The following is a 56,086-nucleotide window of genomic DNA, read 5'->3' as shown; positions in this document are numbered from 1 at the left end:
GCGCGGCCAGCAGGCCCTTGGCGTCCCCGTACCCGTGGGCCGTGGAGACGTTGCGGAGGATGTCCTCCAGGATCTCCGGCGGGCACTCGAAGCCGAAGGCGGCCGGGTTGCCGGTGTTCAGCTTGAGGATGCGGTGACCCGCCGCCTCAAGCCGCATGGCCTCTTCGAGAACCGGGCCCCGGATCTCGTAACAGACGTTGGCGAGCTTGGTCGACTGGATCACCTGCATGTCAAGGAGCTTACGGCCGCATAACGCGCCATGGGTGGTGTTTTCCGCCACGTGAGACGCGGCGATTTGACCGCTTATCGCCGTCGGCTGTCCCAGGAGCCTCTTGCGTCCCTAGAATTCGCGCTCATGTCGAGCCAGGGTCAGTACGGGAGCGGGGCGCACGACGCGCCGCAGGGGCCGCCGAACGTGTATCACCCGAGCGCCGCACCCGCTCCCTCCTATGAGCAGTACGCGGACCCGGCCGCCGCCCACGGCTGGCAGAACGCCTACGACGAGACGGCTCAGCTGCCGCCGATCCGGGAGGAGGGCCCCGGGCCCGACGGCGTGCCCGGCGGGTGGACGGCTCCGGCCGGTGACGGACCGGAGTCCGGCACCCGGTCCGGCGGCGCCGGCACCCGCGCCGCCGCCCGGCGTGCGCAGCGCAGGCGGGGCGGCCGGCGCCGGGTGGCCGTGGCGGGCGGGGCCGTGGCCGCCGTGTCCGTCGCGGCGCTGCTCGCGGCGTTCTCCTTCTCCGGCTCCCCCTCCGAGGGCACGGAGGGCCACCAGGACCCGAGCCCCGCGCCGTCCGCGGCGGACAGCTCCCCGGACGACGAGGACGAGGCGACGTCGCCGGCACCGCCGGAAACGACGGACACGGTCCCCCAGCCCCCGTCGTCGCCCACCACCAGCACCCCTGCGACCGCCGAGCCGACCGCGACGACGTCACAGACGAAGCCGACCGACCCCGGCACGACAACCCCGGCCCGGACCCCGACGCCCCCGGAGTCGACGACCCCGACCCCCACCACCGAGCCCTCCGCCACCCCCACCAGCAGACCGGGCCACGGCCCCGGCGGCCCCAAACACCCGAAGTAGCCCCTGTCCGGCCGAGGTTCACTGCACCCACCCAGGGGCGCGGGGAACTGCGCGACCGGCCCCCACACACCCGCACCCGGCGCGACACTCGCACCCACCCCCCTCCGTGGCCGCCCCCTTCAAACCCCCGCCGAAGCCACGGAGGGAAACCCCTATGGCTCAAACCCCCACCTTGTTCCCCTCATGCCCCGCCAATCACAATGCGCATGACAAAACAGCGGGCGGCCGGAAGAACTCCGGTCGCCCCGTCGCAAGAGGGGACCCCCACATGAGAAAGCCTCTCGTCGCCGCCCTGTTCGCCCTGGCCATCGCCGGGGCCGGCGCGGCACCGGCGGTCGCGATGCCCGAGCGGAGCACGAGCGCCCCGCCCACGCTCAAGGCCGTCGACTTCGCCGGAACGGTCGCGCTCAGCAACTGTTCCGGCTCCGTCGTCCGCTTCCCGGCCTCCCAGGACGACGACCCCGCACTCGTGCTCACCAACGGCCACTGCCTGGAGACCGGCTTCCCGGCGCCCGGCGAGGTCATCGTCGACCAGCCCTCGTCCCGCTCCTTCACCCTGCTGAACTCCTCCGGCCGGGGCGTCGGCACCCTGCGGGCCAGCAAGGTCGCCTACTCCACGATGACCGACACGGACGTCACGATCTACCAGCTCACCCGCACCTACGCGCAGATCAGGAGCACGTACGGGATCAACGCGCTCAGCCTGCAGGACACCCACCCCGTCGCCGGCACCGCCATCAAGGTCGTCTCCGGTTACTGGAAGCGGATCTACTCCTGCAACATCGACGGCTTCGTGTACCGGCTGAAGGAGGGCGACTGGACCTGGAAGGACTCTGTCCGCTACACCTCCACTTGCAACACCATCGGCGGCACCTCCGGCTCGCCCGTGATCGACACCGCCACCGGCAAGGTGGTGGCCGTCAACAACACCGGCAACGAGGACGGCCAGCGCTGCACGGAGAACAACCCGTGCGAGGTCGACCAGAACGGCAACGTCACCGTCCGCCAGGGCATCAACTACGCCGAGGAGACCTACCAGATCCCCGCCTGCTTCGGCCTGGACAACAAGCTGGACCTCGGCCGCAGCGGCTGCGTGCTGCCCAAGCCGTAGCCCTCACGGGGCGGGCGGCCTGCGTACCGCCCGCCCCGCGAGCACGTCCGTGCGCCGCCCGTCCTCGATCACGAACCGGCCGTCGACCAGCACGTACGGGATGCCCGTCGGCAGCCGGCGCGGCTCGGCGTACGTCGAACCGGCCGCCACCGTCGCCGGGTCGAAGAGGACCAGGTCGGCCCGGTGGCCCTCCCGGACCAGACCCCGGTCCGGCAGGCGCAGCCGGGCCGCCGGGCGCCCCGTGAGATGCGCGACGCACTCCTCCAGCGACAGCACGCCCAGCTCACGGACGTAGTGGCCGAGGTAGTGCGGGAAGGTGCCGTAGGCCCGCGGATGCGGCTTGCTGCCCCGCAGGATGCCGTCCGAGCCGCCGGTGTGCGCGCGGTGCCGCATGATCGCCCGCACGTTCTCCTCGTGCCCGACGTGCTGGAGGATCGTCGTGCCGAGCCGGTCGGCACTCAGCAGCCGGCGGGCCACGGTCCACGGCTCCTCACCGCGCCGCCCGGCCGCCGCGCGGACCGTGTGGCCGACGTACTCCGCGAGCGACGGATCGCCGACGCCGGAGATCTCGATCGTCTCCCACTCCACCGGCACCCCGTGGCAGCCGTCGGATCCCTCCACCTCAAGATGGCGGCGGATGCGCTCGGCCGTGTCGTCGTCCGCGAGCCGCTTGAGGACCGCCTCCGGGCCGCCCTCGCTCGCCCAGCTCGGCAGCAGCGCCACGAGCGTGGTGCAGCCGGGGGTGTACGGGTAGGTGTCCAGCGTGATGTCCGCGCCCGAGGCCAGCGCGTCGTCCAGCAGCGCCAGCAGCTCGGGCGCCCGCCCCTTGTTCACGCCGAAGTTCATGGTGGCGTGGGCGAGATGCAGCGCGCAGCCCGCCTGCCGGGTCAGCTCCACCATCTCCGCGTACGCCTGGAGCGCCCCCGCGCCGTAGGAGCGGTGGTGCGGGCAGTAGTAGCCGCCGTAGCGCGCCACCACCCGGCACAGTTCGGTCAGTTCGGCGTCCTCGGCGTACATCCCGGGTGTGTACGTCAGCCCCGACGACAGCCCCACGGCCCCCTGTTCCATCCCCTCGGCGACCAACTGCCGCATCCGGTCCAGCTCCTGGGGCGTGGCCGGCCGGTCCTCCCAGCCGACGGCCAGCGCCCGCACGGTGCCCTGGGGAATCAGATAGGCGGCGTTGACGGCGATGCCGCGGTCCAGCCGGTCCAGGTACTCGCCGACCGAGCGCCAGTCGAAGTCGATGTCGTCGCCGTACCCGTTCCAGCCGGCGATGGCCCGGCGGACCTCCTCCAGGGTGCGGTCGTCGACCGGCGCGTAGGACAGCCCGTCCTGGCCCAGCACCTCCAGCGTCACGCCCTGCGCGGCCTTGGCGCTGTGGTCCGGGTCGCGCAGCAGCTGCAGATCACTGTGGGCGTGCATGTCGATGAAGCCGGGGGCCAGCACCAGCCCCTCCGCGCCCAGCTCGCGCATGGCGCTCGGGCGCTGGCAGCCGGCGGCGGCCGCCTCCTTCACGATGGACACGATCCGGCCGTCGTCGATCACGACGTCGGCGCGGTAGGAGCCGGCGCCGGAGCCGTCGACGACGTCCGCGTCCCGGATGACGAGGTCTTCCACGCCGGCCTCCCTAGAAGAACGTACGGATGTAGTCGACGACCGTGCCGTCCGCCTCGGCCACCGGGATCAGCGGCCACTTGTCGAACGACGTGCACGGGTGCGACAGCCCCAGGCCCACCCAGTCCCCGACCTCCAGCTCCGCCTCGGGGGCGGTGCGCAGCCAGGCGTGCTGGTCGGACAGGCCGGTCACCTCGATCCCGGCCGCCGCGCACTCGGCACCGTCCCGGCGTACCACCTGGGCCACGGGCAGGTCCAGGTCGTAGGCCGCGTCCCGCTTGCCCGCGTTGAGGAACGCCTGCCCGGGGGAGGGGCGGGAGACGACCTGCGCCCACAGCCGGAACGCCGGCTCCAGCGCGCCCTCCTCGGGCACCCGGTTGAACGGGGTGAGGCGGCGGTAGTGGCCGTCGTCGTGGCTGACGTACGCCCCGGAGCGCAGCAGCTTCAGCACCGGTGCGGACAGGCCGGAGACCTCGGCGAACACCTCGGCGACCGCGTCGAACCAGGCGCTGCCGCCCGCGCTGACGACGATCTCGTCCAGTCCCGCGAACCGGCCCGCCTTGTCGAAGTCCACGGCCAGCGCCACCAGCCGCCGCAGCCACGCCGTCACCCGCTCGTGCGTGGCCTGCGGCACCTCGCCCTCGTACCCGGCGACCCCGACGAGCCGCAGCGTCCGCGTGGCCGCCACCGCGTCCGCGACGGCGGCGCACTCGGCCTCCGTCCGCACGCCGGTGCGCGCCCCGTCCCCGGCGGCCAGTTCGACGACGACGTCCAGCGGGCGCGTCGATCCCGCGAGGGCCGCGTCCATCAGCTCGACGCCGCGCACGGAGTCGACGTAGCAGACGACGCGGAAGTCCGGGTCGGTGTCCTGCTGAGCCGCGATCCAGCGCAGGGCGGCCGGGTCGACCAGCTCGTTGGCGAGGAACACCCGCCGGATGCCGAAGGCCCGCGCGACGCGCACCTGGTGCGGGACGGCCAGCGTGATGCCCCACGCGCCGTGCTCGATCTGCCGCTGGAACAGCTGCGGGGCCATGGAGGTCTTGCCGTGCGGCGCGAAGGCGAGACCGTGCCGGGCCGCGTAGGTCTCCATCAGCCGCAGATTGTGCTCCAGGCGCTCGGCGGACAGCGCGAGCACGGGCGTGGCGAAGCCGCCGGTGAACAGGTTGCGGCGCTGGGCGGCCAGCTCGCCGACGGTCAGCCCGTCCGCGTCCGGCGGGAGGCCCTTGAAGCGGTGGTCGACCCGTTCGTCGGCCAGTCGGGCGAGAGCGTCACTGCTCATGAGAGCCTCCCTGATCAGGTGCGTTGCAGTTACTGCAACGCTCATTGCGTATGTCGCTTACCGCTGTCTAACATCTCGGCCAACGCGGGGTCAACGAAAGCCGGCCCCCTCACCGAGGAGCTACGACGATCGTGACCGCCAGCGGACCCTGTAAGCCTTCCGGCGTCGTCGACGTCGTCGCGCTCGGCGAGTCCATGGTCACGTTCCTGCCCACCCGGCCCGGCCGCCTCGCCGACGTCCCCTCCTTCGAGCGGGCCATCGGCGGCGCGGAGTCCAACGTCGCCTGCATGCTGGCCGCCGCGGGGCACTCCGTGCGGTGGATCAGCCGGGTGGGCGCGGACGGCTTCGGCGACCACCTGGTCGAGGCGATCGGTTCCTACGGCGTCGACGTGAGCGGCGTCCACCGGGACGCGGACCGCCCGACCGGCGTCTACTTCCGCACGGCCGGCGACCGCGGCACGGACGCGCACGAGGTGGCCTACTACCGGGCGGGCTCGGCGGCCTCCGCGATGTCCGTCTCCACGGTGGACCTGGCGGCGGCCCGCTCGGCCCGCGTCCTGCACCTGTCGGGGATCACGGCGGCCCTGTCGGACGACTGCCGGGACCTGATGCGTGCACTGACGGCACCCGGTGCGGACCGGCCCCTGATCTCCTTCGACGTCAACCACCGGCCGGGGCTGTGCCGGACCCCCGAGGACGCACGGGTCCTTCTGGAGCTGGCGCGCAGGGCGGACATCGTGTTCGTCGGTGCCGACGAGGCAAGCGACGCCTGGGGGCTGCGCAGCACCGCCGCCATCGTGGACGCGCTGCCGGAACCGGCCCTCGTGATCGTCAAGCTGGGCAAGGGAGGCGCGATCGCCTTCGACAAGAACACCGACGGCATGGAGGACGCCGACGGCACCGCCACCCTCGTCCGCCCACCGCGAGTCGACGTCGTGGCAACAACCGGCGCCGGCGACGCCTTCGCCGCCGGTTTCCTCTCCGCCACCCTGCGCGGCGTCCCCCTGCGCAGCCGCCTCCGCCACGGCCACCTCTGGGCCGCCGCCGCCCTCACCACCCCCGGCGACCTCACCGCGCCCCCCAGCCGCGCACACGCCGACCGGCTCGCCGACGTCGACGACGGGACATGGGGGACACTTCGACTCGGCCCCGGCTGGACGCAAGCCGAGCAGGCCGAGGAGGAGGTACCCGCCCCATGAGCCAGACCGTCGACCGCGCCCTGAGCATCCTGCCGCTGCTCGCCGAGGGCCCCGCCGATCTCGGTCAGGTCGCCGACCGCCTCGGCGTCCACAAGTCGACCGCCCTGCGCCTGCTGCGCACCCTGCACGAGCACGGCCTGGTCTACCGCCAGTCCGACCAGCGCTACCGGCTCGGCGCCCGCCTCTTCGCCCTCGCCCAGGAGGCGATGGAGAACCTCGACATCCGCGAGATCGCCCACCCCCACCTCGCGAGCCTCAACGAGACCTGCGGACACACCGTCCACCTCGCCGTCTACGAGGAGGGCGAGGTCCTCTACATCGACAAGGTGGACAGCCGCTACCCGGTGCGCATGTACTCGCGGATCGGCAAGCCCGTCGCCATCACCGTCGCCGCCGTCGCCAAGCTGCTCCTCGCCGACCTGCCGGAGGCGGAGCGCCGGGCGGTCGCGGAGAAGCTCGACTACCCCCTGTACACGGCCCGTTCGACGCCGAACCCCGAAGCCTTCCTCAAGGAACTGGCCCGGGTGCGCGAACAGGGCTGGGCCACCGACCTCGGTGGCCACGAGGAGTCCATCAACTGCGTCGCCGCCCCCATCCGCGGCGCCGACGGCCGGGTGGTCGCCGCGATGTCGGTGTCCGCGCCGAACGTCGTCGTCACCGCCGACGAACTCCTCACCCTCCTCCCGCTGGTGCGCCGTACCGCGGACGCCATCAGCGGCGAGTACTCCGGAAGAACGCCCGTGACGGACCCCCCGAAGGACCCCGCATGACCGAAAAGATCGCCCTCACCCCCAAGACCCACACCACCCCGCCGGCGAAGTTCTCGCACGGCGTGAAGAAGGGCAACATCCTCCAGGTGGCAGGCCAGGTCGGCTTCCTCCCGGCCGAGGAGGGCAAGGCCCCGACGCCGGCCGGCCCCACCCTGCGCGAGCAGACCCTGCAGACCCTCGCCAACGTCAAGGCGATCCTCGAAGAGGGCGGCGCGAGCTGGGACGACGTGATGATGATCCGCGTCTACCTCACCGACGTGGACCACTTCGCCGAGATGAACGAGATCTACAACGCGTATTTCAATGGGCAAGGGCTCGTCCAGGCTCCGCCCGCGCGCACCACGGTGTACGTCGGCCTCCCGCAGGGGCTGCTCATCGAGATCGATGCTCTTGCCGTGCTCGGCTGATTGAGCGGATCTCGAACCCGTGACCTTTTGCCATCAGCGCCGTTGATCGGATCAACGGCACTGATGGAGGGCGCATGGGTGAGTTGGTGACACGCCACCGTGGCTTCCGTGCGCGCCTGCACCTGACGGCCGCGCAGGAGGCTCAGCTCGACCAGCAGGCGCATGCCGCGAGGGCCTTGTGGAACCTCCTGCACGAGCTGTTCACGATCGCCGGAGCGAGGCGGCCGCCGTTCTCCCGAATGGACAGTGAGATCCGCTGGGCGCGTGCCAACGTCGACTGGCTCGCTGTGCTCCCCGCGCAGGCCGCGCAGGCGGTACTGAAGACGTACCGGCGTTCCTGGCTGAACTGCTGGGAGGGCAGGTCCAGCGCGCCCACGTACAAGTCCCGCGCGCGAGCAGTCCCGGCAGTGGACGTGCCGCAGGGTCGTGACTTGCACGTGGCAAGGGTGCACCGGCGTTGGGGCATGGTGAACATTCCGAAAATCGGGAGAGTGCGGTTCCGGTGGACGAGGGACCTGCCTGGAGTGACCAGAAGCGGCCCTGCGGGCCGGATCACCGGAGCCCGTCTGATCAAGGACGCACTTGGCTGGCACATCGTCTTTCGTGCGGAGTGCAAGACGCCAGCGCCCAACAAGCCCACGAGGGATGCCCCCCACGTCGGGATCGACCGGGGCGTGGCTGTGCCACTTGCCCTGTCCGACAGCACTTTTTATGTTCACGGTCCGTGGCTCGATGAGGGGGAAGAGGCTTGCCTGCTGCGGGTCCAGCAGCAGGCAGCGCACAGGGAGCAGTACAGAAAGCAGGGGGAGCGGGCCTCCAAGAGGCTGAGCGCTGTGTATGGACAGATTCGGGACTTGCGCGCGAGAGCCAAGCGGCGGGTCCTGGACTGGCAGCACAAGGTCACTTCCGCCATCGCGGAGAACTACGCTCTGGTGTCGGTCGAAGAACTCGACGTCGTCCGGATGGTCAAATCGGCGAGTGGAACTGTCGAGGTGCCCGGCGTCCACGTGGCGCAGAAGTCCGGGCTGAACCGCGCCATCGCAAGTGAGGCATGGGGTCGCACCGTCGAACTGCTGGCGTACAAGGTCGCCGAGCGTGGCGGTTGCCTGGTCGAGGTTCCAGCGCCGGGAACGTCGCTGCGCTGTTCCGAGTGCGGTGTCGTGAGCCCTGGCAGCCGCGAGTCTCAGTCGCGGTTCCGATGCCGCAATCCGGAGTGCGGCTGGACGGGCAATGCCGACTTCAATGCGAGCCGCAACATCGACCAGGCAGGTCTCGTACTTGCCTCGGCTGCCGGGAGGGCAGTCGTCAGGCAGACGTGAGTGCTGTCGAACTCCCCGGAGCGATCCAGGGGAGAATCTCTCGCGACAAAGGCGGGAGAGAACTCCGAAACGCCTACTTCGAGGTTCCGGCTTCGCCTCGCACGTCAACGACGGTGCCCGCGCGCGGAGCGCGCTGATGGATGCAGCTGGATGGTCGCCAAGTACTTCGGCATCACCGAACGGGACACGCTGAAGTCCTGGACGGTCCTGGAGTCGGTGCTGTCGCTGGCGGGGTTCGCGGTGGCCCTGGTGTTGAGCATCTTCGTGTAACGATGCAGGGGCTGGCTGTGTGCGACACAGGAACGTCGACCATACTGCCCGCTGTGGAGCAGCGCATGAGTTCGAGCAGCCAGCCCCTGAAGGCCGAGCCCGTGACGGGTGCCGGGTTCGACCCGGCCTACGTCCCCGGGATCACCGCACCTGTGTCCGGCAAGGCGCAGGACGCCGAGGCGGAGGCGGAGGCCCCCACGTCCGAGGCGGAGGACCCGCACACCGAGGAGACCTCCCCGGCCTCCCCGGACTCCGAGGCGTCGGAACCGGACGAGGCGGCGCCCGCCGGCGCGGACGAACCCCCCGCCGACGGCCCCGTCTTCGAGGCCGAAGACCGCCGCGCGCGGATCGTCGCCGACCACGCGGGCGTCCGGCTCTCCCTCGACGACCAGGCGTGCGAGTTCCGCTGGGACGAGATCGGCGCGGTGGAGACGGAGACGGCCCGCTTCGGCAAGCGGTTCACGATCACCGTGCACACCCCGGACCGCCGCTGGTACCCGATCGAGATCGAGGCCAAGTCCCGCTCGGACTTCGACCGGTGGGAGTCGGAACTGGACGCGGTCCTCGACGCGTACTTCGAAGAGGGCGCCGAAGCGGAGTGATCCCGGGCCGGGGTTGAGCACATCGGGTGGAGATCGCCGCAGGCACTCTTGTCCCGGCGTGCCCTTTGCGCTTTCTTGACCCCATGGCGGACACCACGGGACACACCACAGACGCACAGGCCACCGATCCCCCGCTGCGCAAGGCGAGTTGGCGCCACATCGGCCCCGGCATCGTGGTCGCCGCCACCGGTGTCGGTGCCGGGGACCTGGTGGCCACGCTCATCGCCGGCAGCAACTTCGGCTACACCCTGCTGTGGGCGGCGATCGTCGGCTGCCTGGTGAAGATCTCCCTCGCCGAGGCCGCCGGCCGCTGGCACCTGTCCACCGGCCGCACCCTCTTCGACGGCTGGGCGAGCCTCGGCGCCTGGACGAGCTGGTTCTTCGGCGTCTACGCCGTCGTCTGGGGCTTCGTGTACGGGGCGGCGGCGATGTCGTCCAGCGCGCTGCCGCTGCAGGCGCTGTTCCCTGACGTGATGGACCTGAAGTGGTGGGGCGTGGCCTGCGGCCTGGTCGGCCTGGTCTTCGTCTGGTTCAACAAGTACGCCGTCTTCGAGAAGGTCATGACGGTCCTGGTCGGCGTCATGTTCCTGGTCACGGTGTACCTGGCGATCCGGGTCACGCCCCATCTCGGGGACGCGGTGGCCGGCCTGGCGCCCGTGCTGCCCGACGAGAAGGACTCCGTCCTCAACACCCTCGGCCTGATCGGCGGCGTGGGCGGCACCATCACGCTCGCGGCCTACGGCTACTGGGTCAACGCCAAGGGCTGGACCGACACCGGCTGGATGAAGGTGATGCGGCTGGACAACCGGGTCGCCTACGCCACCACCGGCATCTTCGTCGTGGCGATGCTGTTCGTCGGCGCCGAGCTGCTGCACTCGGCGAACGTGGCCATCGCGAGCGGCGACAAGGGCCTGGTCCAGCTCGGCGACATCCTGGAGGAGGAGTACGGCTCGGCCACCGCCACGTTCTTCCTGATCGGCTTCTTCGCCACCTCCTTCACCTCCCTCATCGGCGTCTGGCACGGCGTGAGCCTGATGTTCGCCGACTTCGTGGCCCGGCTGCGGGCCGGCCGGACCCGGACGACGGGCGAGGAGGTCGCCTCGGGCGAGCGCGAGCGCTCCTGGCCCTTCCGCGCGTATCTGCTCTGGCTGACCTTCCCGCCCATCGTGCTGCTGTTCCAGGGGCAGCCCTTCCGCCTGGTCATCATCTACGGCGTGCTGGGCGCGGCGTTCATGCCGTTCCTCGCGCTGACCCTGATCTGGCTGCTGAACTCCGCCCGCACGCCCCGCCACTGGCGCAACGGGCCGCTGAGCAACGCGATGCTGGCCGTGGCGGGACTGCTGTTCCTGGTGCTGTGCGTGAAGCAGATCTGGGACCAGCCCTGGTCGGAGTTCTTCTAGGCCCTGTCGTTTGGATCAGGCCGGCTGTGAGAAACGGCTAGCCACGCCAGCGGGTGCTGAGGGCGATCTGGCGGAGCTGCTCGATGGTCAGCGCCGGGGTGGCGCGGGTGGCGGCGTCGTGCTGGGAACCGGAGTTGAAGGCGCTGACGAGAACCCGGAAACCGTCCGTGCGCATGGTGTCGACGGTCCACATGACGACGCCCTCGCCGCCCTTCTCCCCGGGCCCCTGGTGCACGGCGACCTGGGTGCCGTCGGGCAGCGTCTCGTCCTCGGAGTCGAAGAGGTCACCGCGCACGTCCCCGAAGCCGGGCTGCACATTGACCTGGACCAGGCTCCTGCCCTTGCCGTCGTCGACGACGACGTAGGCGAAGTCGCCGTCGTCACTGCTCTTGCCGACGACCTTCAGGTTCTTCGGCAGCAGCGACAGCAGCGTGGAGCGGGCGTGCAGGTTCGCGCCCGGCGGCTCGGGCTCGGTGGTGGGCTGCTTCGGGTCCCGGGGGATGTCATCCACCAGGGCCCGCCACTCCTGCGCCGAAGCGAGCCGCGTCAGTCCGGCCGGGTCCAGCGGCGGTTCGTCCCGGCTGATCGGATGGTCCTTCTCCCCGGCGGAGTTCCACTCGCTCACCGAGACGTGGTGCCCGGTCGGGCTGACCAGCTCGGCGGTCCAGCGCTTGGTGTCCACCCGGCGGTCCGGATACTCGTAGCCCTGGAAGACGGTGAGGACGGACCCGTCCGTGAGCCGCTTGGTCGTGCAGGCGTCGTAGGGGATGTACACCTTGTCCGGGCACTGCGCCGCCTGACGCGCGTCCACGCCGCCCGGCTCCACCCGGTTGACGCTGACGGACACGGCCGCGGCGCCCTCGCCGTCGTCGTAGACGACCGAGGCGTACGGGAAGACCTGCGGCCCCTCCTCGGTGCCGCGCCCGCTCTCCTGGCTGAACCTCCCCTTCGGCAGTAGCCGTTCCAGCGTCCGGATCATCTGCTCCTTGGTGACGCCGGGAGCCGTGCTGCTCTGACTCGGCCGCGGCGCGGCGGCCACGGACGAGGGCCGTGCCGCCGCGGGGGAGTCCTGCGTCCACGGCACGAGCAGCGCCCCGCCCACCCCGGCGAGGGCGACACCGGCCACGCCGCCGAAGACGGCCGCCCAGCGCCGCAGCCGCAGCCGCCGGCCACGCAGCGCACCGGCGGCGGCGAGGGCGCCCCGGTCGGTCTCGAAGGTGCCGCCGGCCTGGTGCAGGGCGGAGGACAGCCGCTCCTCGAAGGGATCGCCGTGCGGATCGCTGTGCTGGTCGTCGAAAGGCATGACGAAACCACCGTTTCGGTCGAAGAGGTCGGGTTGGCTCGTGAAGGGAAGAGATTCAGGGCCGGGCGTAGGCGCCGATGTCCTCACCGAGCAGCTCCCGCAGCCGGGCCAGCGCCCGAGTGCAGCGGGTCCGCACGGCGGCCGAACTGGCGCCCAGCGCATCGGCGGTCTCCTGGACGGACCGGTCCTCCCAGTACCGCAGGACGACGACGGCCCGGTCCTTGGCGGGCAGCCGCGCGAGCGCGTCGAGCAGCGTCAGCCGCAACGGCGTGTCGCCCGAGGCGTACGCCGTCTCCGGCAGCACGTCGGTCGCCCGCTCCCCGCTGCTGCGCCGCCGCCGGTGGGCGAGGAACGTCCGGGTGAGCACGGTCTGCGCGTAGGCGGCGGGGTTGTCGGCGCGATAGACGCGTCCCCAGCGGACGTAGATCCGCCCCAGCGTCTCCTGCACCAGATCCTCGGCGAGGTGGGTGTCCCCGGCGGTGAGCAGACACGCGGCCCGGTACAGATGCCCGGCTCGCACCGCGGCGAACTCCGCGTACTCCTCAGCGCGGACCTGTCTCATCTGCTCCCCTTGCGTCGTGCCGTGCGGCGCCTACACCTCCTTGATGCGGTGGAGAGGGGAAATGTTTCACACGTTCCTTGGGCCCCTCAGAGCAGGTGATCGGCCTTGCCCGGCCTTGATGGCGAGGATCATCCGCCGCAGGGGCGTCCCGGGTGTCGGTGAGGCAGTGATCCTCCTGGCCGGCGATGTCCCGGATGAAGGCGCGCGACTCCTTGGCCGAGGAGGAAGTCGGTCTTGTCCGACGGGGGACTTGAGCCCGACTTGCTCACGGCACACGTCACCTTTTGCTCCGAACGTCCCGGCCTGCCGCGGTACGTGGAGGACGTGAAGATGAACAAGGCGGCAGCGGGCGGCTGATGTCGGACATCGACTTCTATGTTCTCGCAGCCCTGCGGCGAGAAGTGCTCGGCGTCTCGCTCGGGGCCACGCCGGAGGCGTGGCAGGCGAGGCTTGGCGACGACTTTCTCGATGACGTGCGCAAGGGGCGCATGCGACGGGACTACGGGCTCGTCGAAATCGCGTTTTCGAGAGACAGCGGAATCTGGGCGGCGGTGACTGTATCGCTCCAGGTCCATCGCCTGGCGCGCGGCCTGGAGCGCGTGGTGCCGCCCGCGCTGGAGCGTGCCCACGGCGGCTCGGCAGCCGGGTCCCTCTGGTCGATCGTCCTGTGAGGCAGCCAGCCGTACGGCAAACGCCCCCGGCCAGGGGCGCTCCCCGTCACTGCGTCACCCGTCACGGCAGCGCGTGCACGCAGATTGCCCCGCCCGCGTGAAGCCGCGGGCGGGGCGCCCCTGAACACCGGGGCACACGTCACGGCAGCGCGTGCACATGCGCCCCCACAGCCGAGGACCACGCGTTGCCCGCCGTCGCGTCCCAGTTCGTCGACCAGGTCATCGCGCCCCGCAGGTCGGGGTACGTCTTCGACGGCTTGAAACTGCCGCAGTTCGTCAGCTTCGTCAGGCAGTCCAGGGCTGCGTTCACGACGCTCGGGGCCACGTAGCCGCCGCCCGCCGCGCGGGTGGACGCCGGGAGGCCGAGGCCCACCTGGGACGGGGCGAGGCCGCCCTGGAGCTGGATGCAGGCCAGGGCCGTGAGGAAGTCGACCGTGCCCTGGCTGTAGACCTTGCCGTCACAGCCCAGCATGGAACCGCTGTTGTAGTACTGCATGTTGACGACCGTGAGGATGTCCTTCACGTTCAGCGCCGTCTGGAAGTAGCCGGCCGACGTGGACTGCATGTCGATCGTCTGCGGGGCCATCGTGAGGATCAGGGACGGGCCCGCCTTCGCCGCGAGCGCCCGCAGCGCCTGCGTCATGTACGTCGCGTTCAGGCCGTTCTCCAGGTCGATGTCGACGCCGTCGAAGCCGTACGTCTGCATCAGCGCGTACACCGAGTTCGCGAAGTTCGTCGCCGACGTCGCGTCGTTGATCGACACCGTGCCGTTCTGGCCGCCCACCGAGACGATGACCTTCTTGCCGGCCGCCTGCTTGGCCCGGATGTCCGCCTTGAACTGGTCCACCGTGTAGCCGCCGAGGCCCGCCGAGTCCAGCGTGAAGCTCACCGCGCCCGGCGTCGTCGTCGCGTCCGCGAAGGCGACCGCGATGATGTCGTAGGCCGACGGCACGTCCGACAGCTTCTGCACGGTCGCGCCGTTGTTGAAGTTCTGCCAGTAGCCCGTCACCGCGTGCTTGGGCAGACCGCCTCCGCCGCCTCCGCCGCCCGTCGCGGCCGTCGTCGCCGTCACCGCCGTCGACCTGGCCGATTCGCCTGCCGCGTTGGACGCCGTGACCTGGAAGGAGTACGACGTCGACGCCGTCAGGCCGGTCACCGTCGCCGACGTGCCGGTGACCGTCGTCGCCTTGGTGCCGTCACGGTAGACCGTGTAGCCGGTCGCGCCCGACACCGCGTTCCAGGACAGGGAGACGGAGGAGGACGTCGTGCCGGAGACCGTCAGGCCCGCGGGGGCGGCCGGGACCGTCGGGGCCGGGTCCGTGCCTCCGCCGCCGTCGGGGCCGTACACCTGCACGTCGTCGGCGTAGTACGCGGCCTGGCCGTACCAGCCGTGCAGGTAGAGGGTCACCGAGGTCGTGGAGGCGCCCGTGGTGAAGCTCGTCGTCAGCTGCTTCCACGTCGGCGAGTCCGGCGTCCACGTCGAGACGTCCGTCGTGCCCGTGCCCGTCACGCCCAGGTAGGCGTAGCCGCCCTGGACCCAGGCGCCCAGGCTGTAGGTCGAGTTGGGCTTCACGGCGACCGTCTGCGTGCAGCGCGCGTTGTCCTGCCCGGCCGGGGTCGCCTTCAGGGCGGAAGTGCCGCCGTGCGCCGGTGAGGTGACCGTCGTACCGCTGTTCGCGGAGCAGGTCCAGTTGCTCAGGCCGGACTCGAAGCCGGCGTTCCTGACGTTGTTGACGTCCGCTGCGGACGCCTGGCCCGTGCCCGCGAAGGTGAGGGCGAGGGCGGCGGTGACGGCGCCCGACCAGAGCCGTGCCGATCTCTTATGTGGGGACATGACAACAAGTTGGTCCAGACCAATTGAGCTGTCAAGAGGTCCAGACCAAATCCGTCGCACGGCCGTCGAGCGGCGGGTTGATCGCGCAACCTGCCCCGATTTGGCGTGACTTGTGCGACAGCAGTTCTCCACCAGCTACTCAAACGCTGTTCTCCGGTCACAGACGCGTGGATACAGTGCTCACGTAGTCACGCAGTGAAGTCACGCCGGTGCGCTCACGTGACCGGTGGGACCGGCCGGTGTGAAGCGGGGACGTGAGGGGGGAGCTGCACGTGCCAACTGCCGTCGCCGTCACCAGCGCCGGCCTGGCGCTGCCGGCGCAGGACGAGCGGACCCTGCCCGCCGCCGTCCTGCCGGACCTCGAACGGCAGCCGCTGGAGCAGGCGGTGCTGACCCTGCACGCGCTCGTCGAGCAGCACGGGCACGTCATCGTCGTATACCCGCAGGGCACCCCCGCCGGCGTCGAGCAGCGGCTGCACACCGTGCGGTCCCTGCTGGAGAGCGACCGGATCGCGCTCTTCCGGCCCGAACTGCCGCCGCTGGCCGTCGCCGTCCTCGCCCGCCAGCTGCGCCAGCTCGCCTCCTGCGACCTCGGCCCCGGCGTCCTCGCCTCGGCCGGCCGGCTGCTCACGCACTACCTGCACGCCGGCGCCCTGCTCGGCTCCGTCGCCCGCCTCGACCGCGTCCCCGTGGACCTCAAGGCCCACGCCCGCTCCTGGCTCCCGGGCAGCCAGTTCGCCGTGCTCGCCCACCCCGAACCGCAGCTGGTTCGCCTCGGACCCGGCGCCGCCCTCAAGGGGCCCGAGTTCGCCACCCGGCTGGTGCACGCCAAGGGGCAGAGCACCTCCGACTGGGTCACCGGCACCCTCGCCCCCTCCTGGCACGTCCAGGGCCTGCACGAGGCCCCGCTGCCCGCCGAGTCGGCCGCCTGGTGGGGCACCGGCAAGCTCGTCGAGTTCTGCTCCTACCTCTCCGACCTGTCCGTGCTGTACCAGCTCGTCGCCTCCGTCCGGCAGACCCTGTGCCACTGGTGCGGCATCCACGTGATCGGCGACCGCTGCGTCTTCTGCTCCGCCACCCCGCCCCCCGCCCACGACCTCCCGGTTCCCGCGGGCTGAGCCCGTACGACCGACCCGCCACCCCCCTCGCCCACCATCCGATGAGGTTGCACGGTCCATGAACTCCCGTCAGCGCCGCGGCGTCATCCTCCTGCTCCTGTCGGTCCTGTGCGCGCTCGGCGCGTTCGCCGGCGTGCTGTCCGTCGTCGACGACGCGAAGTCCAAGGTCGGGCCCGAGGTCACCGCGTACGAGGTCAGGAGCGACGTGGCGCCCTACACCGCGCTCAGCCCCGGCCAGTTCAAACAGGTGAGGATGCCCAAGCGCTGGCTGTCGGACACCGCCGTCACCGACCTCGCCGCCGTCCGGGGCAAGATCGCCGTCACCACACTGCGGGCGGGCTCGCTGCTGCAGCGCGACATGATCGTCGACCAGCCGGCCCTGCAGCCCGGGCAGCAGGAGGTCGCCATCATGATCGACGCGGCCACCGGGGTCGCCGGCCAGATCACCCCCGGCGCCTCCGTCAACGTCTATGCCACCTTCGAGGGACAGAAGGACGGTGACCCCGACACCTCCCGGGTCATCGTCACCGGCGCCAAGGTCCTCAACGTCGGCAAGCTCACCGCCCTCGAACCCGACGCCGACCGGCGCACCCGCACCACCGAGGCCGTCCCCATCACCTTCGCGCTCTCCGCGCTCGACGCCCAGCGCATCACCTACGCCGAGTCGTTCGCCAAGCGGGTCCGCCTCGCCCTCGTGGCCCCCGGCGGCGACGCCACCGTGCCCCCGCAGGCCCGGACGTACGAACTCGCCAAGGACAAGTGAGGAGCCCGCATGCCCACGAGGATCCTCCCCGCGGTCGGTGACGCCGACGCCGTACGGTCCCTGACGACCCTGCTCAGCCAGCTCCCCGACGCCGAACCGGCCGCCCCCGTCGTCGACTCCACCCAGCTCGTCGACACCCTCGCCCGCCTCGCCGCCGAGTCCGTCGACGAACTGCCCGAGGTCGTCGTCGTCCACGAACGCATCGGGCCCGTCCCCGCCCTGGAGCTGATCCGCGAGGTCGCCCTGCGCTTCCCGGCGGTCGGCGTCATCCTCGTCACCACCGACGCCAGCCCCGTGCTGTTCTCCGCCGCCATGGACGCCGGCGCCCGCGGCCTGCTCGCGCTGCCGCTGTCGTACGAGGAACTCGCCAGCCGCGTCCAGGCCGTCGCCCAGTGGTCCACCGGCGTCCGGCGCCACCTCGGCCATGGCGGTGACGTGTTCACCGGCTCCGGCGGCACCGTCGTCACCGTCAGCGGGGCCAAGGGCGGCGTCGGCGCCACCGTCACCGCAGTCCACCTCGCCCTCGCCGCCCAGGCCGCCGGACGCGCCACCGCCCTTGTCGACCTCGACCTGCAGACCGGGGACATCGCCTCCTACCTCGACGTCCAGTTCCGCCGCTCCGTCGTCGACCTCGCGACCATCACCGACATCACCCCGCGCGTCCTCGCCGACGCCGTCTTCAACCACGACACCGGACTCGCCCTGCTGCTCGCCCCCGCCGAGGGCGAACGCGGCGAGGACGTCACCGACCGCGCCGCCCGCCACCTCGTCAGCGCCCTGCGCTCCCGCTACGACGTCGTCGTCATCGACTGCGGCGCCCAGTTGTCCGGCGCCGGCGCGACCGCCGTGGAGATGGCCGACACCGCCCTGCTGGTCACCACACCGGATGTGATCGCCGTACGAGGAGCCAAGCGGGCCGTGCGCCTGTGGGACCGGCTCCAGATCCGCAAGGCCGAGGAGACCACCGTCGTCGTCAACCGGCACACCCGCGGTACGGAGATCCAGCCCTCCCTCATCCAGAAGATCACCGGCACCGCCCTCGCGGCCACCGCGATCCCCGCCCACTTCAAGGAACTCCAGGCGGTCGTCGACTCCGGCCGCCTGCACGAGCTGGACAACAAGTCGGCCGTGAAACAGGCCCTGTGGACCCTCGCCGGCGAACTCGGCCTCGCGCGCTCCTCCGAGGGCGGCCACCGGGCGAGCGGACGCGGCGCGCTGGTGCTGCGCAGGCGGAGGGAGGGCGGGTGAAGCGGCGCACGGGAGACGGGGGCCAGGTCACCGTCGAGTTCCTCGGCATGACCCCGCTGATCATCGTCACGCTGGTGGCGCTGTGGCAGTGCGTGCTCGTCGGCTACACCTACACCCTCGCCGGGAACGCCGCCGACGAGGCGGTGCGGGCGGGCACGGCCGCCGAGCCGGGGGCGCGCGACGCGGCCTGCCGGCAGGCCGGCACGGACAAGCTGTCCGGCCCGTGGCGGGGCGCCGCGGACATCGGCTGCGTGACCGCGGACGGCTATGTGACCGCCCGGGTCTCCCTGGAGGTCCCGATCCTCTTCCCGGGCGTGCTCGGCTTCCCGTTCAAGGTCCACGGCTCGGCGGGCGCGGTGGAGGAGGCGAAGCACTGATGCGGTACGACGGTGACGCCCGGGACCGCGGGCAGGTGGCCCTCGAATACCTCGGCTTCCTGCCGATCCTGCTGCTCGTCGCCCTCGCCGGCATCCAGCTCGGCCTGGTCGCCTACACCGCCCAGCAGGCGGGCACCGCCGCCCGGGCCGGGGCGCGCAGCGCCTCCCTGGACGAGGACTACCAGGCGGCGTGCGTCGGCGCGGTCAGCGGCGGCCTCGCCGACGGCACCGCGTGCAGCAGGGCCGATCTGGGCGAGGCCGTACGGGTCACCGCGGCCGTCCACATCCCGTCCCTGGTCCCCGGCTGGGACTTCGGGGAGGCCACCCGCACCGCGACCATGCCGCTCGACCACCGACCGAGGAGCACCTGAGATGAGCCTGCGGGCACGCGTCAGCTCCCCCGAGGAGCACCGCAGCCGCGGCGAGGACGGCCATCTGGTCGCCTCCTACCGCGCCAAGCTGCTGGAGGAGATCGACCTCGCGGAGATGGGCGCGCTGGCCGCCGCCGAGCGCCGGGCCCGCCTGGAGCGCGTCCTCGGCCACATCATCAGCCGCGAGGGCCCGGTCCTGTCCACGGTCGAACGCTCGCAGCTGATCCGCCGCGTGGTCGACGAAGCCCTCGGCCTCGGCATCCTCGAACCCCTCCTCGAAGACGCCTCCATCACCGAGATCATGGTCAACGGCCCCGACGCGATCTTCGTCGAACGGGCCGGCCGCGTCGAACAGCTCCCGCTGCGCTTCGCCAGCGCCGACCAGCTGATGCAGACCATCGAGCGGATCGTCTCCACCGTCAACCGCCGCGTCGACGAGTCGAACCCCATGGTCGACGCCCGCCTCCCCTCCGGCGAACGCGTCAACGTGATCATCCCGCCGCTGTCCCTGACCGGCCCCACCCTCACCATCCGCCGCTTCCCGCGCTCCTTCACCCTGCACGAGCTGGTCGGCTTCGACTCCCTCGACGAGCACATGGTGTTCCTGCTGGCCGGCCTGGTGCAGGCCCGCTTCAACATCATCGTCTCCGGCGCCACCGGCACCGGGAAGACGACCCTGCTCAACGCCCTGTCCGGGCTGATCCCCGAGGGCGAACGCATCATCACCATCGAGGACTCCGCCGAACTCCAGCTCCAGCAGTCCCATGTGATCCGCCTGGAGTCCCGCCCGCCCAACGTCGAGGGCAAGGGCCGTATCACCATCCGCGACCTGGTCCGCAACTCGCTGCGGATGCGGCCCGACCGGATCGTCGTCGGAGAGGTCCGCGGCGGCGAGTCCCTCGACATGCTCCAGGCCATGTCCACCGGCCACGACGGCTCCCTGGCCACCGTGCACGCCAACAGCGCCGAGGACGCGCTCACCCGGCTGCAGACCCTGGCCTCCATGTCCGACGTGGAGATCCCCTTCGTCGCCCTGCACGACCAGATCAACAGCGCCGTCGACGTCATCGTCCAGCTCACCCGCTTCCCCGACGGCGCCCGCCGCATCACCGAGATCGCCCTGCTCGACAGCCACGGCGGCGAGCCGTACCGCCTGGCCACGGTCGCCCGCTTCCAGGCACAGCCGATGACCGCCGACGGCCGCGTGTACGGCACCTTCCAGTACTTCCCGCTCCCGCGCCGCACCGCCGACCGCCTCTACATGGCCGGCCAGCCCATCCCACAGGCCTACGGCGTGGCTGCGTCGGCCGACCAACTGGCCACCCGAGAGGCGAGGTAGGACGCCATGGAACTGAACACCCTGATCACGCTCACCACCGGCGTCACCCTGCTCACCTGCGTCCTCGCCGTCGCCGGCGTCCACGGCTACGCCCGGGGCCGGGCCCAGCGCGCCGCGCTCGTCGACCGCCTGACCCACACCGGGTCGGCCGCGGTCACCGGCCGCACCCGCCACTTCCGCGGCCTGGACCGCCGCCTGCGCCGCACCCGGCTCGGCCGGAAACTGGAGCTGCGGCTGGCCGCCACCGGCCTGGACGTCACCCCGGGCGAGTTCTTCGCGGCGATGCTGGCGACCGTCGCCGGCCTGTGGCTGCTCGGCCAGGCCACCCTGGCCCCCTTCTTCGGCCCGATCGCCGGCCTCCTGGGCATCTGGGCGGCCCTGCAGTTCCTCACCTGGCAACGCCAGAAACGCATCGAGAAGTTCATCAACCAACTGCCCGAACTCGCCCGCATCCTGGCCAACGCCACCCAGGCCGGCCTCGCCCTGCGCACCGCGATCGGCATGGCGGCCGAGGAGCTGGAGGCCCCGGCCGGCGAGGAACTGGCCAAGGTGGCCGACCAGTTGGCGGTCGGCGTGTCGCTGGACGACGCCCTGGAGGAGCTGGCGGCCCGCCTTCCCTCCCGCGAGCTGGTCGTCCTGGTCACCACCCTGGTCCTGTCCAACCGGGCGGGCGGCCAGGTGGTCGGCGCCCTGCGCAACCTGACGGAGACGCTGGAGGAGCGCAAGGAGACCCGACGGGAGATCCGCACGCAGCTCTCCCAGGTCAACATGACGTCGTACGCGGTCCCGGTGATGGGCATCGGTTCGTTGTTCCTGATGAACGGCGTCAAGGACGGCGCCCTGGACCGCATGACGGGTTCACCGGTCGGCCAGGCCTGCGTGCTGATCGCGTTCGTGCTGTACGCGATCGGCTTCGTCCTCATCCGCCGTATGTCCCGGATCGACGTCTGAGCAGGAGGCGGCATGGCACTCGGACTGGCACTGCTGATGGCGCTGAGCGTGGCGGGCGTCTTCACCGGCATCCGCATGTACCGCTCGGAGGCGAAACTCCCCACCGACCTCGCCCTCGCCCTGGAGGTCGGCTCCACCCGCACCGGCGCGGTGGACTCCCTCATCGACCGCATGGGCATGCGGTACGCCCCCGCCGTACTGCGCCTGATGGGCCCCCGGCTCGTCGCCCGCTACCGACGCAAGATCGACCTGGCCGGCAACCCCGGCGGCCTCACCCTGGACCGCTACGCGGCCCGCAGAGCGGTCTACGGCGCGCTGGGCGCCACCGGCTTCCTGGTCTTCCTGCTGCGCGGCCAGTACCTGATCGCCCTGCTGCTGCTGGCCTTCGGCGCGGTCTGGACGGAGGTCGGCATCTGGGCGGCGATCCGTGTCCGCAAGGACGTCATCGAACGCACCCTGCCGGACTTCCTCGACGTCCTCGCCGTCGTCGTCAGCGCCGGCCTCGGCTTCCGCCAGGCCCTGGACCGGGTCGCCTCACGCTACGAGGGCCCCTGGGCCGACGAGATCCGCATCACCCTGCGCCAGATGGACCTCGGCATGAGCCGCCGCGAGGCCTTCGCGGAACTGCGCCGCCGCAACGACTCCGAGCAGGTCGCCATGTTCGTCACGGCCCTGCAGCAGGGCGAGGAGCTGGGCGCCCCGATCGTGGACACGCTGGTCTCCATCGCCAAGGACATGCGCCGCACGGACGCGCAGAACGCCCGCCGCAAGGCGGCCCGTGCGGTGCCGCGGGCCACGCTGATGATCACGACGTTCATGGTCCCGGCGACGATGCTGCTCCTGGGCGCAGGCCTGCTCCTGGGCTCGGGCACGGACTTCGGCTCGATCACGGGGGAGTAGGGGGGAGGGGAGATGGCGCTGACGGAGAACAGGCCACGACACGGCCGGCGGCCATGGCCGCCGTACGGCGGGAAAGCCGCCGACGGCGAGCAGGCCCCACCGGGGCCACCCGCACCCGACAACGAAAGTTGTACGGGTGGTGCGGGTGGGAACCCCGACGCGGCCGAAGGCCGCGTGCCCACCCACGCACCCGCACCCGCACCCGCACCCGAACGCAACGCCCTACAAGCGATGTGCCGCCAGGTCTTCGGCTTCCGCCTCGCCATGATCGCCCTCGCCGCCCCCGCCGCCCTCCTCAACGCCGCCCCCGGCTGGGGCACCCGCCTGGTAGGCGCGGCCGTGGTCGTCACCTTCATGGCCTCCTACGCCCTCTTCCGGGACTGGGAACGCTTCGGCCCCCTCCTCCTGCGCCACCCCACCCTCCTCGCCGTCGACACCCTCTTCGGCTCCCTCCTGCTGATCTCCGCCGGCCCCGACACCACCCTCGCCTACGTCAGCGTCTGCACCCCGCTGCTCGCCGGCATCGTCTACAGCTGGCGCGGCGCGGCCTGCTTCGCGAGCCTGCAGTCCCTGATCCTCCTCCTCGTCCACGCCACGGCCCACGACCTGCACGGCAATCCCGCCGAGGCCCTCCTCCTCCCCGGCCTGTGCGTGGTGACCGGCGCCCTCGGCTCCACCCTGCGCAACCTCCTCCTCCGCTTCGGCGCAGCGACGGAGGCCCTGACCGAGGCCAGGTCCCGCCTGGCCGCACGGGAGGCGGCGGACGCCGAGCGCGCCCGGCTCGCCCGCGAGATGCACGACTCGGTGGCCAAGACCCTGCACGGCGTGGCCCTGGCGGCGGCGGGCCTCGCGGCGTCGGCGAGCAGCCCGCGTACGGACCCGGCGGTCATCGGCCGCCAGGCGGAACTGATCGCCCGCTCCGCCCGCCGGGCCGCCACGGAGACCCGGGCCCTGCTGACGGATCTGCGCCGGGAGCAACCGCCGGACCTGGACTTCCTCCGAGAACTGGCGGCCCGCACCGAGGACTTCACCATCCGCACGGGCATCCCGGCCGTGTACAGCGGCGCCGCCTCACCCGTCCCCCTCCCGCCCGCGACGACCCGCCAGCTCCTCAAGATCGCCGAAGAGGCCCTGGAGAACGCCCACCGCCACGCGGACCCCACCCGGATCGACGTCCGGGCGGCCCTGCACGGAAACCACCTCCGCATGACGATCCACGACGACGGCCGAGGCCTGCCCCCGGACACGGCCCTGGAGCATCTGCGCACCCGAGGCCACTTCGGCCTCCTCGGCATGGCCGAACGCGCCGCGTCCATCGGCGCCCGCCTCCACCTCGGCCACGGCGACCGGGCGCGGGGCACGCTGATCAGCGTGGAACTCCCCGTGTCCCCGCCCCGGGAGGCGGCCTGATGCCCCTGCGTGTGCTGATCGCGGACGACAACCCGGTGGTCCGCGCGGGCCTTGCGGCACTCCTGTCCGGCCACGACGACATCACGGTCGTCGCGGAGGCGTCGGACGGCCGCCAGGCTCAGCAGGCGGCACACCGGCACCACCCGGACGTCATCCTCCTGGACGTCCACATGCCCGGCGTCGACGGCCTGACGGCCCTGCCGCACCTGACCCCGCTGGCCCCGGTCCTCATGCTCACCTACAGCGGCGAACCGGAGACCACGCTGGAGGCCCTGCGCAGGGGCGCGGCCGGCTACCTGGTGCACGGCGACTTCACGGTGGACCAACTGCTGGCAGCGGTGAGAGACGCGAGCCGAGGCCGCCCGCACACGTCTCCGACGGCGACGGAGGCGCTGCTGGGCCATCTACGGAGCGCTTCAAGTGCGACTGCACACGGCAACACCCCGTCGGTGTCCCAAAATGCACCCGCACGCACCCCATCCTCTTCACAACTGCAACCATCCATGGGACAGTCGAGGTCATGGGGTGCCCAACTCAGCACCAGGGAAGCGGAGATCATGGACCTCATCGCCTCGGGCCTGACGAACCAGCAGATCGCCGCGGCCTGCTTCATCAGCGAGAAGACGGTCAAGAACCACATCAACCGCATCTTCGCCAAGCTGCACAGCACCAGCCGCGCGGAGGCGACGGCGAAGTGGCTGGGCACGGCCCCCCGGGAGCCGAGGTGAACGCCTGGGCCCGCATTTGGGCCCACGGACCCTCGAAGCGGCGGGGCGGTGGGCTCTACGGTGCCGGGGCCGACAGAGGGGAGCACCATGAGCAACTGGATCACCCGCATGGCCCACGACGACAGGGGCCAGACGGCGGTGGAGTATCTGGGCATCATCGCGGTCGTGGTCGCCATCGTGTTGGCGATCACGGGTACGGACATCGGGCAGACGATTTTCAATGCGATCACGGACAAGATCAACGAGGTCGTCGGCAACGGCTGATGCGTCGCTGTAGGTACGGCGACGCGGGGCAGGCCTTTCCCATCTACATCACGGTGGTGGGGGGCCTGCTCCTGCTTGCGTTCGCTTACCTCGCGGTCGGCCAGGCCGCGGCGAAGAGGAACGACGCCCAGACGGCAGCGGATGCTGCGGCGCTCGCAGCGGCCCAGGACACCAGGGACCAGTTCGTGGACCTGTGGGTGGAGAAGCTGCACGACCCGACCGCATGGCAGGCAATCCTCCACGGAGACGTCGGGACCCCCACGTCCTGTACGCGGGCATACGAGCTGGCCGCGCAGAACGACGCCTCTGTGGAACTGTGCGAGCCAGGACCGCTGAGTTACGAAGTCGAGGTCAAGACCAACGATTCGGTCGGGCGGTCCATCGTCCCGCATACGGAGGACCAGCATGCGAAGGCGTCTGCCAAAGCAGTGATCGAGCCGCTCTGCGCGGTGCAGCCTCCTGCCGAGGGAGCTAAAGACGACGTCCTGCCCCAGCTCAGTTGCAAGGATGGCCGCGACTGGGACATCGACCTGGACGATCCGGCGGGCCTCCCCGAGCCGCAGGACCTCTTCGACGTCCATCTGGCCGAATGAGCAGCGAACGACGAGTGGAGGGGGAAGCAGAGCTATGAGCATGCGCAGGGGGACGGCCGCGCTGGCGGTGGCCATCGGTCTGGCAGTCGGCGTGGCCGGCTGCAGCGATGGCGGCGACGGTAAGAAGCCGGTCGGCTCTGCATCCGCGTCAGCACCACGGGGCGGCGGCCCCCGAGCGAGTACGCAGGAGGGCCAGTCGGACACACCTCTCGCCGAGTTGAAGGGGCCGGACGGGCTGATGCTTCAGATCACCTCGGCCCAGCGCGACTCCGGCGGCTTCGTCACGGTCAGCGGCGGGCTGAAGAACGACAGCGGCAAGTCCGCCGTGATCCCTGCGCAGCTCAGTGGCGATGAGACAGAGGTGTTGCGGCACGGCCGGTCGCTAGGTGGAGCCACACTTGTCGACTCCAAGGGCAAGAAGCGGTACTACGTACTGCGCGACACGGAGGGACGCCCCCTCACGACGACGGGCATCGCGACCGTCAGGTCCGGCGAATCCATCCCGGTGTTCCTTCAGTTCCCTGCCCCGCCGGCAGACGTCACCGAAGTGGTCTTCCAACTGCCGATGTTCGCGCCCGCCACCATCCAGATCTCGGGTTGAGGCGGCCCATGTCCCTCCCCCGAACCCTCGCTCTCACCGCCGCCGTCCTCCTCCTCACCACCCCCACGGCCCACGCCGACGACGCCCCGAGTGTTCCGCCCGGTACCGAGGCCACCGCCGCCGCGCCCGTGCGGGTCGATGCGGACGATCCCGATCTCAAGCTCCCCGAAGGGGCCACGCTGGCCGCGCCGAAGGTGCTGGACATCAAGTCGGTCGTGGAGGACCAGTCGGGAGACGAACGCCGTGAGGACACCAACGCGGACGTGAAGTTCGCCCTGCAGGCCGAGGTGCTGTTCGGCAAGGACAGCGCCAAGCTCAGCCCGGACGCGAGGGCCCGCATCGCCGCCATCGCCGAGGAGATCAAGAAGCAGAACGCCACCCGCATCCGCGTCTTCGGCTTCACGGACAACCTCGGCTCCGCCGCCCACGGCGACGTCCTGTCCCGCCAGCGCGCCAACGCCGTACAGGACGCCTTGGACGACGACCTGAACGACCCGAACGTCACCTTCGAGGTCCGCGGCTACGGCGAGGACTACCCGATCGCCTCGAACGCCACGGAGGAGGGCCGCCGCAAGAACCGCCGCGTCGAGGTCAGCTTCCCCCGCTCGGAAAGCTGACCCGCACACCCACCCGAACCCCCCACCGGGCCATCGCACCGGCCTCCGCCTCCAGCACGTGCCGAGCCCGAAGCCGGGGCCGCCCGAGCCGCCCCGGCGGCATGGTCCGTACGGCGATGACCCGCAGGCCACGGTCGAGATAGGCCACGTCGATGGGCATCCGCATGCCGAAGGTGTGCACGCTGCCGGCAGGCGACAGCAGCATCGCCCCGTCGATCGAGTCCCGCCCCAGCAGCCCCTTCGTACGAGCCCTCAACGAGGCCGCGATCTCCAGCGGCACCGTTGTTGTTTCCGGGGGCTCCCCTATCACCAGCTGTCCGCGGCCGTCCCGCATGACCAGTCCCACGTGGCACCACCCTTCCTGTCGTGTCGCAGGCTGCCCATGACCGACCCATTCGGAACGCACGGTCCGTGGCCGATTCTTCGTGATCGCAAAGGGGAGGGTTGGTGCCGTCCCCACCCGCTGGATAGCGTTTGGCTGATCAAGAGACCTCTAGTGCCACCTGGAGTCACGAGTGAATCGCCCTGCCAGGCTCGCGACGGTTGTACTCACCGCGTCAGCGGCCCTTCTGCTGACCGCCTGCGGAGGCGGTGACGGCGGGTCGGACGCCAACGACAAGATCGCGGGTGCTGACTCGGGCAGCGCATCCGCCGCGCCAAGCAGCAGCCCGTCCGCCACGGGGAAGCGTCCGGAGATCACGCTCCCCTCGGACGTGAAGCTGTCCTTCACCCCTGAACAGGCCGGCGATCCCGTCCAGGACGCGGTCCTGAGAGACAACGCGGACTTCATCCGCGCGTTGAATGCGGCAATCGTCGCTCAGAATCCTCGGCTCCCCGCTCTGGAGTTCTATACGGAGGGTGAGGGCGCCGTGGCCGCTCAGCGGTGGGTGGAGCAGTTCAAGGACGCGGGCTGGACGGTGACGGGCACCGTCCGCTACTTCGACCGCGTCGTGAAGGTGAAGTCGGACAGCAGCGCGTCGATCGGCTACTGCGGAGACGAGAGCAAGGGCTACAGCAAGGTCATCAAGACCGGCGAGGTCAAGGGAACGAAGGTCACCAAGGACAGTTACGTCGCCTACACCGCTCAGATGACGAAGAACAAGCTGGGCGTCTGGGAACTCGTGAAGATCACATCCGCCCGCGGTGCTGCGGGGTGCCAGCCGTCATGAAGGCGCTCCGGCTCGTCGTGATCAGTGTCGTCGCCGGAGCGACCTTTCTGTGCTCGGCTCCCGGTGCGCTGGCAACCCAGGAGCCTCCAGGCGGTTCCCTCGGCGGTGATCCGGGCTCAGCCGGGGATGCGAGCGCTTCCGGCCATGCCAAGGGCGACACCCTTTCGGCAGCCGTCACGGGTGCTGTCGTGTTCGATCGCTCGAAGAACGGCGGCGGCCGGTCCGTCGGCTCTGTCACGTCGACGACATCCTGGACGCCGCCCGCCTGCTACTACGCGCCGAAGTACACGCCCAAGCAGCTCGAATCGCAGATGCGTCAGGTCTGGATGAGCAGCTCGCCCAGCCATGAGTGGGCACTGAAGACACAGAACTACTTCGTCAACGGCGACCCCTACAAGGACTTCAACAAGGACCAGGAAGGCAAGGGGTACTGGTGGGACTCATATGTGACTGAGGGCCGGGAAGCGGATCCGGCGTCCCAGGACTGCGACAAGATGCCCTTCTGGGTGAAGGACGGGGGAGCGCCACCGGCTGACACTCCTCAGGCGATCAGCCCGGAGTTGCTCGCACAGCTCGCATACGCCGAGATCCGGGTTCCCTCCACCACGGTGGAACTCGCTCCGAGGAACGTCACGAAAGTGAACCTTCCCACATGGGCGTGGCTGGAGTCCGCCAAGTTCAAGCCGGTTTCGGTCACCGCTTCCGTACCGCTGCTCGGCATCAGCGCGACGACCACGGCCGAGCCCGTTTCGCTGAGGATTCGGCCTGGTACGGGCGACGCCGTCACGTACCCCGCCTCGGGGGAATGCCAGATCCACGACGGCCGTATCGGGGAGCCCTATGTCAGGGGCAATGCCGACCGGACGCCTCCTTGCGGAGTCAAGTACCTGCGCTCCTCCGAGAGCGGGGCGTACAAACTGCAGGCCACCGTCACGTGGAAGATCAGCTGGACGAGCACGACCGGCCAGGGAGGTGACCTTCCGCCCGGCACGTTCGGTACTGACCAGGACGTGGTGGTGCAGGAAGTCCAGTCCGTCAATCGGAGCAGCGAGTGAGCGACGTGGTGCGTCCGTCCTTTCCCCACATCGGCTGGGACCCGACTCCCGGCAGCGTCGAGGACACACGCGATCTCGCCAAGAAACTCGGTGCTCTCGCCGGTGAACTCGGCACAGCACTGCGTGAGTTGGAACAGATCGAGTGCGGGGCCTGGAAGGGCAAGACGGCGGTCGCATTCGTCGAGTACGTCGGCAGGGACGTCACCCCGCTGATCCGCAAGAGCCACGGCTCCTTCGACAAGGCCTCACGCGCCCTGCACCGATGGGCGAATCAGCTCCAGGAGTTCCAGACGGAGGCCGATCGTCTGGAAAAGGCGGCCGGAGAAAAGCTCAGTGCCGAGGCGGACGCCAAGGCGAAGGCGGGCAGCGAGGGCAGTGACGACCTCGGCAAGGCATCCGGGGCGGTCGACAAGGTCATCCGTGACGTCCACGACCTGGAGGACCGCTTCCGGCGAGCCGCGGCTCAGATCAGCAAGGAACTCGACAAAGCCGGCAACATCGCGCCGGACGAGCCCGGCTTCTGGGACAAACTCGGCCACGGCATCGCGGACGCGTGGGATGCCACGACCGACTGGCTCAAGGACCACGCCGATCTGATCAAGTTGGTCGGTGACCTGCTCAGCGACCTGAGCGGCATCCTGGGCCTGCTGGCCATCATCACGCTGCCGTTCGAACCGCTCGGTGCCATCTTCGGCGCGGCCGCGCTCCTCACGAGTGGTCTGGCTCTGCTGTCGCACGGCTTGGCCATGGCCGCCGGCGCCGACGTGAGCTGGATGACCCTGGGCCTGGACTCCTTGGGCCTTCTGCCCGGTATCGGAGCCTTCGGCAAGGGCGTCAAGGTGGCGAGCAAGGAGGTCGCGGCCGCACGGGCCGTCGCCGAGTTCGGCAAGGGATTCAAGGGGGCGGAGCTCGCCGCGGGGGCCCGCAACATCTTCGCGACCGGTGACCTCGCCGGGAAGGTGGAAGGCGGCCTGGCGCTGTTCGGCAGGAAAGTCGTCCTCGGTGGGACGTTCAGCAAGATCGGCGTCATCACCCATGAGAGTGGTGCCATGAGCCGGCTGGCCGGGCTCGCGGAAGCGGGCTATCACCAAGGGCAGATGATCGGCACCAAGGGACTCAAGCTCATCACCGGAGGAAAGATCGATGTCAATCCCCTGAGCCTGGGAGGAAGGGCGCTGGACGCGACGCTGAAGATAGCGCCCAAAATCACTCACATCCCTCAGCACATCGGGGAAGCGGTCCATCCCGGCGACCGCTTCCATGAAGCGGCCACCGCCCACTGAAAGAGTACGTTGCCATGGCTACCTGGGTCCCCGAGCCGGGGGAGACGCTCCTCGCTCGTGACGCCATCGTCTTCGCGACCGGCACGGCTCCGACGGTGTCCGGGAAGCGGTGGTTCCGCGACCATCAGCGCCATGACATCCAGGGCGAGTTGCCAGGGTGGCCGGACGGGCCCGAATTCGTTCCCAGTCCCGAGACGGACGAGCAGCCGGTCCGGAAGGCCGGCATGTTCGGGCTGCGAGCCGCCTACGTTCTCGTCGGAGGTGCTCTGGAGGCGCTTGGGGGCACGGGCAGTTTCCTGCCGGGGGCGGGTGACCGTCCCGGCCGCCCCCAGGACCCGGACAACGAGGTTCATGACTTCCCCGTCATGTGGGCGACTCGGGACGGCATCGCGCGCACACTGCCATGGCAGTTGGACCCGGGACGCTGTCCCGACAGGTACCGGACCCATGCCGTGGTCACCGACCGCAGGCTGCTCGTCCTCGGCCTGCCGGGCGGTGACCCGGGGCACGACGAGGTTCTCTGGCAAGTGAACCGTGCGGAGATCGCGCGGGTCGAGCGGATGCGGTTCAGCGGTGTCGGCGAGGACGCCAAGATCCAGTTCGTGGACGGCTCCTGGTGTCGACTCGCCCCACCGAGCGCACGCAGGTACTGGACGGTCCTCCGCCACCTCGCACATCCCACCGAGTTGGTGCCTCTCAGCGCCCTGACGCCTCGGCAGCGCGCGTACGTCGAGTCATACGTCACCTCTGTCCCCGACCGGGACCTCACGGCCGAGCCGGTCATCACGCGCCGTCCCAGCGGCAAGTTCCTCATCGAGGTGGCCACCGACGAGCCGGTGAGCGCTGATTCCGGCGTCGTGAAGCAGTACTGGTTCATGAACAAACACGGTGGGCGCGGGGCCTTCGACCCCGGCGACCTGTGATCGGAAAGGAAGCAGAGATGACCACGCCAGTGGTGGCAGTGGCGTCCGAGACGGTCCCTCCGTTCTCGTTCATCGCACCCACCGGATTCCACGCTCTGCCGCTGGCTGCGTCACCGGAGGAGCGAGCGGCACGCTCTCGTGACTTCGTGCGCGAACTGTACGTCCGAGGAGACGAAACGATCTGGACGCCTGCGGCGCCGTACTACGCCGCGCTGGCCGAGCTGATGGTGGACAACGGATGTGCCTACTCGGCGATGGGTCTGTTCGCCAGGGACAGGGGGGTGTCGCCCCCTGTGCCTTCACCGCGGCAGTGGTGCAGACGGATCAGGACGATCCGGATGTGGTGGCCCAGGGCGTCCTGGCGGCTCTTTCCGGCGATCCACGCAACGATGCGCGCTGGCTCGATCTGCCGTGCGGTCCGGCGGTGTCCTGCGTCCGGGTCAACGAGCTGACCCTTCACCCGGAGATCACCGGCACCGGTGAGCCGGTGGAACTTCTCACCGGGCAGATCCAGGTGCACGTGCCGTTCCCCACGGGGCCGTACACAGCCCTCTTCACCCTGGACACGGCTGCGATGGACTACTGGGGTGAGTTCTGCGAGATGACGGCGGCGATCCTCCGGACCCTCTCCTTCGAGGAGCCGGCCGACGAGCCCACGGGCTGACAACCGGCCCGCCGTTTAAATCAGTTGTGACCCTGCCCACCCGGCGATAGGAACCTCGCATGACTGGACTAGGCGTTGTCTTCCGGCCCCAGCTTCCGCCCGAGCGGCTGCGTTCCGTGGTGCGTGTCGCGGACGAGGCGGGGCTGGACGAGTTGTGGTTGTGGGAGGACTGCTTCCTGGAGGGCGGTGTCTCCACCCTCGCCGCCGCGCTGGCGTGGAGTGAGCGGGTGCGGGTCGGGATCGGGCTGTTGCCCGTTCCGTTGCGGAATGTCGCCGTCACGGCGATGGAGGCCGCCTCGCTGGAGCGGATGTTCCCCGGGCGCGCGATGCTCACCGTCGGGCACGGGGTGCAGGACTGGATGGGGCAGGTCGGGGCGCGCGCCCAGTCGCCGGTGACGCTGCTGCGGGAGTATCTGCTCGCCCTGCGCGGCCTGTTGCGCGGTGAGCGGCTCAGCACCGAGGGGCGGTACGTGCGGCTCGACGACGTCGCGCTGGACTGGCCTCCGCCCGCCCCGATGCCGGTGCTCGCCGGGGTCACCGGGCCGCGCTCGCTGCGGCTGTCCGGTGAGGCCGCCGACGGCACGCTGCTGACGATGAACAACCCGCCCGACGCGGTGCGGCGGGCCCGGCGGATCATCGACGAGGGGCGGGAGGCGGCCGGGCGGCTCGGCGATCCGCACCGGGTCGTCGTCTATCTGCTGGCCGCCACCGGGCCGGACGCCCAGGCGCGCGTGCGGGCCGAAGTGGCCGCCGAGGGCCTCACCGACGTGCCCGGCGTCGGTGTCGCCGGGGACGCCGGGACCGTCGCCAAGGCCGTCCAGGAGTTCCTCGCGGCCGGCGCCGACACCGTCGTACTGCAGCCGACGGCGGACGAGCCCGATCCGGAGGGGTTCGTGCGGTTCGCCGCGCGGGAGGTGCGGCCGCTGCTGCCGTGACGGCGGCCGGTCAGGCCGGCGGGCGGTCGCCCGACGCTGCCATCGATCAGCTCCCGCGCGATGTCCATGTGGCCCGCGTGCCGGGCGGTCTCCTCGATCATGTGGACCAGCACCCAGCGCAGCGACACCTCGCGGCCCTCGTGCCACGCCGGGCTGCCCACCGCGTCCAGCGGCAGCTCGGCGATGGTGCGGTCGGCGGCGGCGCGGGCGCGGCCGTAGAAGGCGACGATCTGCTCCGCCGTCTCGTCGTCGGACGCGTACATGTCCTCGCCCGCGTACGGGTCGAACCACAGCGGCTCCGGCTCACGGCCGAACGTCTCGACGAACCAGCCGTACTCCACCGAGGCCAGATGCTTCACCAGCCCGAGCAGGCTGGTGCCCGACGGTGTCATGGGGCGGCGCAGCCGCTCCTCGTCCAGTCCCTCCAGCTTCCACAGCACCGCGTCCCGGTGCCGGTCCAGGCTCGCCCGCAGGGTCGCCTTCTCGCCGCCCCGGTAGGGCAGGCCCGCTTCACTCGTGTCGTCCGCCATGCCGGGAAATTAGCAGCGGCCACTGACATCGCCTTGCGATGATCTCTCCCATGAACGATCGGCCCCGCCACCGCAGCTTCGAGGAACTCGTGGCCGAGGGGGCCGCCGCGCCCACCGAGGGCTGGGACTTCTCCTGGTTCGAGGGGCGGGCCACCGAGGAGCGGCCGTCCTGGGGGTACGCCACCTCGATGGCCGAGCGGCTCGCCTCGGCCGCGGCCGCCCTGGACCTGCAGACCGGGGGAGGGGAGGTGCTCGACTTCGCCCTCGGACGTGCCGCCAAGGCTCCCGCGCTCGTCGTCGCCACCGAGGGCTGGCCGCCGAACGTGGCCAAGGCCACCGCGCTGCTGCGCCCGCGCGGCGTCGCGGTCGTCGCCTCGCCCGAGGACGCGCCGCTGCCGTTCGCCGACGAGGCGTTCGACCTCGTCGTCAGCCGGCATCCGGTGCGGCCGCAGTGGGCGGAGATCGTGCGGGTGCTGGAGCCCGGCGGCACGTACTTCGCCCAGCACGTCGGTCCGAGCAGCGTCTTCGAGGTCGTCGAATATTTTCTTGGGCCGCAGTCGGAGGAGACGCGCCGCGGCCGTCACCCGGACATCGAGCGGGCCGAGGCCGAGGCCGCCGGGCTGGAGGTCGTCGAGCTGCGCGCGGAGCGGCTGCGGATGGAGTTCCACGACATCGGGGCCGTTGTGCACTTCCTGCGCAAAGTGGTCTGGATGGTCCCCGGCTTCACCGTGGAGGCGTACGAGCCGCAGCTGCGCGCGCTGCACGAGCGGATCGAGGCCGAGGGACCGTTCGTGGCCCACAGCACCCGGCACCTCTTCGACGCCCGCAAGCCCGCGCACTGACGTCTGACGTCCGCGCGGCCTCTGGGGCACCGGGACCGGTCACTCACACGGCTCACTCAAGCCCCTCCGGCACGCGGTTTCCACATTGTTATCGCGGGCCGCTCGCTTTCACCCAGGTGCCTCGCATAGGTTCAGACCAAGGCGATTCGCGTGAGCAAAGCTGCGCGGGCGGTACCGCGCAGTGGAGGGGGCTGCGCGGTACCGCTGCCGCATCGCCGCAGCCGCCGGGCCGTGGCGCCGGACCGGCCGGGCGCCGTCAAGGGTGTGTTCGCCCTCTCTTCGCCCGTCGGGGGGACGGTCGCAGGCGTGTTCCCCTCGCCCTCCACAGCCCCGAAACCCCCCGCGACCACGGCTTCTGTCCCCAGCAGGGTGTCGCCGGCCAATTTCGGAGAGTAGTTGTGGCACGCCGGTGCACCCACCTGCCCTCACGAAGGGTTATGGTGGAAACCCCCCCTCGGGCCGGTCCGTCTCCCCCCCACGGACCGGCCCGTTTCTTTTCGCTGCTCACCGCCCCGCCCTACGGCGTCCCGCCCCTGGCGCCGCCGTACGCCCGGCACCCCGGAGCGCCCCACTCCGCCGGCGGGGGTAGGCTTCGCCATCGGGGACCGCCATACGGACGGGTCCATTCAGGGACCGCCATACGGACAGGTGCCGCGCCCGGTCGAGCCCGGCGCGCATGTCCGATCCGCACCGGAGGGGCTGACAATCACGTGAACCTGCGCGACAAGCTGCGCGGCCTGCTGGTCAGGCTGTACGCGCGGCGGGTGGAAGGCCACCTGGACCACGCCCAGGTGCCCAAGCACATCGGGGTCATCATGGATGGCAACCGGCGCTGGGCGAAGGCCGCGGGATCCACCACCGCGCAGGGCCACCAGGCCGGTGCCGACAAGATCGAGGAGTTCCTCGGCTGGTGCAGCGAGACGGACGTGGAGGTCGTCACGCTCTGGCTGCTGTCCACGGACAACCTCACCCGCCCGGAGGACGAACTCGGGCCGCTGCTCGGCATCATCGAGGACGTCGTGAGCTCCCTCGCCGCCGACGGCCGCTGGCGCGTGCACCACGTCGGCACCCCCGACATCCTCCCGGGCGGCATGCAGCGCACGCTGAAGGAGGCCGAGGAGGCCACCGCCCACGTCGACGGGATACTGGTCAACGTCGCCATCGGCTACGGCGGCCGCCAGGAGATCGCCGACGCCGTGCGCTCCATGCTCTTCGACGCCCATGAGCGGGGCGTGGCGATGGACGAGCTCGCCGAGCAGGTCGACGTCGACATGATCGGCCGCCACCTCTACACCAGCGAACAGCCCGACCCCGACCTCGTGATCCGCACCAGCGGCGAGCAGCGGCTGTCCGGTTTCATGCTGTGGCAGACCGCCCACTCGGAGTACTACTTCTGTGAGGTCTTCTGGCCGGCCTTCCGCAAGGTCGACTTCCTGCGCGCGCTGCGCGACTACGCGGCCCGCCACCGCCGTTACGGCGGCTGAGCACCGCCGGCCGGCCGTCGAGGGCCTCGTTACCGGCGGCTGACACGGCGACACCCCGCCGCACCCCCGGGGAGAGGCCCCGTGTACCCCGTTCCACCCGGAAGTAACACGGAGTTCACCACGGCGCCGCCCTGCCCTGTGGCATGGCGGCGCATTTTCGAGGGCATAAGGCAAGCAGGTCGACACCCGAACCACGGGCGTCGGATCTCAGCGGACGGCACGGGGCCGTCCGCCCGGGAGGCCCTTTGCACCAGCCCGACCGTGCGGCCACCGCACGGAAGCAGCCGCGGAGGGCCGGTTCACGGCCCGCCGCAGGCGACGGCCGGCCACCGGCCTGTGCTACCCCCACTCTCCCGGCCCAGCTCCACTTCGTCGCTCCCCGACCTCATCCGAGGGGGTACGTCCTTCCGTGGTGACCAGCACAAAGCGCCCCAAGCCAGACCGGCGCACCTACGTTCTCGACACCAGCGTCCTGCTGGCCGACCCGAACGCCCTGAGCCGCTTCGACGAGCACGAGGTCGTGCTCCCCGTCGTGGTGGTCACGGAGCTGGAGGCCAAGCGGCACCATCCCGAACTCGGGTACTTCGCCCGGCAGGCACTGCGCCTGCTCGACGACCTCCGGGTGCGGTACGGCCGTCTCGACGCCCCCATTCCGACCGGGGACCTCGGCGGGACCGTACGGGTCGAGCTCAACCACTCGGACCCCAGCGTGCTGCCCACCGGCTACCGCCTGGGGGACAACGACTCCCGCATCCTCGCGGTCGCCCGCAACCTGCAGGCCGAGGGTTTCGACGTCACCGTCGTCTCGAAGGACCTCCCGCTGCGGATCAAGGCGTCCTCGGTGGGTCTGCTCGCCGAGGAGTACCGGGCCGAACTGGCCATCACGGAGAACTCCGGCTGGACCGGGATGAGCGAACTCACCCTGCCGGCCGAACAGGTGGACATCCTCTTCGAGGAAGGGCGCCTGTACGTCCCCGAGGCCGCCGAACTGCCCGTGCACACCGGTCTGACCATCCACTCCGAGCGCGGCAGGGCGCTGGGCCGGATCACCCCGGAGGGCAACGTCCGCCTGGTGCGCGGCGACCGGGAGGCGTTCGGCATCAAGGGCCGCAGCGCCGAGCAGCGCATCGCCCTGGACCTGCTGCTCGACCCGGACGTCGGGATCGTGTCCATGGGCGGCCGGGCCGGCACCGGCAAGTCGGCGCTCGCGCTGTGCGCCGGCCTGGAGGCGGTCCTGGAGCGCCGCCAGCACCAGAAGGTGATGGTCTTCCGTCCGCTGTACGCGGTCGGCGGCCAGGAGCTGGGCTATCTGCCCGGCACCGAGGCGGAGAAGATGAGCCCGTGGGCGCAGGCCGTCTTCGACACCCTCTCGGCGGTCACCTCGCGCGAGGTCATCGAGGAGGTCACGGCACGCGGGATGCTGGAGGTCCTGCCGCTCACCCACATCCGTGGCCGTTCGCTGCACGACGCCTTCGTCATCGTCGACGAGGCCCAGTCGCTCGAACGGAACGTGCTGCTGACCGTGTTGTCCCGGATCGGGGCCAATTCCCGGGTCGTTCTCACGCATGACGTGGCACAACGGGACAATCTGCGGGTCGGGCGCTACGACGGGGTCGTCGCCGTCGTGGAGAAGCTCAAGGGGCACCCGCTGTTCGCTCACGTCACGCTGAATCGTTCCGAGAGGTCCCAGATCGCGGCGCTTGTGACCGAAATGCTCGAAGACAGCAGCATCTGATCCCGAATATCCGGGAGTTGGCGCCGTCCCGCAAAGGCGAAGAGCCTAGCGGGGCGGCGCCGGCGTATGTGGGCGTTCGATGAAATCCCCGGGCTCAAACGGGATGTGAGCTTTCACACGCAACTCGGAATTGCGGTGCGGCGTCGGGTTGCGGCAGAGTCTCACTCCTGTCAGGCCCCGCATACGACACACGTGTACCCCCAGCGGTACGGCACCACAGAAGTTTCAACTCCATAGCAGCCGTCGTATGCCGCCCGAGCACCACGCGGCGCTCCCGATCCGGGAGTTGCCCACCGGGCCCGCGCCTCCCGTGACCCCGCAGTTGGGGAGGCCAGTGTCAGGGGCACGATTGCGTCCGCCAGGGTCACCGAAGCGGGCGATGCTGGAAGGAAACCGTGTGAGCCGGATTTCGGTCCGGGGATTCGCAGTGGCCTCCGCCACCGCGGTCACCGCTGTCGGAAGCGTCGTCGGCGTTGCCTCGGGCAGCACCGCGCAGCCGAACGACGCCGAGGCGACGGCAGCCGACGTCACGCTTCTCGCGGACATACCCGCGGGTCAGCAGGCCCAGGTGCAGACCGCGTCCCTCGCGCAGCAGGCCGACGCACAGGCCATCGCCGCGGACGCGAGCGCCAAGAAGACCGCCGAGGAAGCGGCCCGCAAGGCGGCCGCCGAGACCGCGATCGCGAAGAAGGAAGCCGCCGAGAAGGCGGCGAAGGAAGCCAAGGAGCGCGCGGAGGCCGAGAAGGCCGCCAGCCGCAGCGCCCGTGACGCTTCCAGCTTCCCCATCCAGGGCTCCTACACCGTCGCGCAGATCCAGGCGATGGCGCGTCAGATGGTGTCGTCGAGCCAGTTCCAGTGCTTCAGCAACATCGTGGACCACGAGTCCAGCTGGAACTACCGGGCCGTCAACGCCTCCTCCGGTGCCTACGGCCTCTTCCAGGCCCTGCCCGGCTCCAAGATGTCGTCCGTCGGCGCCGACTGGCAGACCAACCCGGCCACCCAGATCAAGTGGGGCCTGAACTACATGAACAGCCGGTACGGCAGCCCGTGTGAGGCGTGGTCGTTCTGGCAGGCCAACCACTGGTACTAGGCCCGCCCGGCCCCTCTCTCAACCTTGCGCAGCCCCTCCCCGTCCTAGGGGGAGGGGCTTTCGCCCTGTACGGTCGTACGCGACGGCTCCAGGGGGGAGTGGTGAGGAGAGACGGGGGAAGAGGACGGATCATGTCGCGAGTGCCAGGGTGGCTCGGTCGGCTCGGCGCCGGACTGACCGGGATAAGCGAGCGGCTCGACGAGCGCCGCGCCGAGTTCGAGCGCGAGCACGCCGACCCCGAGCCCGTCGCGCCGCCCGAGCAGGTGCCGCCGCCGCCCGACTACGCGCCCACGGTCCCGAACCGCCCGGACCCCGCGCAGGCGGTGCCCTGGGGTGTACGCGTCGCCGCCGAGGCGGGCTGGCGGCTGCTGGTGCTCGCGGGCACGCTCTGGGTGCTGATGAAGGTCATCAGCGCCGTCCAGCTCGTCATCCTGGCTTTCGTCGCCGCCCTGCTCATCACCGCGCTGCTGCAGCCGACCGTGGCCCGGCTGACGCGGATGGGCGTGCCGCGGGGTCTGGCGACGGCGATGACGGCGATGTTCGGCTTCGTCGTGATGGGGCTGATCGGCTGGTTCGTGAGCTGGCAGGTCATGGAGAACATCGACAACCTCTCCGACCAGGTCCAGGACGGCATCGACGAACTGCGCAAATGGCTGCTCAACAGCCCCTTCCACGTCACCGACAAGCAGATCAACCAGATCGCCAAGAACCTGCGCGAGGCGATCGGCGCCAACACCGACCAGATCACCTCGGCCGGCCTGGAGGGCGTGCAGGTCGTGGTGGAGGCCCTCACCGGCATCCTGCTGACCGTCTTCTCCACCCTGTTCCTGCTCTACGACGGCCGCCGCATCTGGGAGTGGACGCTGAAGCTGGTCCCGGCCGCCGCCCGCCCGGGTGTCGCCGGCGCCGGCCCGCGCGCCTGGCGCACCCTCACCGCGTACGTGCGCGGCACGGTGCTCGTCGCCCTCATCGACGCGATCTTCATCGGACTCGGCATCTACTTCCTCGACGTGCCGATGGCCGTGCCGCTCGCGGTGTTCATCTTCCTGTTCGCGTTCATCCCGCTCGTCGGCGCGGTCGTCTCCGGCGCGCTGGCGGTGGTGGTGGCGCTCGTCACGCAGGGCGTGTTCACCGCAGTGATGACGCTGGTCGTGGTGCTCGCCGTGCAGCAGATCGAGGGGCACATCCTGCAGCCGTTCATCCTGGGACGGGCCGTGCGGGTGCATCCCCTGGCGGTGGTGCTGTCGGTCGCGGCCGGCGGGATGGTCGCCGGGATCGGCGGCGCGGTGGTGGCGGTACCGCTGGTGGCGGTGACCAACTCGGTCGCGGGCTATCTGCGGGCGTACTCGCACGAGGCGGCGATGCGGCACGCGCCGCGGCCGCGCGGGGCGACGGCGTCGGACGTGGTGGCGGCGAAGGCGGCCGCCACGGAGCCGGCCGCATCGCAGGAGCCCGCGGGGGAGACCCCGTCGGCCTGATGAGGCACCTCCCCAGGGCCTAGGCGGGCGGTGGGGTCTCGACGTTGAAGGTGGACGGGCCGGTGCCCGCCCGGACGATGACGGCCTCGGCAGGCTCCGCCGACGGATTGCTCTCGCGGTGCACCACGGCCGGCGGGACCCGGATGAAGTCGCCCGGGCCGGCCGTGACGCTCTCGGCGCCGTCCGGGCCGAAGTCGATCCTCATCGCACCCGACAGGACGTAGATCACCGTCTGGTAGTCGCCGTGGTGGTGCCAGCCGGAGACCATGCCGGGCTCGGTGCGGACCAGCCCCGACCACATGCCGTCCGTGGCGAACGCCTCCGACCGTGCCATGCCCGGCGTCGGCGGTCCCGGCCTGCGCTCGTCCGGGGCGAGCAGGGTGACCGGTTCCGGCTCCTGGGACTGCGCGCCCATGGCGGGCCTCCTTCGCTGCAGGCTGTTGTCCTCCAGCTTAGGAACGGCACCTCGCCCGCGCACAGGGCTGAAAGGCGAAGGCCCCCGCGCACCGGGAGGGTGCACGGGGGCCGACGAGCGCCGGGCGCGGCCTTACTCGGCCGCGGCGAGAACCGCCTCCGCCTCCAGCGTGGCGCCGACGGCCTGCACGACCGCGGCGATCTTGAACGCCTCCTGGACGACCTCGCGCTCCAGGCCGGCCTTGCGCAGCACCTGCTCGTGCGAGTCCAGGCACATGCCGCAGCCGTTGATCGCGGAGACCGCGAAGGACCACAGCTCGAAGTCCGTCTTGTCGACACCGGGGTTGCCGATGACGTTCATCCGCAGGCCCGCGCGCAGGTTGCCGTACTCGTGGTCCGACAGCAGGTGGCGCGTGCGGTAGAAGACGTTGTTCATCGCCATGATGGCGGCGGCCGACTTCGCGGCCTGGTAGGCCTCCGGCGTCAGGTTCGCCTTGGCCTCCGGCTCCAGCTCGCGCAGCACGATCGGGGAGCGCGAGGCGATGGCGGTGGCCAGCACCGTGCCCCACAACTGCTGCGCGGGCAGGTCGGAGTTGCCGATGACCGAGCCCAGGTTGAGCTTCAGGTCCTTGGCGTAGTCCGGGACGCGGGACTTCAGGGAGTCGAGGGACATGCCTCACTCACCAGCCAGGAGCTTGACCGGGTCCAGGGTCTCGTCGCCCTTGCTCCAGTTGCACGGGCACAGCTCGTCGGTCTGCAGGGCGTCCAGGACCCGCAGGACCTCCTTGGGGTTCCGGCCCACGGAGCCGGCCGTGACCATCGTGAACTGGATCTCCCGGTTGGGGTCGACGATGAAGACGGCGCGCTGGGCGAAGCCGTCCTCGCCCTCGATGCCGAGGTCACGCATGAGCTCGTGCTTGGAGTCGGCCATCATCGGGAACGGCAGGTCGGTCAGGTCCGGGTGGTCCTTGCGCCAGGCGTGGTGGACGAACTCGGAGTCACCGGAGAAGCCGAGGATCTGGGCGTCGCGGTCGGCGAACTCGTCGTTCAGCTTCCCGAAAGCGGCGATCTCGGTCGGGCACACGAATGTGAAGTCCTTGGGCCATGCGAACACGACCAGCCACTTGCCCTCGTAGGACTTGTGGTGGATCTGCTCGAACTCCTTGCCCTTCTCCAGCGAGACGCAGGCGGTCAGTTCGAACTCGGGGAACTTGTCACCGACAGTGAGCACACGCTCTCCTTGCAGCGAAGAAACACCCCTTTTGAGGGTGTTTCCCATGGGTTGGACGCAGTTGATGTTGGCACACCGTGCATTGATTACGGAAATAGCTACACTCGGTCGGGTTGATCGGAGGGAGCTATCAGTGAGCGTCACCAGCGTGACCGGCGGCGCCGGCGGCAAACGGAAACAGCCCAGCCTGGCCCAGTTGAGGGCGTTCGCGGCGGTGGCCGAGCATCTTCACTTTCGTGATGCGGCGGCGGCGATCGGCATGAGCCAGCCGGCGCTCTCCGGCGCCGTGTCCTCGCTGGAGGAGACACTCGGTGTCACCCTCCTTGAGCGTACGACGCGGAAGGTGCTGCTCTCACCGGCCGGTGAACGGCTCGCGGTGCGCGCCAAGGCCGTACTGGACGAGGTCGGGGCGCTGCTGGAGGAGGCCGAGGCGGTGCGGGCGCCGTTCACGGGCGTGCTGCGGCTCGGGGTGATCCCGACGGTCGCGCCGTATCTGCTGCCGACCGTGCTGCGGTTGGTGCACGAGCGGTATCCCGACCTGGATCTGCAGGTCCACGAGGAGCAGACCGCGAGCCTCGTGGAGGGGCTCAACTCCGGGCGGCTGGACCTGCTGTTGCTGGCGGTGCCGCTGGGGGTGCCGGGGGTGGTCGAACTCCCGCTGTTCGATGAGGACTTCGTGCTGGTCACGCCCATGGACCACTGGCTCGGGGGGCGGGAGGGGATCCCTCGCGAGGCGCTGAAGGAGCTCAACCTGCTGCTGCTGGACGAGGGGCACTGTCTGCGCGACCAGGCGCTCGACATCTGCCGTGAGGCGGGGCGGGAGGACGCGCCGGTGACCACGACGGCGGCCGGGCTGTCCACGCTGGTGCAGCTTGTCGCCGGGGGGTTGGGGTGCACGTTGCTGCCGCGGACCGCGTTGAAGCTGGAGACGGCTCGGAGTAGTCAGTTGCTCACGGGGTATTTCGCCGATCCTGCGCCCACGCGGCGCGTTGCTCTGGCTATGCGGGTGGGGGCGGCTCGCTCCGCGGAGTACGAGGAGTTGGCCGGGGCGTTGAGGTCGGTGATGGGGGGTTTGCCGGTGCGGGTGGTTTCTTCCGGGGAGTAGCGTCTGCCGGGCTGGGGTTCGTGGTTGTCTGCGGGTTTCGTTGTGGTTGCTCGCGCAGTTCCCCGCGCCCCTTGAGTGCCTGCGGCGGCCCGTTGCTGTTGCGTTGTGGCGGGCGTAGCGCCTACGGCCGGTGGTCAAGGCGGGGCCGGGGCGGGGGGTGTCCGTCCTCGGTCCGGCCCGCTGTTTCCGACACGCTCACCGTGTCTCGGTGCCGGCCGCTGCGGGCGGACACCCCCGCCCCGGCCCCTTGCCGCCGTACGCGGGTGGCTACTCCGTGCGCAGTCCGTCCGGGCGCATCAGCTTGAGGAGGGGCGGCAGGCTGAGGAGGGTCACGGCCAGGACGATCGCCGCTCCGACGCCCGTCATGGACAGGACGCTCGACCAGTCCACGTGGACGGATGTGGCCGTCATGCGCAGGAGGACGGCGCCCAGGGTCATGCCCACCGCCATGGCCAGGAGGAGGCCGAGGGTGATGGGGATGGCCGTCTGCCACAGGACCGACAGGGTGAGGGTACGGCGGCGGGTGCCTACGGCGACCAGGGACGAGAGCAGTTTGCGGCGCTCGCGGAGTTGCTCCAGCTGGGAGACCAGCAGGCTGGCGCCGATCAGGGCGAGGACGCAGGTCGCTCCGACGAAGAGGCCGGTGCGGATGGCGGCGAACTTGGGGGCCTGCCGGGTCGACGCCCACAGCATGGCGTCGGCCATGGGGTCGATCCGGGCCGTGGTGTTGCGGGCGTACTCGACGGCGTCCGGTACCGAGCGGTCGAAGGTGAGGAAGAACTGGCCGGTCAGTGCCGGTGCCGCCCGCTCGGGCAGCGCGCTCGGCGTGAAGAGGAAGCCCGAGCGCCTGATGCCGTTCGGGTCGTCGATCGAGTCGGCCTGCTTCAGGTTCGCCGGGACGTGCCAGGGGATCTCACGGCCCCGCTCGCCGCCGTAGGACGGGTCGATGTACAGCACGCCGCCCGGCCGGGAGAGCTTCGCCGTCTGGCCCTCGTCGTACTCGCCGCCGCGCACGGCGAAGATGTCGCCGTCGCGGCAGGAGGGCAGTGCGGCCACCTCGCGCAGGGCCGCGCAGTCGCCGACCATGAACTCGCTGCCCAGGTCCGGGTCCTTGGCGCCGGCACCGACGGTGACCTCGGACAGGGCGGTCACCTGGCGCACGCCTTGGGTGCGCCGGAACTTCTCGGCGGCGCCCTTGAGGTCGTTGCCGGAGCGCAGGGTCACCTGCATCTGGGCCCTCGTCACATCGCGGCCGGTGTCACGGGTGTAGTCGCCCTCGACGCCGGCGAACAGCATCTGCAGGGCGATCGCGCCGGCCACCGCCACCGCGATCCCGTTGACCATCCGGGCCGCGCTGCCGCTGCTCAGCTGGAGGCGGCGCACGGCGAGCTGCCAGGCGACCCCGCCGGAGCCGAGCCGGGCGACGACCGTCTCCACCACCCACGGCAGCAGCGCGGTCACGCCGACCAGCAGCAGGAGGACGCCGCCCGTCACCAGGTACTGGTTGAAGTCGCCGTGGTCACGGCCGTAGCCGACCATCGGGTACAGCAGCGCCAGGCCGGCCAGCGGCAGGAGCAGGCGCCACCACAGCCGGCGCCGGGCGGGCTTCGCCGTACGGACCACACCGAGCGGCTCGATGACGACGCCGCGCAGCGCGAACAGCGTGACCAGGACCGCCGCCGCGGGCACCGCCACGGCGACCAGGGCGGCGAGGAGCGGGGAGGGGTTGAGGAAGCTGGGGAAGACGCTGATGTCGAGGACTTCCAGGGACCCGGTCACCTGACGGCCGAGCAGGAAGAACCCGGTGCCGAGGACCAGTCCGAGCAAGGCGCCGCCCAGCGCCTCACCGGCCGCGATGCGCCGGGTCATGCGGCTGTCGGAGCCGACCAGCCGCAGTGCCGCCAGCCGCCGGTCGCGCTGCTCGCCGCCGAACCGTACGGCCGCGGCGATGAACACGGCGACCGGCATCAGCAGGACGACGAAGATGACGAGGACCAGCAGCAGGAGGACGGGGTCCATGCGCTCGGGTGAGGCGTTGGGGTTGCCGAAGTGCTCCAGACGGGTCACCCGGCCGCCGTCGACCTGGTCGGCGAGCCCGTCGGCGCCGCGGTAGAAGAGGAGTTCGGCCGGGCCGAGCAGTCCGCTCTCGCCGACGGTGCCCACGATCCGCTCCGGCAGCCGCTCCCGCAGCAGCCGGCCCTCGTCGGACTCCAGCAGCTTCTTCAGCGCGGGGGAGACCACCATCTCGCCCTTGGCCGGGAAGGCGTCCACCCCGGGAGGCAGCGGCGCACCCGGCCCCTCGGGCTGTACCGCGCGCCCGATGACGTCCTTGTCGTGGAAGGTGGTGCCGGCGTCCGCGACCACCAGGGAGCGGTCCGACTTGCGCACGCCCTCGCCGGTGTAGAGGTCGGCCCGGGCCTCGCTGCGGTCGTGCCGTACCGCCAGCACGTTCGGGATCGCGGTGGTGAGCAGCAGCAGCGCCACGCCCAGGCCCACGCCGACGGCCGTCAGCACGGCCCGGATCCAGCCCTCACGCCCGCCGCTGAAGGCGAACCGCACGCCCAGGGCCAGGTCCCTGGCCCACTGCCGCAGGTTCATACGACGCGCTCCATGTCCCGGGACCTGCCGTCGCGTACGACGACCTCGCGGTCGGAGTAGGCGGCCACCCGGGCCTCGTGCGTGACGAGGACGACGGCGGCGTTGGCGGTACGGGCGGCGTCGGTCAGCAGCTCCATGACGCGCTCGCCGTTGAGGGAGTCCAGGGCGCCGGTCGGCTCGTCGGCGAAGACGACCCGGGGAGCGGTGACGAGGGCCCGGGCGACGGCGACGCGCTGCCCCTGCCCGCCGGACACCTCACCGGGCCGCTTCTTCCTCAGATCCTCGACCTCCAGCCGCTCCATCCACCCGAGGGCGGCCCGCTCGGCCTCCTTGCGGGAGGTGCCGTTGAGCCGCAGCGGCAGTGCGACGTTCTCGACGCAGGTGAGTTCGGGCACGAGCTGGCCGAACTGGAAGACGAACCCGAACTCGCTCCTCCTCAGCGCACTGCGCTCGGCGTCACTCATCGCCGAAAGTTCTTTGCCGGCGTAGGTGATCGTGCCCTCGTCGGGTGTGACGATCCCCGCCAGGCAGTGCAGCAGGGTCGACTTGCCGGACCCCGAGGGGCCCATGACGGCGACGACCTCGCCGGGGTGGATGGAGAACGACGCACCGTCCAGGGCGACGGTGGGTCCGTAGACCTTGCGCAGCCCGTCGGCCGCGAGCAGGGAACCGGCGGGGGCGTTCACTGGGCCACCACCGCCTCGCGCAGCTTGTCCAGCCGGGCGGCGGTCAGCTCCAGCCAGCGCAGGTCGGCCTCCAGATGGAACAGCGCGTGGTCGCAGATCAGCTGGTCCGCAAGGTCCCCCTTGCGCTTGCGCTCCGTGAGGATGCGCATGCTGCGCAGGTGCTCGGAGCGCTGGGTGTCCAGGATGTCAGCGGCGTCGCGGTGGGTGAGCAGCGCGAGGACGACCTTGGTGTACAGCGTCGACTGGAGGTACGGCTCCGGCTTCTCCGGCGTCGCCAGCCATCGTGCGACGTCGGTGACGCCGGCCTCGGTGATGGCGTACCGCTTGCGCTCGGGGCCGCCGCCGGCCTCGATGCCGTCGACTTCGACGAGGCCGTTCTTCAGCAGGCGGGACATCGTCGAGTAGACCTGGCCGTAGTGCAGCGGCCGGTCGTGACCGAACTTCTCGTCGAAGGCCCGCTTCAGGTCGTAACCGTGACGCGGTCCCGACTCCAGGAGCCCCAGAAGGGTGTGACCGATGGACATGCCGCCGACTCTACACACCGTGTATACCCCCCGTGTATACGCCGAGTGCAGACCCGATGGCACGGGGTACGCAGGCCCAGGTCGGAGCCGATTGTCACGGTTACGAAACAGCCCCGGCCAACTGCGGCTGGCCGGGGGTGGGTCACGCAGCCCGGCGCGACGAGGTGCCTCCCCCAAGCTCTTCGAGCAGGGGGGACCCCCAGCGGCACGACTGCCCGCAGCGGCGGCGCCCGCCGCCAGGCGGGCAAAGGTGCCGCCCCCGCGCGGCGGCCCGCAGCCGAACCGGTAGCGGCGGCGGGCCGCAGCCGCCGACGGCGGGGAGGGGGCGGGGTGGGGGGTGTCCGCCCGCAGCGGCCGGCACCGCCGACCCTCACCGTGTCGGAGACAGTGGGCCGGACCGAGGACGGATACCCCCCACCCCGGCCCCGACCCACCCACCGGACAGAAGGCGCTACATCAGCCGACCACCGGACGGCAACGGGCCGCCGCAGGCATTCAAGGGGCGCGGGGAACTGCGCGACCAGCCACGACGCAACCGCAACGGGCCGCCGCAGGCACCCGCGAGCAACCACAACGCAACCCGCACCCGCACGACGGGCTCAAGAACCCCCCGGCGGCCGCCCCCTCCGCGGCAGCGGCCCCGCGTCGCGGGGCAACCGTCCCGCCTCCCCCAACGCCTTCCGCAGCAGAAACTCGATCTGCGCGTTCGCCGACCGCAACTCGTCCGACGCCCACCGGGCCAACGCGTCGTACACCGACGGATCCAACCGCAGCAGCACCTGCTTGCGCTGCTGCGGCTTACGCCGGCCCTCCGGCGAGGGATCAGGGGACGTCACTGGTAGAGCGTCCCGGTGTTCAGCACCGGCTGCGGCGCCCGATCCCCACACAGCACCACCATCAGGTTCGACACCATCGCCGCCTTCCGCTCCTCGTCCAGCTCCACGATGTCCCGCTCGGCGATCCGCGCCAGCGCCGCCTCCACCATGCCCACCGCTCCGTCGACGATCTCCCGCCGCGCCGCGACCACCGCACCGGCCTGCTGCCGCTGCAGCATCGCGGAGGCGATCTCCGGAGCGTACGCGAGATGCGTGAACCGGGACTCGACGATCTGCACCCCGGCCGCCTCGACCCGCGCGTGCAGCTCCGCGGCCAGCTTCTCCGTGATCTCCTCGGCGTTGCCGCGCAGCGACAGCCCGTTCTCGTCGTGGGCGTCGTAGGGGTACTCGATGGCGATGTGCCGCACGGCCGCCTCGGTCTGCGTGGCGACGAACTCCAGGTAGTTGTCGACCTCGAACGTGGCCTGCGCGGTGTCCTTCACCTTCCACACCACGACCGCGGCCAGCTCGATCGGGTTGCCGTAGGCGTCGTTGACCTTCAGCACGGCCGTCTCGTGGTTGCGCACCCGCGTCGATATCTTCTCGCGCGACGTGAGCGGGTTCACCCACCGCAGCCCGTCCTCGCGGATCGTGCCCCGGTAGCGCCCGAACAGCTGCACCACCCGCGCCTCACCCGGCGCCACCATGTTCAGCCCGCACAGCGACAGGAACGAGGCCAGGCCGATCACCACGCCCAGGGCGATGAGCACCCCCTTGACGGCAACCACCGTGGCCACCGCCCCGCCCGCGATCGCACCCGCCGCGACGAGCAGCCCCACCAGCCCGAGCAGCAGCGCGAGCCCGCCCCCGATGCTGTGCGCGGCGAACTCCCGCACCCGAGGAGCGGGCATTTCGGGCACATCAACAATCTCAGAAGTCGCAGACACGACATCCCCCGTCCTGGAAGCCAACAACAACCTAGCTAGAACCTAGCTAAGTGATATCACTTTTTCCCACCAGGGCAACCCTCAACCACCCCCACGCGTCGGTTCCCCCGACAGGGGTGCTCATTGTCACGTCCGCAAAAGACAGGATCGGACGCCCTTTGTCACAACCGGCGGTGTTAGCTTTCTGAGCTGACCTGAGCCCTGGCACACCTGTGTCTGCTGAGACCGACGAGACCCGACGAGACCCGACGAGAACGAAGCGGAGCGAGGAAGTACCCCATGGGACGAGCGGAAGAAAGACGAGCGCGGCAGCGCGCGGGCCGCCGCGCGGCGCCCAAGCGCCGCCGTTCGTCGGGGGCCGGCACCGGCAAGAGCGGCATACGCCGGCTGTTCACCTGGAAGAAGATCCTCGGCACGATCCTCGGTCTCTTCCTGCTCGGCATCGGCGCCTTCGTCGTGCTCTACATGGTGATCGACATCCCCGAGGGGAACGCCGACGCCAAGGCGCAGAGCAACGTCTACAAGTACAGCGACGGCTCGATCATGACCCGCGACGGCGACGTCAACCGTGAGGTCGTCGACCTCGCGCACGTCCCGAAGAAGGTACAGCTCACCTTCGTCGCCGCCGAGAACAAGACCTTCTACAAGGACTCCGGCGTCGACGTGAAGGGCACCGCGCGCGGCATCCTCAACACGCTCTCCGGCAAGGGCGCCCAGGGCGGCTCGACGATCACCCAGCAGTACGTCAAGAACTACTACCTCACCCAGGAACAGACCGTCAGCCGCAAGCTGAAGGAAATGGTCATCTCGCTGAAGCTGGACCGCGAGAAGTCCAAGGACTACATCCTGGCCGGGTACATCAACACCAGCTACTACGGCCGCAACGCCTACGGCATCCAGGCGGCCGCGCAGGCCTACTACGGCGTCGACGCCGACCAGCTGACCGTCGAGCAGGGCGCCTACCTCGCCGCGCTGCTCCAGGCGCCGAGCCAGTACGACTGGGCCGCCGCCACCGACACCGGCAAGAAGCTGGTCCAGCAGCGCTGGAACTACGTCCTGGACAACATGGTCGAGGAGCACTGGCTGGACGCCTCCCAGCGCCAGGCCATGAAGTTCCCGATCCCCAAGCGGCCCAAGCCCTCGCCCGGCCTCAGCGGCCAGAAGGGCTACCTGGTGGCGGCCGCCAACAAGGAGCTGGAGAAGCAGCTCGTCACCCAGGGCACCGCCGCGAACATGAAGGAGGCCGAGGACCTCGTCGGCCGCGGCGGCTGGACCCTCACGCTGAACATCAACAAGAAGAAGCAGGCGGCCCTGGAGAGCTCCGTCAAGGAGCAGCTGACCAGCAAGCTGAAGCCGAAGACCCGCCCGGTGGACGGGGACGTCCAGGCCGGCGCGGTCTCGGTCGACCCCAAGACGGGCGCGGTCGTGGCGATGTACGGCGGCGTGGACTACTACAAGCACTACACGAACAACGCCACCCGCACCGACTACCAGCCCGCCTCCACCTTCAAGCCCGTCATCCTGGCCGCCGCGCTCGACGAGGACGCCACGACGCAGAAGGGGCAGGCGATCAGCGCGAGCACGGTCTACGACGGCACCAGCAAGCGCCCCGTCCTGGACCACGGCACGCCGGTCGGGTTCGCCCCGGAGAACGAGGACGACCAGGACTACGGGCCGATCACCGTGCAGAACGCGATGAACCAGTCCGTGAACTCCGTGTTCGCGCAGATGGGTGTCGACGTCGGCATGCCGAAGGTGATGGAGGTCGCCGGCAAGCTCGGCATGGACACCAAGGACCTGCAGGCCGTGCCCGCGCAGACCCTGGGCTCCATGGGCGCGAGCCCGCTGCAGATGGCCGGCGTGTACGCCACCCTGGACAACCACGGCCAGAAGGTCACCCCGGCCCTGCTGAAGAAGGTGGAGTCCAGCTCCGTCTCGGTGAAGCTGCCCGACCCGATCGGCGAGCAGGTCATCAGCCGCAACGCCGCCGACTCGGTCACCTCGGTCCTGACCGGCGTGATCGACGACGGTACGGCCCGCACCTCGGTGCGGGAGAACCCGCTGCGCAACGGGCAGAAGGTGGCGGGCAAGACCGGTACCTCGGACGACAACAAGTCGGCCTGGTTCACCGGTTACACCCCCGACCTGGTCACCTCCGTGGGCCTGTTCGGCGAATCCGTGGCGGAGAACGGCAAGCACGTGTCGATGCACGGCGCCACCGGCCTGAAGCGCATCAACGGCGGCAAGTACCCGGCGATGATCTGGGCCGACTACACCTTCGGCGTGCAGACGGACGTCAGCGAGTTCGACCTGGAGACCGACCAGGGCGCCGCGGTCCAGCCGACCGTGACGGCCACGCCGTCCGAGTCGCCGACGACCGAGGAGCCGTCCGAGTCGCCGACGACCGAGGAGCCCTCTCAGACGCCGACGACCAGGGAGCCGTCGCAGACCCCGACCACCCAGGAGCCGTCCGAGACGCCCACGACCCAGGAGCCGTCCCAGACGCCGTCCGGGACGCCGAGCGGCCAGCCGGAGAACCCGATCTTCGGCGGCCACGGCGGCGGCACCTCACAGCAGTGACATGACACGGAAGGGCGCCCGGTGCACACCGGGCGCCCTTCTCGTTCTCCTACGACCGCTCAGCGGTTCAGCGGTTCAGCTCGAACCACACCACCTTGCCGGTGCTCAGCCGGGTCGCGCCCCAGCGCCGGGCCAGCCGGTTCACCAGGTACAGCCCGCGCCCGCCCTCGTCCGTGGCCCGCGCTTGCCGCAGCCTGGGCAGCTGCGGCACGTCGTCGCCGACCTCGCAGCGCAGCACGTTCGTGCGCAGCAGCCGCAGCGTGACCGGCCGGGAAGCGTAGCGGACGGCGTTCGTCACGACCTCGCTGACCAGCAGCTGCACCGAGTCGATGTGCTCCTCCAGGCCCCAGCGCTCCAGCTGGCGGCGGGCCAGCCGGCGGGCCTTGCCGGGCGCGGCGTCCTCCGGCTCCAGGATCCAGTACGCCACGTCGCTCGGCGCGATCCCGTCGAAGCGGGCGGCGAGCAGCGCGATGTCGTCGTCCCGGTCGCCCGGGCCCAGCATGTCCAGCACCTCGTCGCACAGGGCTTCCAGCGGCGGCGGGTGGTCGGGGCCGGTGAGCCGCGCGGTCGCGGCGAGCTTCTCGCGCAGCTGCTCTATGCCGGTCCACACGTCCCGCAGCCGGGACTCCACCAGGCCGTCGGTGTACAGCAGCAGGGTCGCCCCGGCGGGCGCGTCCAGCTCCACGGCCTCGAAGTCCACGCCGCCCACGCCGATCGGCGCACCGGCCGGTACCCGCAGCACCTCGGCCTCGCCGCCCAGGTGCAGCAGGACGGGCGGCGGGTGGCCGGCGTTGGCGATGGTGATGCGGTGCGAGACCGGGTCGTAGACGGCGTACAGGCAGGTCGCCATGCGGTCGGTGCCCAGGCGCTGGGCCTGTTCGTCGAGGTGGTGCAGCACCTCCTGCGGCGGCAGGTCGAGCCCGGCCAGGGTCTGCGCGGTGGTGCGCAGCTGGCCCATGATGGCCGCGCTGGTCATGGAGTGGCCCATGACGTCGCCCACGACGAGCGCGACCCGGCTGCCGGGCAGCGGGATCGCGTCGTACCAGTCGCCGCCCACCCGCGCCGTCTCCGCCGCCGGCAGGTAGCGGGAGGCCAGCCGGACGCCGGTGGGGCGGGGCAGGGTCTCCGGGAGCATGGTGCGCTGCAGCTCGTCGGCGATGTACGCCTCACGGCCGTACAGCACCGCCTTGTCGATGCCGAGCGCGCTGTGCGTGGCGAGCTGGGCCGCCACCAGCAGGTCGTCGCCCTCGAACGCGATGCGGTCGGGGCGGCGCAGGAAGACGGCCGCGCCGATGACCCGGCGCCGCCCGCGCAGCGGCGCCAGGATGGCGCGCTGTCCGCCGGCCACGACGAGCTCACCGCCGGCGCCGAGGAGTTCGGGCAGCGCGGCGCGCGCGGCGGGCGCGTCGGCGAACACCGGGCGCACCCCGCGCAGCACCTCGGCGAGCGCGCCGCCGGGCCGTACCTCGCACAGCTCGGCCGTCACCGACGCCAGGTCGGCGAGCTCCCACGGCTCCGGCTGCTGGGCCTGCGGAAGTGGCGGAAAACCGCCTTCCGTGTCCCGGTCCTCCGGTATCCGGTCGGTGCGGCGCAGCCGCAGCACGACGGGGCCCATGGGCCGTTCGTCGCCCACGGGCAGCGGGTCGCGCAGATAGACCAGGATGGCGTCGCTGAACGTGGGCACGGTGGCCCGGCACAGCCCCATCACGATCTCGTCCAGGTCCAGGCCGCGGGCGATGCGCCGGGTCGCCGCCCCGACGAACCGCAGCCGGTCGCCGTCGCGTCGCATCGGCGTCGGCCGGCCCGGTGTGGGGCCCTGCCCGGTGCGCCGCTCCGGCCCGCCGGGAGCGGCCTGTTCCCCGCCCGGCTGGAGCGGGAACGCCTCCGGCACCTGGAGCGCCTCGGGCGCCGGCCGGGGCCGCAGCGCGTCCGGTTCGGCGCTCGCCGCCGGCTGGGCGTGCTCGGGGCCGGTGCCGGCCGCGTCCGTGCCGCCCGGCGTGGCCGTACCCGGGGAGTCCCCGGTACGGCCCTGGGCGCCCTGCAGCGGTAAGGCCCCCGCGCCGGGCGCACGCGCCGGCGTGGAGGTACGCAGGAGCGCCCCGCGGGGGTCCGTGGGGTCCACGCCCGTCTGGGGGCGCTCATAGGAGGTGGGGTGCTCCGTCACGCGTGTCGCATCCATCCGTCCGGGGCTGCGCGCCGGGCACGCAGTTTCGCCCGCCGACATGCCGATACCCGCAATACCTGCCCCGGGAACGGAATTCCGGCGGCGCCCTGGTACCCCTCGCTCACGTCCTGCCCGCCCCTCGGTGACGTCAGTTCAGACTCGCTGTGCGCACCGGCAGTTGCATCCGCGCGCCCTTGCGGAGGACGATCCTACGTTTCCTGCCCGGGGGCGCATCAAGGGTCTCATGAGGACACATGCGCGGGCGTACGGTCCCAGTCGTCCGGCAGCGGCGGAACCGTCCACGCCGGATCGGGCCGCCAGTCCGGCCAGCCGTCCGAGAACGGCGGCCCCCAGGCACGGATCGCCTCGACCGCGCCGCGCCCCGCCGCCCGCACCCGCTCGGCGAGCGCGGCGTCCATCAGCCCGTCCCGCTGCGCCTGCGCGAACTCGTCCTCGTCGCGCCAGTGCCAACTGCCGTCCGGCCCCACCTCGATGTCCAGGAAGTGGTCGGTGGAGTCCACGCCGCCCGCCCAACGCCTGAGCGGTTCCTCCAGGTTGACGTAGAAGTTCTTGAACCGCCAGCCGGGTTCCCAGAACAGCCACACCGACCACGGCTCGCCCGGCCGGGCCAGCTTCAGCACACCCGTGCCGAACCAGCGGTCGCGCTGCACGGTCCGCGGCCTGGTGTAGCGGGTCGCGAGCGGCTCCCGGTGCACGGGCGTGCCGTCGGCGAGGACGGGCTTGACGCACTCGGTGCCGGGCGCCATCCAGGCGGCCAGCACCTCCTCGTCGTCGCGGACGACGGTGACGGGCCGCGCGATGTGGAAGCCCTCGCCACCGTTGACCCGATAGCGCCACAGGACCTGTGTCCCGGGCGCCCAGAAGCCCGCCGCAGCACCGCCGTCCCTGTCCACGCGTCTCATCACATCACCGTCTGCCATGCACAGATATTAGGTGCCATGGCCATCTGACGCTGCGGTTCGCGTCATGCTGCGCCGGCGTGGGCGCGTCCGTTACGGCCGTGTCATCCGCAGGACATCCAGCGCCTCGTCCAGTTGCTCCTCGGTCAGGTCGCCCCGCTCGACGTACCCGCTCTCGATGACGACCTCCCGGATCGTCCTGCGTTCCGCCAGCGCCTTCTTGGCGACCTTGGCGGCCTCCTCGTACCCGATGTACTTGTTCAGCGGCGTCACCACGGACGGCGAGGACTCGGCGTACTCCCGGGCCCGTTCGCGGTGCGCGACGATCCCGTCGACGGTGCGGTCGGCGAGCAGCCGGGAGACGTTGGCGAGCAACCGGATCGATTCCAGCACGTTCTTGGCGATGACCGGCAGCATCACATTGAGCTCGAAGTTGCCGGCGGCGCCCGCGGTGGCGACCGTGGCGTCGTTGCCGATGACCTGCGCGGCGACCATCAGCACGGCCTCGGGGACGACCGGGTTGACCTTCCCCGGCATGATCGACGAACCGGGCTGGAGGTCGGGCAGGGAGATCTCGGCGAGGCCGGTGCGCGGACCCGAGGACATCCAGCGCAGATCGTTGGCGATCTTCGTCAGGCCGACCGCGATGGTGCGCAGCTGCCCGCTGGTCTCGACGATGCCGTCCCGGGCGCCCTGCGCCTCGAAGTGGTCGCGCGCCTCGGTCAGCGGCAGCCCGGTGGCGCGCGCGACCTCCTCGATGACGGCGGCGGAGAAACCGGGCGGTGTGTTGATGCCGGTGCCCACCGCGGTGCCACCGAGGGGGAGTTCGGCGAGCCGGGGCAGGGAGGCGTTCAGCCGCTCGATGCCGTACCGGATCTGCGCCGCGTACCCGCCGAACTCCTGGCCCAGGGTGACGGGCGTGGCGTCCATGAGGTGCGTCCGCCCGGACTTCACCACGTCCGCGAACTCCTCGGCCTTGCGGCTCAGGGCCCCGGCGAGGTGGTCGAGGGCGGGGATGAGGTCCCGGGTGACGGCGGCGGTGGCGGCGATGTGGATCGACGAGGGGAAGACGTCGTTGGACGACTGGGAGGCGTTCACATGGTCGTTGGGGTGCACGTCCCGGCCGAGCCGCTCGCTCGCGAGGGTGGCGACGACCTCGTTGGTGTTCATGTTGGACGAGGTCCCCGAGCCGGTCTGGAAGACGTCGACGGGGAAGTGCTCGTCCCACTTCCCCTCCGCGACCTCCTGCGCCGCCTCCTGGATGGCCTCCGCGATGTCCTTGTCCAGTACGCCCAGCCGCGCGTTCACCTTCGCCGCGGCGCCCTTGATGCGCGCCAGCGCCTCGATGTGGGCGCGCTCGATGCGCTGCCCGGAGACGGGGAAGTTCTCCACGGCGCGCTGCGTCTGCGCCCGCCACTTGGCGTGCGCGGGGACGCGGACCTCGCCCATGGAGTCGTGCTCGATGCGGTAGTCGGTGCCGCTGCTTCCGGTCGTCGTCATCGTCGTACCTCCACGAAGATCAGCGCGGGCTGGGGGACGCCTATTCCCCGCTCGTGTACGGCGTTCTGGCCCCGCCCGCCGTCAGCAGTCCGTCGACCAGGGCGCGCAGGCCGGCGGCGTAGGTGTCCTGGGCGGTCAGCTCCGCCCAGCGCGGGCCGAGGGCGGCGAGGCGGGGCAGGTCGGCCCGGTCGAGGTCGGCGAACACCTGGTCACGGTAGGTCGGCCGCTCGTCGGTCGCACGCCGGCGGGCGGCCGTGGCGCGTACGACGAGTTCCCCCGCCGTGTAGTACCAGACGGTCCGGTAGGCGTGCACGGCCTGCTCCGGGGTGAGCCCGCAGGCGATCGCCGCGTCGACGATGTGCTCCACGAACCACAGCGCCGAGGGCGCGAACAGGTCGTCGGCGGTGAGGACTTCGACCAGCCACGGGCACTGGGCGAGCAGGTCCCGCATGGCGCTCGCCGCGGCGATCAGCCGCTCGCGCGGGTCCGCCGGCAGGGACGGCCGTGGCGCCTGCCCCGCGAAGTCCTCCAGGAGGAGCAGCAGCAGCTCCTCCTTGTCGCGCACGTGGTGGTAGAGGGCCATCGGCGTGCTGCCGATCTCCTTGGCCAGGCGCCGCATGGTGAGCCTGCCGGCCCCTTCCTCGTCGATGATCCGGCGTGCCGCCGTGATGATCTCCGCGCGGGAGAGCCGGGGCGGCCGGCCGGGGCG

General features: G+C 70.9%; 55 protein-coding genes and 2 pseudogenes (1 of these 57 cut by a window edge). 37 read left to right on the top strand and 20 right to left on the bottom strand.

The annotated features are described in order from the left end of the window. A protein-coding gene (locus C3489_RS20030) for a pyridoxal phosphate-dependent aminotransferase (protein ID WP_103783256.1) crosses the window boundary here: on the bottom strand, positions 1–229 show its 5' end (the start). It extends 983 nt beyond the left edge of the window; only the first 229 of its 1,212 coding nucleotides appear in the window; the start codon lies at positions 227–229; its stop codon lies off the left edge, out of view. Positions 230–355: 126 nt separating this feature from the next. Here C3489_RS20030 and C3489_RS20025 point away from each other — a divergent pair, with 126 nt between their 5' ends. Together C3489_RS20025 and C3489_RS20020 are read left to right on the top strand one after the other, a co-directional pair. After that, complete coding sequence (locus C3489_RS20025) at positions 356–1,084, top strand: hypothetical protein (RefSeq protein WP_103783255.1); 729 nt, start codon at positions 356–358, stop codon at positions 1,082–1,084. A gap of 268 nt (positions 1,085–1,352) precedes the next feature. Then, positions 1,353–2,195, top strand: coding sequence for a serine protease (locus C3489_RS20020; protein ID WP_103783254.1), 843 nt, complete (start codon positions 1,353–1,355; stop codon positions 2,193–2,195). Positions 2,196–2,198: 3 nt separating this feature from the next. On the opposite strand, the gene C3489_RS20015 is transcribed toward C3489_RS20020, so the two are convergent. Together C3489_RS20015 and C3489_RS20010 are read right to left on the bottom strand one after the other, a co-directional pair. Beyond that, positions 2,199–3,812 (bottom strand): amidohydrolase family protein, encoded by a 1,614-nt coding sequence (locus tag C3489_RS20015; RefSeq protein WP_103783253.1) that lies wholly within the window; start codon positions 3,810–3,812, stop codon positions 2,199–2,201. A gap of 10 nt (positions 3,813–3,822) precedes the next feature. Then, a complete protein-coding gene (locus tag C3489_RS20010; RefSeq protein WP_103783252.1) occupies positions 3,823–5,088 on the bottom strand; it encodes an amino acid deaminase in 1,266 nt (421 codons plus the stop codon). A gap of 131 nt (positions 5,089–5,219) precedes the next feature. On the opposite strand from C3489_RS20010, the gene C3489_RS20005 reads away from it, so the two are divergent. From C3489_RS20005 to C3489_RS19975, 7 genes and pseudogenes are all read left to right on the top strand, one after another. Beyond that, a complete protein-coding gene (locus tag C3489_RS20005; RefSeq protein WP_103783251.1) occupies positions 5,220–6,287 on the top strand; it encodes a sugar kinase in 1,068 nt (355 codons plus the stop codon). Continuing rightward, positions 6,284–7,057 (top strand): IclR family transcriptional regulator, encoded by a 774-nt coding sequence (locus C3489_RS20000; protein WP_103783250.1) that lies wholly within the window; start codon positions 6,284–6,286, stop codon positions 7,055–7,057. Before C3489_RS20005 ends, C3489_RS20000 begins: the two co-directional genes overlap by 4 nt. After that, the gene (locus C3489_RS19995; RefSeq protein WP_103783249.1) at positions 7,054–7,464 is read left to right on the top strand and encodes a RidA family protein; all 411 of its coding nucleotides are present in this window, start codon (positions 7,054–7,056) and stop codon (positions 7,462–7,464) included. The genes C3489_RS20000 and C3489_RS19995 overlap by 4 nt, the downstream gene beginning before the upstream one ends. A 74-nt stretch (positions 7,465–7,538) precedes the next feature. Further along, entirely contained in the window at positions 7,539–8,783 is a 1,245-nt protein-coding gene (locus tag C3489_RS19990; RefSeq protein ID WP_258054866.1) for a transposase, read from the top strand. A 135-nt stretch (positions 8,784–8,918) separates the two neighbouring features. Then, positions 8,919–9,053: pseudogene (locus C3489_RS38220) on the top strand (hypothetical protein); the annotation flags it as partial. A gap of 2 nt (positions 9,054–9,055) precedes the next feature. Then, complete coding sequence (locus C3489_RS19980) at positions 9,056–9,655, top strand: hypothetical protein (RefSeq protein ID WP_374936760.1); 600 nt, start codon at positions 9,056–9,058, stop codon at positions 9,653–9,655. Between the two features lie 83 nt (positions 9,656–9,738). Next, complete coding sequence (locus C3489_RS19975) at positions 9,739–11,055, top strand: Nramp family divalent metal transporter (protein WP_103783246.1); 1,317 nt, start codon at positions 9,739–9,741, stop codon at positions 11,053–11,055. A 37-nt stretch (positions 11,056–11,092) separates the two neighbouring features. On the opposite strand, the gene C3489_RS19970 is transcribed toward C3489_RS19975, so the two are convergent. Together C3489_RS19970 and C3489_RS19965 are read right to left on the bottom strand one after the other, a co-directional pair. After that, entirely contained in the window at positions 11,093–12,358 is a 1,266-nt protein-coding gene (locus C3489_RS19970; RefSeq protein WP_103783245.1) for a hypothetical protein, read from the bottom strand. A 55-nt stretch (positions 12,359–12,413) separates the two neighbouring features. Continuing rightward, positions 12,414–12,920, bottom strand: coding sequence for a SigE family RNA polymerase sigma factor (locus tag C3489_RS19965; RefSeq protein WP_103783244.1), 507 nt, complete (start codon positions 12,918–12,920; stop codon positions 12,414–12,416). Positions 12,921–13,276: 356 nt separating this feature from the next. Between C3489_RS19965 and C3489_RS19960 the strand changes: the two genes are divergently transcribed. Continuing rightward, a complete protein-coding gene (locus C3489_RS19960) occupies positions 13,277–13,591 on the top strand; it encodes a hypothetical protein (RefSeq protein WP_103783243.1) in 315 nt (104 codons plus the stop codon). Between the two features lie 139 nt (positions 13,592–13,730). On the opposite strand, the gene C3489_RS19955 is transcribed toward C3489_RS19960, so the two are convergent. After that, positions 13,731–15,425 (bottom strand): chitinase, encoded by a 1,695-nt coding sequence (locus C3489_RS19955; protein WP_103783242.1) that lies wholly within the window; start codon positions 15,423–15,425, stop codon positions 13,731–13,733. A gap of 272 nt (positions 15,426–15,697) precedes the next feature. Here C3489_RS19955 and C3489_RS19945 point away from each other — a divergent pair, with 272 nt between their 5' ends. The 14 genes from C3489_RS19945 to C3489_RS19885 all read left to right on the top strand — a co-directional run bounded on the left by C3489_RS19945 (position 15,698) and on the right by C3489_RS19885 (position 26,705). Next, positions 15,698–16,543 carry a hypothetical protein gene (locus C3489_RS19945; protein WP_181139756.1) on the top strand — a complete coding sequence of 282 codons (846 nt, stop codon included), beginning with the start codon at positions 15,698–15,700 and terminating at the stop codon, positions 16,541–16,543. Between the two features lie 58 nt (positions 16,544–16,601). Beyond that, a complete protein-coding gene (gene cpaB, locus C3489_RS19940) occupies positions 16,602–17,306 on the top strand; it encodes a Flp pilus assembly protein CpaB (RefSeq protein ID WP_103783240.1) in 705 nt (234 codons plus the stop codon). Between the two features lie 9 nt (positions 17,307–17,315). Next, on the top strand, positions 17,316–18,554 hold the full coding sequence (locus C3489_RS19935; RefSeq protein WP_103783239.1) for an AAA family ATPase: 1,239 nt from the start codon (positions 17,316–17,318) through the stop codon (positions 18,552–18,554). Between the two features lie 47 nt (positions 18,555–18,601). Beyond that, on the top strand, positions 18,602–18,931 hold the full coding sequence (locus tag C3489_RS19930; RefSeq protein ID WP_103783278.1) for a septum formation initiator: 330 nt from the start codon (positions 18,602–18,604) through the stop codon (positions 18,929–18,931). After that, the gene (locus C3489_RS19925; protein ID WP_103783238.1) at positions 18,931–19,302 is read left to right on the top strand and encodes a TadE/TadG family type IV pilus assembly protein; all 372 of its coding nucleotides are present in this window, start codon (positions 18,931–18,933) and stop codon (positions 19,300–19,302) included. The genes C3489_RS19930 and C3489_RS19925 overlap by 1 nt, the downstream gene beginning before the upstream one ends. Position 19,303: 1 nt before the next feature. Further along, positions 19,304–20,641, top strand: a complete 1,338-nt coding sequence (locus C3489_RS19920; RefSeq protein WP_103783237.1) for a CpaF family protein — start codon at positions 19,304–19,306, stop codon at positions 20,639–20,641. Between the two features lie 6 nt (positions 20,642–20,647). After that, positions 20,648–21,592, top strand: a complete 945-nt coding sequence (locus C3489_RS19915) for a type II secretion system F family protein (RefSeq protein ID WP_103783236.1) — start codon at positions 20,648–20,650, stop codon at positions 21,590–21,592. A gap of 12 nt (positions 21,593–21,604) precedes the next feature. Beyond that, positions 21,605–22,492, top strand: a complete 888-nt coding sequence (locus tag C3489_RS19910) for a DUF5936 domain-containing protein (protein WP_103783235.1) — start codon at positions 21,605–21,607, stop codon at positions 22,490–22,492. A 12-nt stretch (positions 22,493–22,504) separates the two neighbouring features. Then, complete coding sequence (locus tag C3489_RS19905; protein ID WP_103783234.1) at positions 22,505–23,902, top strand: sensor histidine kinase; 1,398 nt, start codon at positions 22,505–22,507, stop codon at positions 23,900–23,902. Continuing rightward, entirely contained in the window at positions 23,902–24,630 is a 729-nt protein-coding gene (locus C3489_RS19900; protein WP_103783233.1) for a response regulator transcription factor, read from the top strand. Before C3489_RS19905 ends, C3489_RS19900 begins: the two co-directional genes overlap by 1 nt. An 87-nt stretch (positions 24,631–24,717) precedes the next feature. Then, positions 24,718–24,894, top strand: a complete 177-nt coding sequence (locus tag C3489_RS38745; protein ID WP_181139755.1) for a Flp family type IVb pilin — start codon at positions 24,718–24,720, stop codon at positions 24,892–24,894. Then, on the top strand, positions 24,894–25,487 hold the full coding sequence (locus tag C3489_RS19895) for a pilus assembly protein TadG-related protein (protein ID WP_103783232.1): 594 nt from the start codon (positions 24,894–24,896) through the stop codon (positions 25,485–25,487). The genes C3489_RS38745 and C3489_RS19895 overlap by 1 nt, the downstream gene beginning before the upstream one ends. Before the next feature lie 34 nt (positions 25,488–25,521). Next, positions 25,522–26,088: a hypothetical protein gene (locus C3489_RS19890; protein WP_103783231.1), complete on the top strand. Its 567-nt coding sequence runs from the start codon at positions 25,522–25,524 to the stop codon at positions 26,086–26,088. Between the two features lie 8 nt (positions 26,089–26,096). Beyond that, a complete protein-coding gene (locus C3489_RS19885; protein ID WP_103783230.1) occupies positions 26,097–26,705 on the top strand; it encodes an OmpA family protein in 609 nt (202 codons plus the stop codon). Here the strand turns inward: C3489_RS19885 and C3489_RS19880 are convergent. Next, on the bottom strand, positions 26,680–27,051 hold the full coding sequence (locus tag C3489_RS19880; protein ID WP_103783229.1) for a DUF192 domain-containing protein: 372 nt from the start codon (positions 27,049–27,051) through the stop codon (positions 26,680–26,682). The two genes, C3489_RS19885 and C3489_RS19880, sit on opposite strands and share 26 nt — an antisense overlap. A gap of 169 nt (positions 27,052–27,220) precedes the next feature. Between C3489_RS19880 and C3489_RS19875 the strand changes: the two genes are divergently transcribed. The 6 genes from C3489_RS19875 to C3489_RS39440 all read left to right on the top strand — a co-directional run bounded on the left by C3489_RS19875 (position 27,221) and on the right by C3489_RS39440 (position 32,734). Continuing rightward, complete coding sequence (locus tag C3489_RS19875) at positions 27,221–27,874, top strand: hypothetical protein (protein ID WP_103783228.1); 654 nt, start codon at positions 27,221–27,223, stop codon at positions 27,872–27,874. Beyond that, a complete protein-coding gene (locus tag C3489_RS19870; protein ID WP_181139754.1) occupies positions 27,871–28,929 on the top strand; it encodes a hypothetical protein in 1,059 nt (352 codons plus the stop codon). The genes C3489_RS19875 and C3489_RS19870 overlap by 4 nt, the downstream gene beginning before the upstream one ends. Further along, entirely contained in the window at positions 28,926–30,212 is a 1,287-nt protein-coding gene (locus C3489_RS19865; RefSeq protein WP_308460813.1) for an enoyl-CoA hydratase/isomerase family protein, read from the top strand. Before C3489_RS19870 ends, C3489_RS19865 begins: the two co-directional genes overlap by 4 nt. 14 nt (positions 30,213–30,226) lie before the next feature. Continuing rightward, positions 30,227–31,135: a hypothetical protein gene (locus tag C3489_RS19860; RefSeq protein WP_103783226.1), complete on the top strand. Its 909-nt coding sequence runs from the start codon at positions 30,227–30,229 to the stop codon at positions 31,133–31,135. A 313-nt stretch (positions 31,136–31,448) separates the two neighbouring features. Continuing rightward, the gene (locus C3489_RS39445) at positions 31,449–31,799 is read left to right on the top strand and encodes a hypothetical protein (RefSeq protein WP_258054864.1); all 351 of its coding nucleotides are present in this window, start codon (positions 31,449–31,451) and stop codon (positions 31,797–31,799) included. A gap of 59 nt (positions 31,800–31,858) precedes the next feature. Then, complete coding sequence (locus C3489_RS39440; RefSeq protein WP_103783225.1) at positions 31,859–32,734, top strand: LLM class flavin-dependent oxidoreductase; 876 nt, start codon at positions 31,859–31,861, stop codon at positions 32,732–32,734. Positions 32,735–32,754: 20 nt separating this feature from the next. Here the strand turns inward: C3489_RS39440 and C3489_RS39435 are convergent. Beyond that, positions 32,755–33,264: pseudogene (locus tag C3489_RS39435) on the bottom strand (DinB family protein); the annotation flags it as partial. 50 nt (positions 33,265–33,314) lie between these two features. On the opposite strand from C3489_RS39435, the gene C3489_RS19840 reads away from it, so the two are divergent. From C3489_RS19840 to C3489_RS19820, 5 genes are all read left to right on the top strand, one after another. Beyond that, the gene (locus tag C3489_RS19840) at positions 33,315–34,106 is read left to right on the top strand and encodes a class I SAM-dependent methyltransferase (protein ID WP_103783223.1); all 792 of its coding nucleotides are present in this window, start codon (positions 33,315–33,317) and stop codon (positions 34,104–34,106) included. 710 nt (positions 34,107–34,816) lie between these two features. Beyond that, positions 34,817–35,590 carry an isoprenyl transferase gene (locus tag C3489_RS19835; RefSeq protein ID WP_103783222.1) on the top strand — a complete coding sequence of 258 codons (774 nt, stop codon included), beginning with the start codon at positions 34,817–34,819 and terminating at the stop codon, positions 35,588–35,590. Between the two features lie 409 nt (positions 35,591–35,999). After that, the gene (locus C3489_RS19830) at positions 36,000–37,325 is read left to right on the top strand and encodes a PhoH family protein (RefSeq protein WP_103783221.1); all 1,326 of its coding nucleotides are present in this window, start codon (positions 36,000–36,002) and stop codon (positions 37,323–37,325) included. 379 nt (positions 37,326–37,704) lie between these two features. Then, a complete protein-coding gene (locus tag C3489_RS19825; RefSeq protein ID WP_181139753.1) occupies positions 37,705–38,415 on the top strand; it encodes a transglycosylase SLT domain-containing protein in 711 nt (236 codons plus the stop codon). Positions 38,416–38,546: 131 nt separating this feature from the next. After that, entirely contained in the window at positions 38,547–39,893 is a 1,347-nt protein-coding gene (locus tag C3489_RS19820; RefSeq protein WP_103783219.1) for an AI-2E family transporter, read from the top strand. Positions 39,894–39,912: 19 nt separating this feature from the next. On the opposite strand, the gene C3489_RS19815 is transcribed toward C3489_RS19820, so the two are convergent. The 3 genes from C3489_RS19815 to C3489_RS19805 form a co-directional block, all read right to left on the bottom strand. Next, on the bottom strand, positions 39,913–40,308 hold the full coding sequence (locus C3489_RS19815; protein ID WP_103783218.1) for a cupin domain-containing protein: 396 nt from the start codon (positions 40,306–40,308) through the stop codon (positions 39,913–39,915). Between the two features lie 132 nt (positions 40,309–40,440). Beyond that, positions 40,441–40,980, bottom strand: coding sequence for an alkyl hydroperoxide reductase (locus C3489_RS19810; protein ID WP_103783217.1), 540 nt, complete (start codon positions 40,978–40,980; stop codon positions 40,441–40,443). 3 nt (positions 40,981–40,983) lie between these two features. Beyond that, the gene (locus C3489_RS19805; RefSeq protein WP_103783216.1) at positions 40,984–41,538 is read right to left on the bottom strand and encodes a peroxiredoxin; all 555 of its coding nucleotides are present in this window, start codon (positions 41,536–41,538) and stop codon (positions 40,984–40,986) included. A gap of 133 nt (positions 41,539–41,671) precedes the next feature. Here C3489_RS19805 and C3489_RS19800 point away from each other — a divergent pair, with 133 nt between their 5' ends. After that, a complete protein-coding gene (locus C3489_RS19800) occupies positions 41,672–42,643 on the top strand; it encodes a LysR substrate-binding domain-containing protein (RefSeq protein WP_374936759.1) in 972 nt (323 codons plus the stop codon). Positions 42,644–42,910: 267 nt separating this feature from the next. On the opposite strand, the gene C3489_RS19795 is transcribed toward C3489_RS19800, so the two are convergent. The 5 genes from C3489_RS19795 to C3489_RS19770 all read right to left on the bottom strand — a co-directional run bounded on the left by C3489_RS19795 (position 42,911) and on the right by C3489_RS19770 (position 48,177). Then, positions 42,911–45,241: an ABC transporter permease gene (locus C3489_RS19795; protein WP_103783215.1), complete on the bottom strand. Its 2,331-nt coding sequence runs from the start codon at positions 45,239–45,241 to the stop codon at positions 42,911–42,913. Next, a complete protein-coding gene (locus C3489_RS19790; RefSeq protein WP_103783214.1) occupies positions 45,238–45,927 on the bottom strand; it encodes an ABC transporter ATP-binding protein in 690 nt (229 codons plus the stop codon). The genes C3489_RS19795 and C3489_RS19790 overlap by 4 nt, the downstream gene beginning before the upstream one ends. Continuing rightward, positions 45,924–46,451: a PadR family transcriptional regulator gene (locus C3489_RS19785; RefSeq protein ID WP_103783213.1), complete on the bottom strand. Its 528-nt coding sequence runs from the start codon at positions 46,449–46,451 to the stop codon at positions 45,924–45,926. Before C3489_RS19785 ends, C3489_RS19790 begins: the two co-directional genes overlap by 4 nt. A 599-nt stretch (positions 46,452–47,050) precedes the next feature. Beyond that, on the bottom strand, positions 47,051–47,287 hold the full coding sequence (locus C3489_RS39430; RefSeq protein ID WP_103783212.1) for a hypothetical protein: 237 nt from the start codon (positions 47,285–47,287) through the stop codon (positions 47,051–47,053). Continuing rightward, entirely contained in the window at positions 47,284–48,177 is an 894-nt protein-coding gene (locus tag C3489_RS19770; RefSeq protein ID WP_103783211.1) for an SPFH domain-containing protein, read from the bottom strand. The genes C3489_RS39430 and C3489_RS19770 overlap by 4 nt, the downstream gene beginning before the upstream one ends. A 315-nt stretch (positions 48,178–48,492) precedes the next feature. On the opposite strand from C3489_RS19770, the gene C3489_RS19760 reads away from it, so the two are divergent. Then, positions 48,493–50,793, top strand: coding sequence for a transglycosylase domain-containing protein (locus C3489_RS19760; RefSeq protein WP_103783210.1), 2,301 nt, complete (start codon positions 48,493–48,495; stop codon positions 50,791–50,793). A 67-nt stretch (positions 50,794–50,860) separates the two neighbouring features. Here C3489_RS19760 and C3489_RS19755 read toward each other — a convergent pair whose 3' ends face one another. From C3489_RS19755 to C3489_RS19740, 4 genes are all read right to left on the bottom strand, one after another. Continuing rightward, a complete protein-coding gene (locus C3489_RS19755; protein ID WP_181139752.1) occupies positions 50,861–52,972 on the bottom strand; it encodes an ATP-binding SpoIIE family protein phosphatase in 2,112 nt (703 codons plus the stop codon). 227 nt (positions 52,973–53,199) lie between these two features. Continuing rightward, complete coding sequence (locus tag C3489_RS19750; RefSeq protein WP_103783208.1) at positions 53,200–53,880, bottom strand: DUF402 domain-containing protein; 681 nt, start codon at positions 53,878–53,880, stop codon at positions 53,200–53,202. Between the two features lie 90 nt (positions 53,881–53,970). Next, the gene (locus C3489_RS19745) at positions 53,971–55,377 is read right to left on the bottom strand and encodes an aspartate ammonia-lyase (RefSeq protein WP_103783207.1); all 1,407 of its coding nucleotides are present in this window, start codon (positions 55,375–55,377) and stop codon (positions 53,971–53,973) included. Positions 55,378–55,417: 40 nt separating this feature from the next. Further along, positions 55,418–56,086: TetR/AcrR family transcriptional regulator (locus tag C3489_RS19740; protein WP_103783206.1), on the bottom strand; the 669-nt coding region annotated here is incomplete at its 5' end.

This window comes from Streptomyces sp. Ru71 (assembly GCF_002920535.1).
GTDB lineage: Bacteria > Actinomycetota > Actinomycetes > Streptomycetales > Streptomycetaceae > Streptomyces.
Note: the sequence above shows the minus strand (reverse complement) of the source record. Positions and strands in the feature narration are given on the sequence as shown.

Excerpts from the sequence above, each read along its gene's own strand:
- C3489_RS19840 (WP_103783223.1), top strand. The coding sequence starts at position 33,315 with ATGAACGATCGGCCCCGCCACCGCAGCTTCGAGGAACTCGTGGCCGAG.
- C3489_RS20020 (WP_103783254.1), top strand. The coding sequence starts at position 1,353 with ATGAGAAAGCCTCTCGTCGCCGCCCTGTTCGCCCTGGCCATCGCCGGG.
- C3489_RS19810 (WP_103783217.1), bottom strand. The coding sequence starts at position 40,980 with ATGTCCCTCGACTCCCTGAAGTCCCGCGTCCCGGACTACGCCAAGGAC.
- C3489_RS19965 (WP_103783244.1), bottom strand. The coding sequence starts at position 12,920 with ATGAGACAGGTCCGCGCTGAGGAGTACGCGGAGTTCGCCGCGGTGCGA.
- C3489_RS38745 (WP_181139755.1), top strand. The coding sequence starts at position 24,718 with ATGAGCAACTGGATCACCCGCATGGCCCACGACGACAGGGGCCAGACG.
- C3489_RS19750 (WP_103783208.1), bottom strand. The coding sequence starts at position 53,880 with ATGAGACGCGTGGACAGGGACGGCGGTGCTGCGGCGGGCTTCTGGGCG.
- C3489_RS19860 (WP_103783226.1), top strand. The coding sequence starts at position 30,227 with ATGGCTACCTGGGTCCCCGAGCCGGGGGAGACGCTCCTCGCTCGTGAC.
- C3489_RS19825 (WP_181139753.1), top strand. The coding sequence starts at position 37,705 with ATGCTGGAAGGAAACCGTGTGAGCCGGATTTCGGTCCGGGGATTCGCA.
- C3489_RS19755 (WP_181139752.1), bottom strand. The coding sequence starts at position 52,972 with ATGGATGCGACACGCGTGACGGAGCACCCCACCTCCTATGAGCGCCCC.
- C3489_RS19955 (WP_103783242.1), bottom strand. The coding sequence starts at position 15,425 with ATGTCCCCACATAAGAGATCGGCACGGCTCTGGTCGGGCGCCGTCACC.
- C3489_RS19815 (WP_103783218.1), bottom strand. The coding sequence starts at position 40,308 with ATGGGCGCGCAGTCCCAGGAGCCGGAACCGGTCACCCTGCTCGCCCCG.
- C3489_RS20025 (WP_103783255.1), top strand. The coding sequence starts at position 356 with ATGTCGAGCCAGGGTCAGTACGGGAGCGGGGCGCACGACGCGCCGCAG.
- C3489_RS19920 (WP_103783237.1), top strand. The coding sequence starts at position 19,304 with ATGAGCCTGCGGGCACGCGTCAGCTCCCCCGAGGAGCACCGCAGCCGC.
- C3489_RS19975 (WP_103783246.1), top strand. The coding sequence starts at position 9,739 with ATGGCGGACACCACGGGACACACCACAGACGCACAGGCCACCGATCCC.
- C3489_RS19895 (WP_103783232.1), top strand. The coding sequence starts at position 24,894 with ATGCGTCGCTGTAGGTACGGCGACGCGGGGCAGGCCTTTCCCATCTAC.
- C3489_RS19795 (WP_103783215.1), bottom strand. The coding sequence starts at position 45,241 with ATGAACCTGCGGCAGTGGGCCAGGGACCTGGCCCTGGGCGTGCGGTTC.
- C3489_RS19745 (WP_103783207.1), bottom strand. The coding sequence starts at position 55,377 with ATGACGACGACCGGAAGCAGCGGCACCGACTACCGCATCGAGCACGAC.
- C3489_RS19995 (WP_103783249.1), top strand. The coding sequence starts at position 7,054 with ATGACCGAAAAGATCGCCCTCACCCCCAAGACCCACACCACCCCGCCG.
- C3489_RS19890 (WP_103783231.1), top strand. The coding sequence starts at position 25,522 with ATGAGCATGCGCAGGGGGACGGCCGCGCTGGCGGTGGCCATCGGTCTG.
- C3489_RS19935 (WP_103783239.1), top strand. The coding sequence starts at position 17,316 with ATGCCCACGAGGATCCTCCCCGCGGTCGGTGACGCCGACGCCGTACGG.
- C3489_RS19785 (WP_103783213.1), bottom strand. The coding sequence starts at position 46,451 with ATGTCCATCGGTCACACCCTTCTGGGGCTCCTGGAGTCGGGACCGCGT.
- C3489_RS19960 (WP_103783243.1), top strand. The coding sequence starts at position 13,277 with ATGTCGGACATCGACTTCTATGTTCTCGCAGCCCTGCGGCGAGAAGTG.
- C3489_RS19910 (WP_103783235.1), top strand. The coding sequence starts at position 21,605 with ATGGCACTCGGACTGGCACTGCTGATGGCGCTGAGCGTGGCGGGCGTC.
- C3489_RS19925 (WP_103783238.1), top strand. The coding sequence starts at position 18,931 with ATGCGGTACGACGGTGACGCCCGGGACCGCGGGCAGGTGGCCCTCGAA.
- C3489_RS19870 (WP_181139754.1), top strand. The coding sequence starts at position 27,871 with ATGAAGGCGCTCCGGCTCGTCGTGATCAGTGTCGTCGCCGGAGCGACC.
- C3489_RS20010 (WP_103783252.1), bottom strand. The coding sequence starts at position 5,088 with ATGAGCAGTGACGCTCTCGCCCGACTGGCCGACGAACGGGTCGACCAC.
- C3489_RS19820 (WP_103783219.1), top strand. The coding sequence starts at position 38,547 with ATGTCGCGAGTGCCAGGGTGGCTCGGTCGGCTCGGCGCCGGACTGACC.
- C3489_RS19970 (WP_103783245.1), bottom strand. The coding sequence starts at position 12,358 with ATGCCTTTCGACGACCAGCACAGCGATCCGCACGGCGATCCCTTCGAG.
- C3489_RS19760 (WP_103783210.1), top strand. The coding sequence starts at position 48,493 with ATGGGACGAGCGGAAGAAAGACGAGCGCGGCAGCGCGCGGGCCGCCGC.
- C3489_RS19980 (WP_374936760.1), top strand. The coding sequence starts at position 9,056 with ATGCAGGGGCTGGCTGTGTGCGACACAGGAACGTCGACCATACTGCCC.
- C3489_RS19770 (WP_103783211.1), bottom strand. The coding sequence starts at position 48,177 with ATGCCCGCTCCTCGGGTGCGGGAGTTCGCCGCGCACAGCATCGGGGGC.
- C3489_RS19990 (WP_258054866.1), top strand. The coding sequence starts at position 7,539 with ATGGGTGAGTTGGTGACACGCCACCGTGGCTTCCGTGCGCGCCTGCAC.
- C3489_RS19930 (WP_103783278.1), top strand. The coding sequence starts at position 18,602 with ATGACCCCGCTGATCATCGTCACGCTGGTGGCGCTGTGGCAGTGCGTG.
- C3489_RS19915 (WP_103783236.1), top strand. The coding sequence starts at position 20,648 with ATGGAACTGAACACCCTGATCACGCTCACCACCGGCGTCACCCTGCTC.
- C3489_RS20000 (WP_103783250.1), top strand. The coding sequence starts at position 6,284 with ATGAGCCAGACCGTCGACCGCGCCCTGAGCATCCTGCCGCTGCTCGCC.
- C3489_RS19900 (WP_103783233.1), top strand. The coding sequence starts at position 23,902 with ATGCCCCTGCGTGTGCTGATCGCGGACGACAACCCGGTGGTCCGCGCG.
- C3489_RS39440 (WP_103783225.1), top strand. The coding sequence starts at position 31,859 with ATGACTGGACTAGGCGTTGTCTTCCGGCCCCAGCTTCCGCCCGAGCGG.
- C3489_RS19885 (WP_103783230.1), top strand. The coding sequence starts at position 26,097 with ATGTCCCTCCCCCGAACCCTCGCTCTCACCGCCGCCGTCCTCCTCCTC.
- C3489_RS19905 (WP_103783234.1), top strand. The coding sequence starts at position 22,505 with ATGGCGCTGACGGAGAACAGGCCACGACACGGCCGGCGGCCATGGCCG.
- cpaB (WP_103783240.1), top strand. The coding sequence starts at position 16,602 with ATGAACTCCCGTCAGCGCCGCGGCGTCATCCTCCTGCTCCTGTCGGTC.